This window comes from Paenibacillus sp. J5 (genome assembly GCF_054955055.1).
The window spans coordinates 345,405-403,075 of record NZ_JBUEDD010000003.1 but is presented as its reverse complement, the minus strand read 5'-3'; the positions used below and the strand labels follow the sequence as shown (position 1 = coordinate 403,075).

Annotated in this window: 36 protein-coding genes (2 of these 36 cut by a window edge); 9 read left to right on the top strand and 27 right to left on the bottom strand. The window is 50.8% G+C overall.

Annotated features, from left to right (window positions below):
- The 8 genes from ychF to ACY1JZ_RS06925 all read right to left on the bottom strand — a co-directional run.
- On the bottom strand, window positions 1-968 hold the 5' portion of the coding sequence (gene ychF, locus ACY1JZ_RS06960) for a redox-regulated ATPase YchF (protein WP_270166343.1). 133 nt of this gene lie to the left of the window's left edge; 968 of the gene's 1,101 nt are visible here — the first part of the coding sequence; its start codon is at window positions 966-968; its stop codon lies beyond the left edge, outside the window.
- A 289-nt stretch (window positions 969-1,257) separates the two neighbouring features.
- Window positions 1,258-2,127 (bottom strand): DUF6612 family protein, encoded by an 870-nt coding sequence (locus tag ACY1JZ_RS06955; protein ID WP_462628624.1) that lies wholly within the window; start codon window positions 2,125-2,127, stop codon window positions 1,258-1,260.
- Window positions 2,128-2,290: 163 nt separating this feature from the next.
- Entirely contained in the window at window positions 2,291-3,334 is a 1,044-nt protein-coding gene (locus ACY1JZ_RS06950) for a hypothetical protein (RefSeq protein WP_462628623.1), read from the bottom strand.
- Window positions 3,335-3,413: 79 nt separating this feature from the next.
- Complete coding sequence (locus ACY1JZ_RS06945) at window positions 3,414-4,346, bottom strand: C39 family peptidase (RefSeq protein ID WP_462628622.1); 933 nt, start codon at window positions 4,344-4,346, stop codon at window positions 3,414-3,416.
- 27 nt (window positions 4,347-4,373) lie between these two features.
- Complete coding sequence (locus ACY1JZ_RS06940) at window positions 4,374-4,643, bottom strand: phosphopantetheine-binding protein (protein WP_462628621.1); 270 nt, start codon at window positions 4,641-4,643, stop codon at window positions 4,374-4,376.
- Window positions 4,644-4,672: 29 nt separating this feature from the next.
- Entirely contained in the window at window positions 4,673-11,185 is a 6,513-nt protein-coding gene (locus tag ACY1JZ_RS06935; RefSeq protein ID WP_462628620.1) for a non-ribosomal peptide synthetase, read from the bottom strand.
- The gene (locus ACY1JZ_RS06930; protein WP_462628619.1) at window positions 11,186-14,317 is read right to left on the bottom strand and encodes a non-ribosomal peptide synthetase; all 3,132 of its coding nucleotides are present in this window, start codon (window positions 14,315-14,317) and stop codon (window positions 11,186-11,188) included. It lies immediately after the preceding gene.
- A gap of 52 nt (window positions 14,318-14,369) precedes the next feature.
- Window positions 14,370-15,308: a TauD/TfdA family dioxygenase gene (locus ACY1JZ_RS06925; RefSeq protein ID WP_462628618.1), complete on the bottom strand. Its 939-nt coding sequence runs from the start codon at window positions 15,306-15,308 to the stop codon at window positions 14,370-14,372.
- A 435-nt stretch (window positions 15,309-15,743) separates the two neighbouring features.
- Between ACY1JZ_RS06925 and ACY1JZ_RS06920 the strand changes: the two genes are divergently transcribed.
- The 8 genes from ACY1JZ_RS06920 (at window position 15,744) to ACY1JZ_RS06885 (ending at window position 33,783) form a co-directional block, all read left to right on the top strand.
- Window positions 15,744-16,511, top strand: coding sequence for a thioesterase II family protein (locus tag ACY1JZ_RS06920; protein ID WP_462628617.1), 768 nt, complete (start codon window positions 15,744-15,746; stop codon window positions 16,509-16,511).
- A gap of 5 nt (window positions 16,512-16,516) precedes the next feature.
- Window positions 16,517-18,325 (top strand): fatty acyl-AMP ligase, encoded by a 1,809-nt coding sequence (locus ACY1JZ_RS06915; RefSeq protein WP_462628616.1) that lies wholly within the window; start codon window positions 16,517-16,519, stop codon window positions 18,323-18,325.
- Window positions 18,322-20,049: an acyl-CoA dehydrogenase family protein gene (locus ACY1JZ_RS06910; RefSeq protein ID WP_462628615.1), complete on the top strand. Its 1,728-nt coding sequence runs from the start codon at window positions 18,322-18,324 to the stop codon at window positions 20,047-20,049. Before ACY1JZ_RS06915 ends, ACY1JZ_RS06910 begins: the two co-directional genes overlap by 4 nt.
- 43 nt (window positions 20,050-20,092) lie before the next feature.
- The gene (locus ACY1JZ_RS06905; protein WP_270166362.1) at window positions 20,093-20,365 is read left to right on the top strand and encodes an acyl carrier protein; all 273 of its coding nucleotides are present in this window, start codon (window positions 20,093-20,095) and stop codon (window positions 20,363-20,365) included.
- A gap of 19 nt (window positions 20,366-20,384) precedes the next feature.
- The gene (locus ACY1JZ_RS06900) at window positions 20,385-25,895 is read left to right on the top strand and encodes a type I polyketide synthase (RefSeq protein WP_462628614.1); all 5,511 of its coding nucleotides are present in this window, start codon (window positions 20,385-20,387) and stop codon (window positions 25,893-25,895) included.
- Between the two features lie 2 nt (window positions 25,896-25,897).
- Window positions 25,898-31,960 carry a non-ribosomal peptide synthetase gene (locus tag ACY1JZ_RS06895; protein WP_462628613.1) on the top strand — a complete coding sequence of 2,021 codons (6,063 nt, stop codon included), beginning with the start codon at window positions 25,898-25,900 and terminating at the stop codon, window positions 31,958-31,960.
- Between the two features lie 67 nt (window positions 31,961-32,027).
- Window positions 32,028-32,966, top strand: a complete 939-nt coding sequence (locus tag ACY1JZ_RS06890; RefSeq protein ID WP_462628612.1) for an ABC transporter ATP-binding protein — start codon at window positions 32,028-32,030, stop codon at window positions 32,964-32,966.
- A complete protein-coding gene (locus ACY1JZ_RS06885; protein WP_462628611.1) occupies window positions 32,956-33,783 on the top strand; it encodes an ABC transporter permease in 828 nt (275 codons plus the stop codon). The genes ACY1JZ_RS06890 and ACY1JZ_RS06885 overlap by 11 nt, the downstream gene beginning before the upstream one ends.
- A gap of 137 nt (window positions 33,784-33,920) precedes the next feature.
- On the opposite strand, the gene ACY1JZ_RS06880 is transcribed toward ACY1JZ_RS06885, so the two are convergent.
- The 9 genes from ACY1JZ_RS06880 to ACY1JZ_RS06840 form a co-directional block, all read right to left on the bottom strand.
- Window positions 33,921-34,643 carry an SDR family NAD(P)-dependent oxidoreductase gene (locus tag ACY1JZ_RS06880; RefSeq protein WP_462628610.1) on the bottom strand — a complete coding sequence of 241 codons (723 nt, stop codon included), beginning with the start codon at window positions 34,641-34,643 and terminating at the stop codon, window positions 33,921-33,923.
- A complete protein-coding gene (locus tag ACY1JZ_RS06875; protein ID WP_462628609.1) occupies window positions 34,643-35,884 on the bottom strand; it encodes a class I adenylate-forming enzyme family protein in 1,242 nt (413 codons plus the stop codon). The genes ACY1JZ_RS06880 and ACY1JZ_RS06875 overlap by 1 nt, the downstream gene beginning before the upstream one ends.
- A complete protein-coding gene (locus ACY1JZ_RS06870) occupies window positions 35,877-36,125 on the bottom strand; it encodes an acyl carrier protein (protein ID WP_270166377.1) in 249 nt (82 codons plus the stop codon). The genes ACY1JZ_RS06875 and ACY1JZ_RS06870 overlap by 8 nt, the downstream gene beginning before the upstream one ends.
- Before the next feature lie 12 nt (window positions 36,126-36,137).
- On the bottom strand, window positions 36,138-37,097 hold the full coding sequence (locus ACY1JZ_RS06865) for a cysteine peptidase family C39 domain-containing protein (protein WP_462628608.1): 960 nt from the start codon (window positions 37,095-37,097) through the stop codon (window positions 36,138-36,140).
- Window positions 37,098-37,623: 526 nt separating this feature from the next.
- Window positions 37,624-39,015, bottom strand: a complete 1,392-nt coding sequence (locus tag ACY1JZ_RS06860; RefSeq protein WP_462628607.1) for a glycoside hydrolase family 88 protein — start codon at window positions 39,013-39,015, stop codon at window positions 37,624-37,626.
- Window positions 39,015-41,096 (bottom strand): heparinase II/III family protein, encoded by a 2,082-nt coding sequence (locus ACY1JZ_RS06855; protein WP_462628606.1) that lies wholly within the window; start codon window positions 41,094-41,096, stop codon window positions 39,015-39,017. The genes ACY1JZ_RS06860 and ACY1JZ_RS06855 overlap by 1 nt, the downstream gene beginning before the upstream one ends.
- 67 nt (window positions 41,097-41,163) lie before the next feature.
- Window positions 41,164-42,504: a DUF2264 domain-containing protein gene (locus tag ACY1JZ_RS06850; protein ID WP_462628605.1), complete on the bottom strand. Its 1,341-nt coding sequence runs from the start codon at window positions 42,502-42,504 to the stop codon at window positions 41,164-41,166.
- Window positions 42,505-42,948: 444 nt separating this feature from the next.
- Entirely contained in the window at window positions 42,949-45,303 is a 2,355-nt protein-coding gene (locus ACY1JZ_RS06845; RefSeq protein WP_462628604.1) for an S-layer homology domain-containing protein, read from the bottom strand.
- Window positions 45,304-45,530: 227 nt separating this feature from the next.
- Window positions 45,531-46,865 (bottom strand): glycoside hydrolase family 30 protein, encoded by a 1,335-nt coding sequence (locus ACY1JZ_RS06840; RefSeq protein WP_462628603.1) that lies wholly within the window; start codon window positions 46,863-46,865, stop codon window positions 45,531-45,533.
- 177 nt (window positions 46,866-47,042) lie between these two features.
- Here ACY1JZ_RS06840 and ACY1JZ_RS06835 point away from each other — a divergent pair, with 177 nt between their 5' ends.
- Window positions 47,043-47,930, top strand: a complete 888-nt coding sequence (locus tag ACY1JZ_RS06835) for an AraC family transcriptional regulator (protein ID WP_462628602.1) — start codon at window positions 47,043-47,045, stop codon at window positions 47,928-47,930.
- Between the two features lie 118 nt (window positions 47,931-48,048).
- Here the strand turns inward: ACY1JZ_RS06835 and trxA are convergent, their stop codons facing one another.
- From trxA to ACY1JZ_RS06785, 10 genes are all read right to left on the bottom strand, one after another.
- On the bottom strand, window positions 48,049-48,360 hold the full coding sequence (gene trxA / locus ACY1JZ_RS06830) for a thioredoxin (protein ID WP_270166391.1): 312 nt from the start codon (window positions 48,358-48,360) through the stop codon (window positions 48,049-48,051).
- A 56-nt stretch (window positions 48,361-48,416) separates the two neighbouring features.
- Window positions 48,417-48,842 carry an Rrf2 family transcriptional regulator gene (locus ACY1JZ_RS06825; RefSeq protein ID WP_270166393.1) on the bottom strand — a complete coding sequence of 142 codons (426 nt, stop codon included), beginning with the start codon at window positions 48,840-48,842 and terminating at the stop codon, window positions 48,417-48,419.
- 136 nt (window positions 48,843-48,978) lie between these two features.
- Entirely contained in the window at window positions 48,979-49,668 is a 690-nt protein-coding gene (locus tag ACY1JZ_RS06820; RefSeq protein ID WP_462628601.1) for an ABC transporter permease, read from the bottom strand.
- 1 nt (window position 49,669) lies between these two features.
- Window positions 49,670-50,575 carry an ATP-binding cassette domain-containing protein gene (locus ACY1JZ_RS06815; RefSeq protein WP_462628600.1) on the bottom strand — a complete coding sequence of 302 codons (906 nt, stop codon included), beginning with the start codon at window positions 50,573-50,575 and terminating at the stop codon, window positions 49,670-49,672.
- Entirely contained in the window at window positions 50,576-51,913 is a 1,338-nt protein-coding gene (locus tag ACY1JZ_RS06810) for a SagB/ThcOx family dehydrogenase (RefSeq protein WP_462628599.1), read from the bottom strand.
- Window positions 51,910-52,812: a hypothetical protein gene (locus ACY1JZ_RS06805; protein WP_462628598.1), complete on the bottom strand. Its 903-nt coding sequence runs from the start codon at window positions 52,810-52,812 to the stop codon at window positions 51,910-51,912. The genes ACY1JZ_RS06810 and ACY1JZ_RS06805 overlap by 4 nt, the downstream gene beginning before the upstream one ends.
- An 82-nt stretch (window positions 52,813-52,894) precedes the next feature.
- Complete coding sequence (locus ACY1JZ_RS06800) at window positions 52,895-53,323, bottom strand: hypothetical protein (protein ID WP_462628597.1); 429 nt, start codon at window positions 53,321-53,323, stop codon at window positions 52,895-52,897.
- A gap of 136 nt (window positions 53,324-53,459) precedes the next feature.
- Window positions 53,460-55,307 (bottom strand): YcaO-like family protein, encoded by a 1,848-nt coding sequence (locus tag ACY1JZ_RS06795; RefSeq protein ID WP_462628596.1) that lies wholly within the window; start codon window positions 55,305-55,307, stop codon window positions 53,460-53,462.
- A gap of 81 nt (window positions 55,308-55,388) precedes the next feature.
- Entirely contained in the window at window positions 55,389-57,368 is a 1,980-nt protein-coding gene (locus ACY1JZ_RS06790; RefSeq protein ID WP_462628595.1) for an insulinase family protein, read from the bottom strand.
- Window positions 57,361-57,671, bottom strand: the end of a protein-coding gene (locus ACY1JZ_RS06785; RefSeq protein WP_462628594.1) for a hypothetical protein. Its footprint extends 541 nt past the window's final position; only the last 311 of its 852 coding nucleotides appear in the window; its start codon lies off the right edge, out of view; the stop codon is at window positions 57,361-57,363. The genes ACY1JZ_RS06790 and ACY1JZ_RS06785 overlap by 8 nt, the downstream gene beginning before the upstream one ends.

Below are 57,671 nucleotides of genomic sequence, written 5' to 3'. Positions count from 1 at the left end.
TCGGCACGGATGAAGCCGCGCTCAAAGTCTGTATGAATCACTCCCGCAGCCTGCGGCGCCTTCATGCCCTTGCGGATCGTCCAGGCGCGAACCTCCTGCACCCCTGCTGTAAAATACGTATACAGTCCCAGCAGCTTGTAAGCTGCGCGGATAAGCCGGTTCAGGCCCGATTCATCCAGACCCAGCTCCTGCAGGAACATCTCCTTGTCCTCGCCCTCCAGCTCAGCAATCTCCGCCTCTACCTTGGCGCTGATCGGCACGACCTCGGCATTCTCGGAGGCAGCGAACTCACGCACGATCTGGACATACGGATTGCTATCCGCATCCGCAACTCCATCCTCGCTAACATTAGCAGCATACAGCACCGGCTTCATGGTCAGCAGATGAAGCTCGCGCACGAGCAGACGCTCATCCTCGGTCAAGTCCAGGCTGCGCGCAGGTTTATCCTCGTACAGCGCCTCCTTGATCCGCTCCAGCACCTCTACCTCTTGCGCATACTTTTTGTCGCCGCTCTTCATATTCTTCTTGGAGCGTTCAATCCGCTTCTCCACCGACTCCAGATCAGCCAGCACCAGCTCCAGATTAATCGTCTGAATGTCGCTCAGCGGATCAACCTTGCCGGCAACGTGAGTAATGTTCTCATCCTGGAAGCAGCGCACGACATGGACGATCGCGTCCACCTCGCGAATATTGGCCAGAAACTTGTTTCCCAATCCCTCGCCCTTGCTCGCTCCCTTGACGATACCAGCAATATCGATAAATTCAAATGCAGTGGGTACCGTCTTGTTCGGCGTGACCAGCTCAGTCAGCTTGTCCAGACGATGATCCGGCACCTCGACCACTCCGACATTCGGGTCAATGGTACAAAACGGATAGTTCGCCGACTCCGCACCCGCTTGTGTAATGGCATTAAACAACGTCGATTTCCCTACGTTCGGGAGACCGACGATTCCGCAAGAAAGTGACATATAACGTACATCCCCTTATCCTAAAAGCATAGTCTGTTGCCATTATACCCGATGCTCTCTGCCAAAGGAAGCCCTTGGCCGGACAAGCCGCCGCTGTATCCTTGCCTTATGGCGAGCATTGGCGAGCTTCTAGCAGAAGAAGGTAGCTCCGCTTACAGCAAAGCACCGCGCGCCAGGAAGCAGCGCGCGGTGCGAACAGAGAGTCGGCACAGACCTTGCTGCTGGTGCAGCAACACACGCCCCCAACCAACTACATGGGCGGCTTGGCTGACTCTAGCCCATTTCCTGTCTATTGTCGCGAGACCTCAAGAGCTTCCCGCGGCACTTCGATAGGCTCAATAGCATTCCATCGGCTGTAATCCGCCTGAACCTGCTGTCTTAGCCGAACCGCGTGCCCCGCCTCCAGATCCAGGCAAAAATCCGCATCCGTTGTGATGCGAATCGGCAGCGCCTGCAGTTGCCCCCTTCCAGGGAAACGAATCGTCCAGCTCAGCTTCTGGATCTGCATGGAGGAGCCCGCCTCACCAGTCATCTGCCTCGCCCCAAGCGTGCTATCCAGCAGCTCTGTCAGCAACAGCCGATTGGCTGCCGAATTCGCCGTGGACGAATAGACCAGCTCGACAGCGCCATCCTCCACGTCCACGAGCTTCATGCTCTGGCGTGCAGCTTCTCCCAGCTTGCGAAGCTGGCGCGCTGGAGCAGCCTGGTAGTCGGATAGGCTGTGCATCGCATCCGCTTGATCCTCCTCGTCCAACCTGCTCCATTCACCGCCGAAGCTCTGATCCTGCACATACATATGCTTTCCATCCAGCAGCGTCCGCCAGCTCGATTGCTCCTCTCCCTTGCCAGCAGTCACCGTCTGGTCAATACGCAGCGGGTGAAGCGCCACACGCCCCTCTGAGCGCAGATCGAAGCGATCGTCTCCCTCATCTGCGTGAAGCTCCTGCCGAAGCTTCACCGTAAGCGCGTAGCTGTCTGATGCCTCGACTGCGGCAATGGCCTGCTCCAGCAGCTCGCGGGCAGGCGACAGGCCGGTCACAGTTGTAGCCTTGAGTCTGTCCGCTCCCGACTGTCCGCAGCCAGCGGCGGTCAGCAGAACCGCGAGCAGCAGGCCCGTAAGCCGCAGTGGGCTAAGGGCGCGTTGGTTCCTGTCATTCAACTTACTTCTCTCCTTATGTTGGGGTTCATTTGGGTTATCCTAATATTATCCCCAAATTGCCCACAAAATAACGGAGTTTATCAACAAAACTATCCACATTATCCCCTGTTTATCCACAGATCCGGATGTTTCCATGGGGATAAGTCGTTTTTTCGTTTAATCATCAAGGATTCAAGCTCGTATCATTTTCCTGTTGGAGCGCTTCAATTAAGGCTTCAAGAACGGGCTGTTCTTCCTGCTTTATCCGTTGGATTTTATCAATAATACTATCGACCCGCTCAAGCTCCCCGGTAAACTCCAGCTTGAGTAGATAATTGCGCATCGCAAAAAACTCATCCTTGAACTGCGTATAGGATTGAATGTATCCATCCAGTCTAAGCGAAGGGAATTGATTCATCAAAAACTTAAGCCTCTCCGCCATCATCAGCTTATGTTCCCCTATTACATGCAGCGCCGTCACATCCACATCTCTTTCCTGCAAGGCCATGAGCTTCAAATTCTTATTCACAAAATCATAGGTGTCAAGACCATACAGCAACTGGTATCCCTGGTCGTAGTCCATTACATTACGTATTGTCGCCCTGGAGCGGACGAAATCCTTGAGCTGGTCAACAATATAATCCAGTCTTAGATGGAACCGGACCTCATCTCTGGGTCTCATGATAATTAATTTGCTTTCAAATTGTTCATAGTTATAGGTGTTATCAAAGAATCCTTGCTTCATCTGATCAACCTTCACGGTTCGACTGGACAACTGCCCTTTGGCATCATATCCATAGAAAGCAAACTCCCCTGCCTCCTGATCGAAACCATGAATCATAATCATATGATTAAAATTCTGTTGGCGCTGCTCCGCAGCTGTACCTGGAATATACCTCTCATTGACATGGATACAGATGTATCGATTCTGACGGATCGATTCCATAATAACGTCTATAAACTCCATCTGATGCTGTATCAGCACGTCCCTGCTAATCAACTGATGCTCCAAGAGCGGGCAAAGCGGTGACCAATTATATCCCGAAGCATCCGGGAGATAGAATTGAACGGGAAGGAGCGGGCTGTTAACATCCGAAACCAACTGAATATAGTTTTGAAAGATCCAATGTTGAGCATGAGGCAACTGCCCTATAACCGCCATTTGATAGGCATAATTTAAGTATCCTCTCACCATTGGCTTGTGTACAGGCAGTACTTTCTTCATCATCGTATGCTCCTCCATTCAACAACTCGTTATGGTGCGTTCAAACAGGGGATAAGGGAATCCACGGCGACAAATGGCTCGTCTATAACGATACGCACTTGAGGCGTGATAACATCGCTTCTTCATCATCTGCAGCCGCGAGGATTCTGTCTTCAACCTCCTGCTTAGCGTGTTTGAAGGATTCCGCAAATAAGGCTTTGGATATTACATTCAAAATTACTTCCCAGTTGGTCGCCAATCGCTGGAACTCTGCTTCCCAGCTTGAGAAACTGTGCTCTCTGTAGTGCTCAGAGTACGCATTCATGACTAGCCCGAACTGCATTCTTCCTAATATTAATCGATTGAAATAGGCGTAGAGCCTTCGAATGCTGTCTGTTAAATCATCATATAATTCATCCATATTCAACTGCGTAATTTCATTGGCGAGCTTCCTAATGCTGCTCATCATATCCTTTTCTTCTATTTTTGCAACCGCCTCACGGAGGATCGACGCCCAATCCGTTAGGAGCGGCGCTTCTTGAATCTGCCATTCCCCAAAATACTCTGAAGCCTGCTGCAGCACATGAAACGACACCCTCTTTTCTGCCTTCGTGAAATAAGGGTCTACGATCAACACCTCTTCCGCTTGCAGATCAAGACCCACAGCAATGCAGGCGTGACGATTATGCGTCTTGCCGCAGTAGGGGTCCCAATCACAATAGTACCCATCAAACCCGATCACTGCCGGGACTCCGTTATCGATTTGCTGTGAAATACGGGATAGTGATTGGGAAAAAGGAGCTTGTTCCAATACAAGCCTTGCTCCATGAAAATTATATAAATTATCCCATTTATGTTGATCAGCTTGATCCTCATCCACATCGTCAGACAAGCTAAAAAAATCCCAGCTATCCCTATACATCAGTCGGTAGTCTCTTTGGTAATGAGCTGTAATCGTAGCGGCAATATCATCTAGACAAGCTGAAAACCGGTTCGTACATTGAATGGGAACCTTGCGTATAGATACCTCAATCATTCCAAGGCCTCTTTTCTGAATATCGTTCTATGCTTTTGTAATACGTATCATCACTTGTTTCCCGATCTTGTCCAGTGTGTTGAAATTATCCAGAAGTGTTACATCGGAATCAAAATGGATGTGATACAGCTTTTCCAGCAGAATAATAATTTTTATAAATCCGATTGAATCCAGGCCGTAGTCAATAAGATTATCCTCAGGTTGAATATGCTCCACGTCGACCTCAAACAACTGATGCTCCTGTATCGCCTCTAACAAGGTCTTATGAATGGCCGCTTCATTGATTGGAACAGACATACTCCACTTCCTCCCTCTACATAGCCAGGTTATAAGCTAACTATCTTGCTCCGCTTGTCTGTAATCAGTTGCGCCATCGCTTCAAGATGGTCAGCCTCCAGTAGCAACGCCAGGTCAGTCTGCACTGCAAATTGCTCCTCAATCCGTTGAGCCAGACGAATGAGCAGCAGCGAATGCCCCCCTAGCTCCAGGAAATTATCCAGCAGACCCACCTGCTCGATCTGCAGGATGTCCTCCCACAGCTCCGCCAAAGCAACCTCTTCCTCCGTTTGAGGAGGAACATAGTGCTTCAGGCGTGCAGCAGGTGCCGATGGCTCAGGCAACGCTCGCTTATTGACTTTGCCGTTCACTGTTAACGGAAAATGATCGACGAAGATTATTTCTGCTGGACGCATATATTCTGGTAAATTCCGCTTGGCGAACATCTGCAGGGCAAATTGATCCGCATCTTCTACCGCCCGCCGTAGAATGACATACGCATACAACTGCAGGTTTCCAGTCCGGTCTGCTTTAGCTGTTACTACGGCTTCCTTTACATTTTTGTGCCTGCGCAGCACGGATTCAATGTCGCCAGGCTCGATACGGTTGCCAGCTATCTTCAATTGATCATCCAGCCGGCCAATATAGACGATTGTGCCGTCAGGCATCCAGCGGGCTGCGTCTCCAGTTCGGAACATTTTCCCTTGACCCAAGAATGGATCATCTAGGAATCGTTGTCGTGTAAGCTCCTCATCCGTATACCCAGCGCCAACGCCTATGCCACCAATATATAGCTCCCCAGGAACCCCTAGTGGTACAGGTTGAGCATTCCCATCAAGAATATAGATGCTCGTATTGGCTATCGGACGTCCAATCGGTACGCTAGTCTGCTTAACTCCAGGCAAGCATTGCCAATGCGTCACATCAATCGAGGCTTCGGTTGGCCCATACAGATTGTGCAGCTCTGCATGCATGGTCTCAAAAAATTTCTGTTGCAACTCCATCGACAATGCTTCGCCGCTGCATATGACGCGTCGAAGTGTACGGCACTGACTTGCATGCGAGTGATCGAGAAACACGTCCAGCATGGAGGGGACAAAATGAATCGTCGTTATCTCCTCCGTTTGAATCAGTTCGACCAGATACGGTGTGTTTTTGTGGCCTTCCGGCACAGCTACGACAAGAGCAGCTCCACACATCAGTGGCCAGAAAAATTCCCATACCGAAACATCAAAGGTATAGGGCGTTTTTTGCAGCACTCGATCCGAGTGGTTTAACTGATACTGCTCCTGCATCCATATGAGCCGATTGCAAACTCCCCGATGATGAAGCTTGACCCCTTTGGGCTTCCCTGTAGAACCTGAGGTATAGATGATGTAAGCCAGGCTATCCGGGGTTGCTTGGCTTGGCAAGTTAGCCGTCGGCTCCTGAACCAGAGCCTCTCTGAGCAAATCCAGCTCTACAGCCAACCCTCCAAAATCCACGATGTCCATTAGGGAGGACTCCGTCAGCACAACTGCGATCTGCGCATCCTCCAGCATGTCGCGGATGCGTCTGGCAGGGAGATCAGGGTCAATCGGCACATACGCACAGCCAGCCTTTAATATCGCCAAGAGGCATACTGTCATCTCCAGCGAGCGCTGCATGCACACACCGACTATCTGGTCAGCTTCGACTCCTTGCCTCAGCAAATACCGGGCTAACTGATTGGCCCGTTCATTCAGCTCGCGGTAGGATAGCTGCTCGGTACGGAATACAATCGCGGCCTGATCTGGTGTTCGTTCAACCTGATCCTCGATCCATTGATGCAGACACCGGTCAAGCGGATAGTGCTGAGCGGTGCCATTCAAGCCTGTCATCAACTGTTGGCGCTCCTCATTACGGAGCAGGGAATACGTCTGATGCGGCTGTTCACAATGATCTGTCATTTCCTTCAGAATACGAACATAATACAAGGCATATATATCGCTTTGCTCTTGTGTAACTTCTGCTCCGTTCGTATCCAGCATCAGGATCAATTCGCCGGTTGTCGGGATCATGCTGAAGGCAGCCTGCAACACAAAATTGGTATCAGCCACTTCCTTCAGATCCAGAATTTCCATCGATGTTCCCGCTACCAGATCCCGAATGGCATGGAAATGGACGAAGTTAAAGGCTGTTTCAAACCCTTTATTTCGACCCAGATTTTTTTGAATTTCACTAAGTGGAAAATGTCGATATTCCATCATTTCACGTTCATGAGCAAACACAGCCTGTACAAGCTCACGCCAGCTTCCCTCCGCAAGCTGCAATCTGAATGGCAATGTATTGAGGAAGAGTCCACGAATTCGATCTCCGCCATCAACCTCTGGACGACCATTACTGACAAGCCCTGTCATAACGTCAGATTGACCGGCTAGAATTTGCAGCAGCTTCAGGTGAGCAGTCAACAATACGCTTTTAATCGGTACTTTGCACTCCTGAGCCAGCGCACGAATCCCTCGTTCAATTTCGTTGGGTATGGGTCGTAGCGAACGCTGAAATTGGCGTTGTCCGGTATACTCTGCTAATGTCCAGCGCGGAATTCGGGTTAACGGGAAGGCTTGCAACTGTTCCTTCCAGTACAACTGGTGAGCCTCAGAACGGATACATTCTCTTTCCATCCATACAAAATCACGGAAATGAAAAGGCTGAGCCTCGGGCTGACTTAGAGGCTTTCCTTCCAAAAGCCTATAATATTCCATAAAGATATCGCGAATGATAGAGGTGAAGCTCCATCCATCCAAGATCGCATGGCACTCCGTCAATGAAAACTGAATCATTTGCGGGCTGCGAATATGCACTGAGATGCGAAGCAAAGGAGGCTTCAGCAGATTGAACTTGCGCGCTACTTCCTCTTTAACCCATTGCTCAATGTACTCCTCCTGTGCTTCATCATTCAGATGGCTTATGTTCTCCTCCAGCACTTCCAAGACCGCTTGCTGATGCACAATCTGGAGCGGCTCTGTATAGGACACGAAATCAAAAGATGTCCGTAATACAGCATGCTGCGACACAATGTGATCAACCGCCCGCTGCAGCTTCTCTCTGTCATATACCATCTGGATCTTCAGGCTCGTCATATTCAAATAGGAGGTGGAATCTTCATTCCGATCCATATGAAACAGCATCCCCGCCTGCAAGCCCGTTAATGGATAGGCATCCGCTGCATCCGCAGGCATCGCCCCCCTGTCCTTGCCGGATAGTCTGGCGAACGGCTCCAGAACGCTAAACATCGTATCATGCGAATCGGCTTCTAATCCTTCCATAGAGGAAGATAACGCCCGGATCGTCTGCATATGGAACAGCTTTTGCAGCGTAATAGGGTACCCCTGCTCCTTCATGAGCGTTACGGCCTGGAGTGCTAGAATGGAATCTCCCCCTAGCACGAAGAAGTTGTCCTCCGCTCCTACACGTTGCACTTGCAGCACTTCCCGCCAGATTGCTGCCAGCTTCTTCTCTGTCTCATCGGCAGGCTCAATGTATGCGCCATGCGCCTGAAGAGGGCTCACGATGCTGTCCAGGAGTGCCTGGCGATTAATCTTGCCATTAGCTGTAAGAGGCATTTCTGGCAGAACTTCAAATACAGACGGAATCATATAATCTGGCAGCTTGCGGAACAGAGCATCTCGAATCTCTGCTGCAGTCGGCGGTTCATGCTCATCAACCATTAAGAAGGCGACCAGACGCTTAGCGTTGCCCTCTCCCCCCTTTACCAGAACAACAGCCTGCTTAATTCGTGGATATTGGTTCAGCGCCTCCTCGATCTCTCCAAGCTCAATGCGATAGCCGCGTATTTTCACTTGATCATCGCTGCGTCCGACAAATACGACCTCGTCATTGCTTAGTCGGCGAGCCAGATCCCCGGATTTATACAGGGTTTCAGCCTGATCGAAGGGACACGGCAAAAATCGCTGTGCCGTTAGCTCCGGGCGATTCAGATAACCGCGTGCCACACCAATACCGCTAATATAAATCTCGCCGGTTACTCCTATAGCTACAGGACGCATGTACTCATCCAGCAGATACATATTCAGATCGGGAATCGGCACACCGATGACACTGCCATCCCCCGACTCGGTATCGTGTTTCGTAATGCGACGAAACGTCGAATGAACCGTCGTCTCGGTAATGCCGTACATATTGATGAGCTGAGGCTTGGCATCACCATGCTTATCGATCCACGGCCTTAACCCCGCAGGCTCCAAGGCTTCACCGCCAAAAATAATATAACGGAGAGCCATGCCACTCCCACTAACGTCGTTCCGCCGCTCATCCTCTCTTAACAGTTGCTGGAAAGCCGACGGTGTCTGGTTCAGCACCGTAATCTGTTCTTCCAACAGTAGATTATAGAGATCTTCCGCAGAGCGGCTTGTCCAGTACGGTACAATGACGAGCTTGCCGCCATAAGCCAATGCCCCCCATATCTCCCATACGGAGAAATCGAAGGCATAGGAATGGAACAATGCCCAAACATCCGTTGAATCAAAACCATACCAGTGCTCTGTAGAGCTGAATAATCGTGTGACATTGCGATGCTCGGACAACACCCCTTTAGGCTTGCCGGTGGAGCCCGAAGTATAGATGACATAAGCCAGATCCTCTCCAGACACGTTAGGAACAGGATTCCCCTCTGTTTCCTCATCTTCTGGAAGCTGATCGATACACACAACAGTGCATCCGCTGGCAGCCTTAATCGGAAGCAGATGCTCCTGTGTAACCAGCCACTCCATCTGCGAATCCGCCATAATAAATGCCAGCCTCTCGGCAGGGGCATCTGGATCTAGCGGCACATAAGCCCCGCCCGCCTTGAGAATACCCAGCATGCCGGCAATCATCTCGGTGGAACGATCCATGCATAGCCCAACCAGTTGATTCGCTCCAACGCCTTGCTGGCGCAACCGATGAGCGAGCTGGTTCGCTCTCCGATTAAGCTCGGCATAGGTCATCTGCACCGCTCCGTACTGTACAGCTACAGCATCAGGCTGTATTTCGGCTTGCCGCTCAAAGCGAAGATAGATGGGAGCTGTGGAGGGATCACTCTCCGCTCGATGCTCTCCGCTGTTCCAGCCATATAATAGCTGCTTATGCTCATCTGTAGAGAACATATCCAGTTCATATAGCAACTTCAGCGGGGCATCCGCAATACTCTCCAGCAGCCTGATATAGTGTGCTCTCATACGTATCGCCGTCTCAGCATGGAACAGGCTGGAGTTGAACTCCAACCTCCCCTGGAGACCCTGTTCGGTGTCCCAGAGCTCCAAGGTAAGGTCAAGCTTGGATGTCCCTGTCTCGATCGGCAGCACCTCAAGCGACAGTTGATCGAGCCTCGCGTGAACTGCGGGTGCATTATTATAAGCAAGCATGACCTGAAAGATCGGCGAGTAGTTCACATTGCGTTCGATAGCCAACTCATTCACTAGTTGTTCAAAAGGCACTTCCTGATTCGAATAAGCCTCCAGCGCCAATTGTTTAATGGTCTGCAGAAAGCCCAGGAATGGTGCATTCTCATCGACCTGGGCGCGAACCGCAATCGTATTTACAAAGAAACCGATGACTTCTTCAAAAGCCTTATGCCTGCGGTTGGCCACAGGTATTCCAACGACAATATCGGATTGACCCGAGTAACGACGAAGCATAATGTGAAAGGCAGCCAGTAGTACATTATATAAGGTCGTTTCTTCCTTACGCGCCAAGTCTCTTAGTTTGTCCACTAGCAGCTCTGGAAGCCATAACGGGATGTTCGCCCCGGAATAGGTCTGAGTAAGTGGCCGCGGCCTGTCATACGGCAGCTCCAGCAGCTTCGGCATATCTGCCAGTTGCTCTTTCCAATAGGCCATCTGCTTATGGACTCGCTCCTGCTCCTGCTGCTGGCTTTGCCAGTGGGTAAAGTCTGCATATTGTACCGGCTTTTCGGCACGCAGCTCCTCTCCCTGGCACAGCGCGTTGTATCCCGTTGCGATTTCCCGGAAGATAAGGCCCATCGACCAACCGTCGGATACAATATGATGCATATTCATGAACAAGAGATGCTCCCCATCGCCTAATATCCATAATGCAGCATAAAACAATGGCCCTGTTGCTAAATCAAATGGCTGTGCCGACTCTTCATTAATCCGTCTTTGTAGTTCTTCCTCCTGTAGATTCATGTGGGACAAGTCTAAGAGATTTAGGCGAAAGGCGTACTCTGTGTCTGTGATTTGCCAAGGCACGCCCTCTCTCATCTCAAAGCGAGCGCGCAATATATCGTGCCGCTCTACTAGACGAGCAATGCTCTTCTCCAAAGCGTCTACACCAATCGGCCCCTTCACCCTGACCGCCAGTGGAATATTATAAGCAGCATTTCCGGGGAGCCAATGGTTTAAGAACCATAACCTTCTCTGTCCCGGAGATAACGGCTGCGGGCTTGTCCGATCTGTTCGTGAAACTTCGGATGCCGCGCGGAGCGACTGTTCCTTCGCTGCTTGTAGCCGTTTATTTAAGAGTGCTTGCAGCAGCTCCTCCTTCGTTGTTGGAGAAGACTGTTTATTTCTATGCTCCATCATTTATTCGGAATTCTCCCTTCTCAGCATTTCTGAGACTTCTTCATCACTCAATCCGCCAAGCTCCTCCAGTATTTGCTGCTTCAGCAAATCGTCCAGATAGGAGGCGAATTCCTTAATGGTGGGATAATCAAAAAATGCACGAACCGGGAATTCAACATTGAGCATGGACTGTATTCTAGAGATGCACTGGATGGCAAGTATAGAATCCCCGCCCACATCGTAAAACCTATGATTGGTTGTAATACTAACGTCTCCAATAACCTCTTGCCACACAGCGATCAGCATCTTCTCGGTCGCTGTAGTCGAATTAAGAGGCTCTTGTTGCTCTGGCTTCTGTTCCCCTCTCATATGAAGCAACTGCTTGCGGTCGACCTTGCCGTTAATTGTAAGCGGCAGAGAAGATAGAAAGCCGTACTCCGCAGGAACCATATACTCTGGGATGATATCTCTCATAAAACTCCGCAGCTCATCCTGCTCCAGCGGCATATCCGCCTCCAGAACACAAAAAGCCGAAAGCTGACTGGCTCCATGTCCATGATCCTTAACAATAACGGCGCAGTCCCGTACAGCAGGATGACGAAGAATAGCACTCTCGACATCGCCAAGCTCGATCCGGTAGCCACGTACCTTCACTTGATTATCCACTCGGCCGATAAATTCCAGATTCCTATCCGCCCGAAACCGTACCAAATCCCCTGTTCGATACAATCGGGTCTGCACACCCTCGATGGGTTGAAGGACAAAGCGCTCCTCATTTAATTCAGGGCGGTTAATATAACCACGTGCCACGCCAGCCCCGCCTATGTATAGCTCGCCTGTCACACCGATAGCCACCGGCTCCTGCCTTTCATCCAGAACATACAACTGCGTGTTGTCAATTGGACGGCCGATCGGTATGGCGCCCTTGCTGCAGCGCCCAGCCGCAATGGAATACGTCGCGCAGCCAACAACGGTTTCTGTTGGGCCATACTCATTGATGAACAACGTATCAGGGGAATATTGGCGCCATGCCTGCAGCGACTCCCCGTATACCTGCTCCCCGCCCACTACGATCACGGCTGCCCAATCGGCAAGTTGTTGAGGAGACAGGCTCTTGGAGAGCAGTTGGAGATGGGCAGGAGTGATCTTGGCCAGTCCCAGTCCGCTTAACGAAGCCAGAGCCTCACTAATGGCAGGCCCCTCCGTCTCCTTGATGAGATAGACGGTTTCACCTGTAATCAACGGAGTGAACAGACTGGTGACAGTGAGATCAAAGGCCAAAGAAGAGTGCACAGGCGCCCCTCCTTGCCTATGACCTGCATACTGTTTTTGACACCAGTTGAGGTAATTTGCCAGACCGCGATGCTCAATCATAACTCCCTTGGGCGTACCTGTAGAACCTGAGGTATAGATGATATAAGCCAACTGATCGGCTTGGATCGGCTGTTGCGGGTTTGCGGTCGATTCCTCGCTCCATTGCTTCATGTCCGAGTCCAGTAGCAAGAGCGAAGTACCTTGAGGCAACTGTTCTTCCAGCCCGGATTGAGCAAGCACCAGAGCACATCCTGAATCCTTCAGCATAAACTCAATTCTCTCTTGTGGATACTGAGGGTCCAAAGGCAAATAAGCGCCGCCGGCCTTCATTATACCGAGCACACCGGCCAACAGCTCTGGCGTGCGCTCGAGCATAATGCCGACCGGAACTTCTGGCCCCACGCCTCTTTTCAGCAATGCGTGCGCAATGCAATTGGCCTTCTCATTAAGCTCGCGATAGCTCCAACTGTGCCCGTTTCCTTGAACCGCGCATTTCTCGGGGTTATGGGCTGCTTGCTCCTCGAAGAGCTGGGATGCAGTTGCAGTTGGAATATCACACGCTGTCTCGTTGAACTCGATCACCAATTGCCGGCGGCTTGTTGAATCCAGAAGCTCGAGCTGATCGACCATTCGCCCGCTATGCTCAGAGGCATCACTAAGCAATGTGAGCAAGCTTCTGAGTATACTCTCTGTGTACGCCGGCTCGATGTAAGCATCGCGATAAAGCAGGAGCTGAAAGCCCTTGCTGGTTTCTCGACATGAAAGTTTGAGATGAAATGGTTCTGGACATGCAAATTCACTCACCAACAGCATGGCCTCGTTACTGCTCTCATATGGACTCTCTTGCTCCAGATATTCAAACAGATATGGAAAATAGGAAGTCTCCGCTTCCTGCTCCCAAGCAAAAAAATCTTGAGAAGCCTCCATCTCGTTAAAATCAAGCTGAATCGCCTTCATCAGTTGGTCAAAAGCAATCTCATGATCGGCTCTGATACGGGCAGGAACTGATTTGGAGAGAGGCCCAATAACCGGCTGAAGCAACTCATCTGCTCTCCCGTCCAGTACGTAGCCGATCCCGCCGCATCTGTTATTGGATAGCCTCCAAATGACTGTCTGCCAGGCCGCAGCGAGAACCGCTCTAGCCTGGCAGCCTGATACCGAAGCCATCCTCTTTATTTGTTCTGACAGTTCCTTCGTCACCGCATACGAGTGTGACTCTGGCACAAACACGACAGACTCTGGTCTGTTATCAAGAGGAAGCCTTGCCTCCGCACTGCCCGACTCGCTGAGCTCTCTTGTGACCCTATGCCAATACTCTCGCTCGGCTGCTCCACTTCCCTCCACAATCGCTTGCTGCCATCTCGTTACCTCATCGTAACGAATAGGCGCTTCACGCTTGGTCGTCACAGAGCAGCACCGTTCATGAATCTGACTGTTCATTACCTGCAGTGACCTTAGATCCGCCAGCAGAGCCGGAACGGTCAGTGCGAGATAGCATTGTCCCTCTGCACCACTCAGGACCAACAGCCGAACCTGTAGATCATGGATGTCGAAGGAGTAATCATCTCTTTCTCGCTGCAGAACCGAATGCAGTTCATCTTGACCGATCACATCTGGCAAGATGGCGCTTGCGGCTGTCCCCTTCCAGCTAGAGCCTGGGTAACCAAGTCCATCACTCACAACGTGCAAGGCAGCATCCAGCAGCCGATCTGCCTGTATTCCTTCCACCCGCACTGCCGTTTGAACCAGCATGGCGGCCCCATGCCCCGAATTTGCCAACCGCCACAGCCTCTTTAGCTGCGGCGACCCTTCGTGGACGAACTCAACGTGGCTGTTCACAGTATTCCTCCTTCAATCGTATCCCGCTTGCGCGTTCTTGAATGCTGTAAGACTATATCTCTGGCAACTCATCCCAGTTGGTCATCTCCGACATGCCCACCAGAACCTTCCTCGCTCCGGTGAATGGCTCTCTGGCATGAGCGGCCATAAGGTTGTCAAGCATTAGAATATCTCCCTCTTGCCATGCAAACTTTACTGTTTCCTTGGCATAGGCCAAGCGCAGCGCCTCTAATGTAGAATCCTCAATCGGGCTCCCGTCCCCATAATAGGTATTATTGGGGAGATCCTCCTCGGAGTAGATTTGCTGTAGTGCCTTTCGCAATTTCTCGTCGAAGGTCGTAATGTGAAAAAAGGTCGCATGATTAAACCAGATGGGCTCTCCAGTATGCGGGTGTCTCGCACTGGCTCTGCTACTGCGTGCAACGCGAAGCCCGCCATCCTTCTTCCATTCCCAACTATAGCCGGCAGATTGGCAGTACTGCTCCACTTGCTCCCGATCCTCTGTCTGAAACACTGTTTTCCATGTCAGGCCGATATTATCGCTAAAATTACGAACATATCTCACGCCTTTTTCACGAAAGCGGTTTCTAATGACTTCAGGAATATGGGAATAAACCTTTCTTACATCTGCAATGGGTGTTTCTCCGCCCGTCTGCGAAGCTGTCTGACAATAGAAAAAAATCTTCTTGGCAAAGCTATGGGAGTAAGAATTCTCATTATGAAGATATATCGGCTGATGTGGGGGGTAGTCAGTGGAAGTATAAATATTCCCCTCAATCTGGCTGCGCGGGGAGGAGCGCTCGCGATACTCCAGCAGCTCTCCTGACAGCAAGCGAATAATCTTTTCAAACTGCATGACATCGATGTTGCTGAAGCCGCGAAACAGGATGGCTCCATGCTCCTGCAGCCTGCTTAATATTTCCTCTCTTTCGGCGCTGATCCATGCGGCTGCGTCAACCCCATCTCCGCCTGTCTCAGCTTGACATACCAAAGGAAAGCGCTTCTCCTCCGACAGATATCTCCAGTGAATCTTTGAAGCAGATGGTACCATTCCAACTCCTCCTATTGAACTTTCAAATTTAGTATAAAAGTTTGCGATTGGGAAGAAACTTGAGGGAATTAGCGTATCAATAGAAATAGAGGTTATTTTGTAATAATTTTATTATTTAAGTCAATTATTAATATTTATACATCTTTTTACACGAAGCTGTCAATCAAATTTCTACCTCTCTCGTTAGAGCAGGGAAGAGGTCAACGTTGCTCTTCATCCACTGTCAGCACCCTTTTTGGGCTGCGGCACCAAACTGGAATAAAAAACCGTGCGACATTTTGAGATATATGGTATTATACCAATTAACACCATATTTTGTTGATTATTCGCTTTTACTAAAATATATGACTCTAGTACCAGTAGAGTCCAAGGAGCATGTCGAAATTCATGGTTCATTCGTGGTTTCCCTATTATCATGCCAACCCTTCAACCAGAATTCGCCTCTTTTGCTTTCCATTTGCCGGAGGAGGGGCCTCCTTCTACAGGAACTGGAGCGCCCGCCTTCCTTGGGCTGAGGTCATAGCCGTCCAATTGCCTGGCAGGGAGAACCGAATTGGTGAATTACCCTATGTAATTATCGAGGATGCTCTTCAGGCACTTGAGACTGCTCTGTTGCCTTTTCTCTCGAAACCGTTTGCATTCATGGGCTACAGCATGGGCGGGATGCTCTCTTTTCATCTCGCCCAGCAGTTGCAACGCAAATACAACCTCACTCCAGAGCGGCTCTTTCTCGCTGCCAGCCGTCCTCCTTGGGCTTCAGATTGGCGGCATTTCTACGACGAGGAGTCAGACGAGGCATTAATTAAACGCTTGCTTTCCATTGGGGGCACGCCAGAAGCCTTGCTGCATCATCAAGAATTATGGCCCATGATATTGCCGACCATCCGTGCAGATTTCCAGCTCTGCTCCAGCCTTAGAGTGCCCGATCCGGGCGAGCCATTGTCCTGCCCTATTACGGTATTTGGCGGAGACGACGATGCGCTCGTAACCACTGACCAATTACAAGAATGGAGAATGGGGACCTTTGGCGAATTCGAGTTTCATTCCTTTGCAGGGGGCCATTTTTTCATTGAGCATCATTTGGGGACGATCCACGATTGCATGACGACGCTTCTTTGCATGAATACCATTCAGAAGGGTTGATTAGAATGCTGCACATGAATGAGCAAGGTACTATTGTTGACATCCTGCTGGGCATCGCTCAAGCAAGACCGGAGGACTTAGCCATTACGCATCTGGATACGGTCAATGAATCCATCTCTTACGGCATGCTGCTGGGCCGTGCCCGGGCGATTGCTAATGTGCTGCTAGAGACGGGTGCATCCGGCCACAGAGTCATGCTGGCTTATCCCTCTAGCATTGAATATGTATGCGCATTCTTTGGGTGCCTCCTGGCTGGAGCGATCGCTGTTCCCGTCTATCCGCCGAAGCATTCCAAGCAGGATGTACGCTTTGAATCCATTCAACAGGATTCCGGCTCTGCATTTGCACTCACTAGCGAAGCTATTTTGACAGACCTGCTCAATAGAAATTCACAGTATGTGCGCCAGGATGGATTGCGCTGGATCGTCACAGATACGTTGGAGGCCGAGGATCATCGCAATGGGAGCCACCGCCTTCCTACTGCAGACGAGGTTTGCTTTTTGCAATATACCTCAGGCTCCACCTCCATGCCCAAAGGCGTTATGGTATCGCATGGCAATATTGTGACCAACACGAAAATGATCGCGAGCACATTCGATATGCCTCCCTCCGGCACGATTGTCAGTTGGCTCCCTCATTTTCATGACATGGGACTGATTGGAAAGACATTGCTGGCTGTCAGTCTAGGATATCATTTGGTGCAGATGCCTCCGATCTATTTCATGCAACGGCCAGTGCGTTGGCTGCAGGCCATTTCGACATACAAAGCGGTCCTTACAGCAGCCCCAAACTTTGCATTCGATCTGTGCGTTAAAAAAGTAACTGCAGAACAAATGGAGGGGCTGGACTTGTCCGATTTAAAAAACGCTGTCTGTGGGGCAGAGCCCATAAGATTCAACACAGTTTCTGCTTTCTCTGAGAAATTCTCGACGATCGGATTCAGACAGGAGGCCTTCTGTCCCTCCTTCGGGCTGGCCGAAGCCACGCTTATGGTATCCGGCTCTGATCCTTATTCCTCACCCAATATACATACTTTGGATAAGGGAGAGTTAAAGAATCACCGTGTTGTATTTGCGGATACAGCTAGCTATGCTCAACCCTCCTGTACCACCCATGTCGTTAGCTGCGGGAAGCCGAACGCAACGACAACCGTAGCGATTGTTGATCCACAGACGGGGATGCTCTGCCCCAACGACCGGATCGGTGAGGTATGGCTTGCAGGGCCTAATATCACACTCGGCTATTGGAATCGACCTGAGGAGACGGCTTCCGTATTTCATCGCAGCCTGCCCGAGTTTCCGAATAAGCTTTTTATGAGAACCGGAGACCTTGGGTACATGCATGAGGGTGAGCTCGCCATTACCGGAAGACTTAAAGATTGCTTCTCGATCCGAGGGCAGAATTACTTCCCTAACGACATCGAGCATACCGTGGAGAGCAGCCATCTGGCCATCCAGCAAGGAGCTACAGCAGCCTTCGCAGTCGAGCATGGTGGAGAGGAACGGCTGGCGGTGATCGCTGAAATTGATAGACAGTGGAGGAAGAGTGACCTTGCCCTGGTAGCTACAGCAGTGCGAACCGCCATCTTCGAAGAGCACGGACTGCAGGTGCATGCACTTATCCTCTCCCATCCTGGCAGTGTGCCCAAAACGACAAGTGGCAAAATACAGAGAAGACAGTGTAAACAGTTGTATGAAGAGCAAGGACTCCCTGCTCTGTACGCGCAGGTTCGAAACCAGCATGTGCCGGATTGGGGCGCAGTCAGTCATACCCGTGACGAACAAACATTGGAGCAAGGGGTACAGAACAGATGATGATCCCGAAGCAATATCAAGCCATTGAAGACTTTGAACGTTATTTGGGCGACCCTGCCAATCCCGACAATCCCTTCTCCACCCGGCGGGTCATGCAGCTTGACGAACAGGAAGAGTATCCGCAGGAGCTGCTTGATACCATTAATGGCTGGGGGGCGGCATGCTATCATGTACCGCAGAGCTATGGCGGGAAGCTGGTTTCCCTGGAGCAGTCGCTAAGCCTGGCTCGATCAGTAGCAAGAAGGGACATTACAGTAGGAGTAGCCAACGGGGTCTGCTTGCTTGGTGCTCTTCCAGTCTGGTTCAGCGGCTCGGAGGAACAGAAGCAGCGCGTAGCTGAGCTGCTTCTGACTCATTGCAAGCTCGGCTTCGCTCTGTCCGAACGCGAACGCGGCCATGACATATTAAGTAATGATACGTCAGCGACCCTTGACGAGTCGGACTATATCCTCAACGGCGAGAAGTGGACGATTGGGCATGCTACACGCTCTGACGCCCTCACCCTGTATGCCAGAACCGCCCCCAATGGCGGAGCTAGAGGTTATACCATGTTTTTGCTCGATAAGCGCCTTCTTCATCCTGATGATTACGCCTATGTCCCCAAGCTCAAAACACTCGGGCTACGAGCTCATGACCTGAGCGGCATTCGCTTGGATCAGCTACGTCTCCCTGCCTCTGCCAAAATCGGCGCTGAAGGAGACGGACTGCTGCTCGCTACCCAAGCCACATTAGTCACACGAACGCTATGTGCTGCAATTATGCTGGGCGGCACGGACACAGCATTGCGCATGACAGTGGATTTCGCATTGAACAGACAGTTGTATGGCAAGCCCTTGTATGAGATGGAGCATATTCGAGCCACACTGGCGGATGTGCTGGTGGATCTGTTGATTAGTGACTGCTTGGCTACCAGCACTGCTCGTGCCTGGCATATGATAACGGATCAGATGAGTATATGGGCCTCGGCAGTCAAGTACTTTGTACCGACTGTACTGGAGGAGAGTGTTCACCAGTTGGCTTCCGTGCTAGGATCGCGGTTCTTCTTGCGTGACGACTACGCGGAGGGGCTATTTCAAAAAATCTACCGCGACATCCCCATTGTCAGTGTGTTTGAGGGCAGCTCGAATGCTCAGCTACACGGCGTCGCCCTCCAACTGAGGCAATTGCTGAGACAGCGCCCTTCCTCGCAGGAGAGTCTTGCCGATCGTTTGCGGCGCACCTTTTGCTACCATGAGTCCATTGACGAATTTGTTCAACCGGACAAGATCGAACTGCACAGTCATGGACAGAATGATGCGCTGGAGGGAATCGAGCATTCATTGACCCTGTTAATGGACAGATCACACCCGCTTCAAGAAAGGGTAGCTGTTCTGGTTCAATCATTGCTGGCACAGCTTGCGCAGCTTCGCTCGGACTATGCAAGCTGCAGCAGCCAGCTAAGAGATAAATCTCTTATGCAGTTGGAATTTTCCCAACACTATATCCGGTTGCACACCGCAGCCGTCTGCTTTCACACATGGGTCTATAATCTCGATCAGCTCGACGACTTTTTCAATGCTGGCGAATGGTTGGAAGCAGCTCTGTCCAAGCTATTGCATCCCGAGCAACGAATGAGCAGCCGCATGACCCCGAAGATACTGGACACATTGGGACAACAATTAGTCAATCGTTTGAAAAATAATACAGCCTACTCTATTGTGCCTATACAATACGGTTCATCTTAATCAAGCCAATCTTACCCATAACATTTATAAAGGAGCATTCTTTATGGAGAAAAAAACAGCCTACTCCTTGGAAGACATTCAACAATTGCTGATCGACAAAATCGCTGAGCTTGCAGAGATTGCTCCTGACAGTATCCATCCTGCCGAGCCTTTTGCCAGCTATGGCCTGGATTCTCTGCTCGCAGTTACATTTGTCGGCGACCTGGAGGATTGGTTCGAGCTTCGTCTGCCAGCAACTCTGCTGTGGGACTATCCCTCTATCCAGTCACTCTCCGGCTATCTGTATACAGAATTGAGCATGCTTACTGCGAATTAGACGAACTGGAGGTCACAGCATGGAGGACATTGCAATCATCGGCATGGCCTGCCGATTTCCCGGAGCCAGAAATCTTCTTGAATACGAGCACATGCTCCGCAACGGAGACTGCGCCATCAGCGAAGTGCCCAGCGATCGCTGGGAGCCAGAGCTTATCGAGCAGACGGTGCGGCAGCAATCCGGCAAGGCTCTCTCGAAGTACGGCGCATTCCTAGATGGAATCGACCAATTTGATGCATCCTTCTTTAATATCTCACCGCGTGAAGCGGTTCATATGGACCCTCAGCAGCGTCTGCTATTGGAGACCTCCTGGGAAGCATTAGAAAATGCCGGGGTTGTGCCGAATCAGCTTGCCGGCTCCAGAAGCGGAGTCTATGTCGGCATCATGAATGCTGATTACAATACACTGCAGAACAGCGATCTCAACGGTATTACTCCCTTCTCGGGACCCGGCAGCCAACCTGCCATTACCGCTAATCGGCTCTCTTACTACTATGATTTCCGGGGCCCCAGCATCGCTATGGATACGGCCTGTTCCTCCTCTCTGGTAGCTATTCATCAGGCATGCCAGGCTTTGCGTCTCGGAGAAGCCTATCCTATTGCACTGGCATGCGGCGTGAATGTGATGCTATCTCCGGCTGGGCATGTGTTCTTCAGTAAGGCAGGCGTGATGTCCGCAGATGGCTTATGCCGAACCTTTGACGCAGAGGCTTCCGGATTTTCCAGAGGCGAAGGCGCAGGCGTCATCGTGCTCAAGCCGTTGTCCCTGGCCATACAAGATGGAGACCCCATCTGGGCAGTCATCAAAGGGAGCGCCGTTAATCAGGATGGTCGGACGAACGGACTGATGGCACCCAACCGCTTCTCTCAAGAGGAAGTGTTGAGAGATGCCTACCTCAATGCCAACGTAGACGCCAAGGACATTCACTATGTGGAATTGCATGGAACCGGAACTCTCCTAGGTGATCCCATCGAAGCGAATGCTCTCGGAGCAGTGTTGGCCCAAGGCAGGAGCAACGGACAACACTGTCTGGTCGGTTCTGTCAAAACGAATATAGGACATCTGGAGTCCGCTGCGGGCATCGCTGGCGTGATCAAAGTTGCGCTCATGATGCGCAGGCGCGAGATTTTTCCCAGCCTCCACTATGAGCGTCCCAATCCATACATACCGTTTGAGCAACTGCCAATTCGCGTCGCCTCGTCTCGCTTGCCTTGGCCGGATCAACCGGGCAGCGCACTGGCTGGAGTCAGCGCCTTTGGCTTTGGCGGCACCAATGTACATGTTGTCATAGCAGAGGCTCCGTCGCTTCCAGGCGCACCGCTAGAGACAGCGGAGCATCACCCATCGTCTCTGCTCCTACTCTCTGCTAAGGATAGACAGGCGCTTGAGGCTATGGCACAGGCCTATGCGGCGGCTGTTCCCGCTCTCGCTTCGCTTGATGATTTATGTTACAGCTCGGCAGTTCGAAGAACACATCATTCGCATCGTCTAGCCATTGTCTGTCATACCAAAGATGAGGTTAGACAGCAGCTCGAAGCCTTCGGCTCGTCTTCGTCTGCAGCCGATCTGTTCCTAGGCACCGCGCCGCCTATGACTCCACGAATTGTATATGTTTTTACAGGCCAAGGCTCTCAGTGGCAGGGCATGGGGCGAGAGCTGATGAAGACAGAGAATGTATTCCGCTCTGCCGTGATCCGCTGCTGCGATATATACGAGCGCCTATCAGGCATTTCGCTGCTGGAGGAGTTCGTTGAGGGTGCGGCGCCTTCCCGTGTGGAGGAGACAAGAATAGCCCAGCCAGCGATTTTCGCCTTACAGGTCGGCCTCTGCGCCTTACTGGAATCCTGGGGCTTGAAGCCTGGTGGGGTCATAGGGCACAGTGTGGGAGAACTGGCGGCTGCTTATGTGGCAGGCTCCCTTGAACTGGAGGATGCGCTGCGAGTTATCTTCTATCGGAGCACGATTATGCAGCGCATAACAGGCAACGGCAAAATGATGTCCATCTTGTCTAACTGGGAGAACGTGAATGAATTAATCGGGACAACCGGAGCAGATGTCTGCATAGCAGCAGTGAATGATGCAAAATCGACAGTCGTTGCTGGGAGTGCGCTTGCTCTGGAGCAGTTGGAGCTGGAATGCAAGACAAGAAGTCTCTCCTGTCTCTATCTGCCTGTTGATTATGCGTTCCATAGTCCGCAGCTCTCCCCTTACCAAGAGGAACTACGAGAAGCACTTCGCGGTATTGCTCCCAAGCAGGGCACGATACCACAATGGTCTACACTAAGCGGCGGCCCCATTACTGGAACCGAACATCATGCAGACTACTGGGCTAAGCAAATGTGCAGACCGGTACGCTTTGCAGATGCGATCGATGCCGCCAGCCAGGAGGGTTCACCCCTCTTTGTAGAGATTGGGCCGCATGCAGTTCTCAAGGGCTCGATCGAATCCAGCATTCGCAATAGCCAGAAGGACGGCGCGGTCATTCCGACTTTAATGAAAGAAAAAAATGATAGGCTGCAGTTGCTCCGAGCAGCGGCTCAACTATATCGCTACGGCATAGAGCTCCATTGGGATCGTTTGTTTGCTGGCGGCTCGCTGGTTCCGCTGCCTGCGTATCCATGGCAGCGTGAATCCTACTGGTATGAGCAAGGGAGTGAAATGCAAGCGGCACTGCCTTCCTCTCACTCTGCCATCCCTTCAGCAAAGCTATGCGGACAGCGCTTGCACATGCCAGGGCAACTCCCTTATAGGATATGGCATAACACGTTGGATATTACTAGGTACCCCTGGCTGCAGGATCATCAGATTCAACATTCGATTGTTGTCCCCGGTGCGGCATTTATTGAGATTGTGCTTGCTGCTATGCAGGAACGATACGAGCCGGATGCAGTCTATGTGCTGAGAGATTTGCAGATTAGACGGGCTCTGTTTCTGCCGCCTGCGGGAAGCCGTTCGATTCAACTGCATATTACGGATCAGGCCATGGAAGAATACTCCTTCCAAACCTATAGCAGCGATAACGAAGCTGATCCAGCCCGGTGGGAAGAGCATGTCACAGGAAATATCGCTCTAGTGCAGAGAGAGGCTATTGCTGCTCCACAGCGTCTTGTGATAGATGAGAGCGTGCGCCGTTTATGGCAGCGCGTGTCGGCAACAGAGTTTTACGCGAATGTCTCCTTGAAGGGCCTTCAATACGGGCCAGCCTTTCAAGGCATATCCGAGCTGTGGATCACAGAACAAAAAGCAATGGCATCTATTATCATGCCGTCTCAACTGGCATCAAGCGCTGAACAGTATGTGGCGCATCCCTCTGTGCTGGATGCATGCGGTCATCTGCTGCTGGCAACTGCGGGGCAGGAAACAACGACAGATACGGTATACATGCCTATCGGTATACAAGAGGTAAGAATATACGGTCGGCTGACGGAGAGAGTATGGAGCATCGCTGAGCAAAAGGATAATGGCATTAGTGACCAGTTAGAAGGAGACATCCTCATCGCCGATGAATCGGGACAGGTCTTAATGGAGATGATTGGCCTTAAATTCCAGCGGCTGGCGACCACGCCCCAAGACAGACCCAGCACTGACAACGCTCCCGTCCAACTGCTTCACAAGCTGTCCTGGAAGGCTGATTCTGAACCTGCAGTCAGGTACGAGCTGCAAGAAACTCTTAATACATGGATAGTATTTGCTGGCGAGCAAGCCGAGAGCATCGGTGCCCAAGTGGCGGGGCTCATCGGACAGCGCCCGTCTCTTCAGACTATTATGGTAACTCCAGGCTCCTCCTTCCGCCAGAGAGGGCCTGAGCATTACGAGATCAGACCTGGCTCCGTAGAGGATATGACGAAGCTGTTCGACTATACCAAGCGCGCCCTGTCGCATGGATGCGGCATTGTCGACACTTGGCCGCTGGAGCACTCCCAAGCTGACAATCTGATGGAGGTGCTGCCTCACTCCATGCTGCTTGTTCAAGAAGCAGCGCGCCGTTCATCTAGGGGAGAGGCGCGGATACAGATATGGTATGCAACCGCCGGGGCTCAGGCCGTGACGGAGCAAGATAGGAATAGCATCGCTCTTGGACAGGCCGCACTATGGGGGTTCTCCAGAACAATGGCAGTCGAGCTCCCGAATCTATGGGGAGGCATCATCGATCTGGCCCCCGGCGATCTGCCTGCTGCTGCAGCCCAGTGCCTGCGCAGTGAGATATTCGATATTCGAGCTGATGCCGACCATGCCTTTGCGGCTTATCGTAACGGCAGCCGATATACCCCTTCGCTGTTGCCGCTGCATTCGATCGCAAAGCAGCCGATGGTATATACCTCAGCAGACGCTTACGTCATTACCGGAGGGCTAGGGGAGCTTGGGCTGGCACTTGCAGAGTGGCTGATTAAGCAAGGGGCTGTCTATATCGCGCTGATCGGACGCTCCCCTATCCCCGCGAGGCAGGAATGGGAACAGATGCAGCAGCACGATAAGCAGTACTCCAGGGTACAGGCGATTCAGCATCTGGAGCGCCTCGGAGGCATCATCTTCTATGGCGCAGCCGATATCGCTGATGCATCGGCCGTCCAGACGATGCTCAGCGACATGCGGGAAGCAGGGCTCCCCCGTATCCGAGGCGTGTTTCACTTGGCTGGTTATGCCAGCAGCCAGTTAATCGAAACAAGCGATAGCGCAGCCTTGGAGCGGACATTGGCTCCCAAAACAAAAGGGACATGGAATTTACACCAGGCATTACTGGAAGAGCCTATTGAGATGTTCGTTATGTTCTCATCGGCAGCATCCATTGTTGGCTCACCCTTCTTGTCGGCTTACGCTGCGGCTAATGCTTATATGGATGCATTCGCCCTATATCGGAGCGCTCTGGGGTTCCCTACAGTCAGTATTAATTGGGGGCCGTGGGCACAGATTGGAATGGCGGCTCGCAACAGCCATGAGAGCCAGACCTCGTTGGGCAGATTCGCGCTAATTGAGCCTGAACATGGCTTTCGGTTAATGAATGACATCATTGCATCCCATCTATCCCAGGTTGCTGTGCTGCCGTTCCTGAACCGTCAGACCTATGCCCCAACCACACGACCTTCTTCAGAGGAGGCGTGGTCATGGCCAGAAACAGGGGAGGACACCAGCCGCAGCCTACTCCAACTATTGGTAGCCCATACAGCAGAGGTTCTGAACCTTCCGCCTCATCGTTTGGATACCCAGCAATCCATGCTCTCCTATGGGTTCGATTCGCTGTTATTGATGGAGCTGAAGAAACGGGTTGAAGCCTCCGTTCATGTTACCCTTCCACTAGTCTCCTTGTTGCAGGGGCCAAGTCTTGAGCAATTGAGTTCGATTGTGCAACAACAGTTGCAGGCGGCAGCCACTATGCAAGAGGTAAGAGAAGGACTGGCTTCAGACCCAGAAGAACTGCCAGATCAGCGTGAGCAGGAAGAAGCCGAGCGCTTGCTGGAACAAATCGATGACCTGTCGGAAGAAGAGATTGAGCGACTGCTCGAAGGCATTATGTCTGAAAAGGATGAATAGCAATGAAAGAACAGCACAAGAAACTGAGTATTGATGAGAAACGTGCATTGCTCAGACAACAACTGCAAAACAAACTATCGCGCTCCACCGCTCTGCCCCTATCCAAAGGGCAGAGCGCCATGTTTTTCTTGCATCAGATGGAGCCTGATAGCTCGGCGTACCATATCTTGTTCTCGGGGCGCTCTGCCTCTCCTATTCACAAGGAGCACATGAATCATGCCCTACGCCTCCTTATCAAGCGCCATCCCGCCTTGCGAACCACATTTCGCATGGAGGATAAGGCTCCGATCCAGATTGTGCATGACCATATCGACAGTCCAGTGCTCTGCTGCGCAGTGGACCACTGGACAGAAGAAGCGATCTTCCAGCGGGTTTTGAGCGATTCCAGAGCTCCGTTTGACTTGGAGCATGGACCGCTATTAAGAGTTCATCTCTATACGACACATGCAGAGACTGTTCTCTTGCTCGTCCTACATCATATTATTTCTGATTATTGGTCCTTGGCAGTGCTGATCGATGAACTCGGACAATTGTATGAACATGCAAGCCAGAATACGATTCCGACTCTTCCCCCTGTATCTGCCCAATACTGCGATTTTGTTCGCTGGCAGGCTAAGATGATTGAAGAGCCGCGAGGGAAGCAATTGAAGCTTTATTGGGAGCAACAGCTTGCAGGGAAACTGCCCTATCTGGAACTGGCTACTGATCACGCAAGGCCTTTGGCACAAACCTTTACTGGTTCTGCATTGCCATTTTGTATCGACGCCGCAATCGTACAACAGCTTCATCTGCTGTCCAGCAAGGAGAATGTTACGCCATTCGTCCTATTGCTCGCTGTATTCCAGTTGTTCCTGCATCGCTATACTGGACAAGATGAGATCCTATTGGGTACGCCGACAGCGGGGAGAAGCCAGGGCGGATTTGAAGATGTCATTGGTTATTTTGCCAACCCCGTCGTTATACGTGCGCATGTATCCGGCTCGCTCTCCTTGCGTACTCTCATTCAACACATGCGTAAAACGGCCCTGGAGGCTATTGAGCATCAGGATTACCCCTTCCCTAACCTTGTCGAAGCATTGCAGTTGGAACGGGATGCTGGTCGCTCTCCCATCTTCCAGGCCATGTTCGCTTTTCAGCGAGCTCCGAGGCTTGAGGATCAACAGTTCTCTTTGTTTATGATTGGACACCCGGAGGCGAAGCTCCATCTTCACGGGCTGCAATTCCTTCCCTATCCGTTGCCGCAACAAGAAGGTCAATTTGATCTTTCATTGACAATTATTAAGGATGGACTGTTGCTTCAGGCAGCCTTTTTGTACAATAACCAATTATTTGATGAGTCGACGATCCAACGGATGACAAGCAATTTCACCTACTTCCTGCAGAGCGCTCTTCGCCGACCCGATGATCCCGTACATGATTTGCCGATTGTTGCTGAAGGGGAATCCGCTCTTCTGCTGAATGAATGGAGCACCCATTACGAGCTGCCACCCGTAGAACGGTGCATTCATGAACAACTGGATGCTATTGCTGCACGGGTCCCTGAACAGACCGCCGTGGTCTGCGGTTCCCAGCGGTTGTCCTATGGCGAATTAGCTAACGCCTCGGATCGAATTGCACAGCAGCTACGGGCAAGCGGGGTCCAGACAGGCATGCCCGTCGGTTTCTTGATCAGTCGAGCCTTGCTGGCTGTGCCTGGCATCGTCGCGATCTGGAAGGCAGGAGGCATCTATGTACCGCTTGATGCCGAATATCCCCCGGATCGGCTACACCATATGATTGCTGATAGCGGGATACGCTTCGTCTTGACACTTGGAGATGCCTCGGCCATTGACGAGGCACCCGATATTCAGCAGGTACCGTTGGAAGCGATCGATTCCCATGCTGTTCTTGCTGCTGGCGACGGTGACTTTACATTGCCTAAGTCGATGCCTGACAGCATCGCCTATATTCTCTACACTTCCGGCTCCACAGGCAAGCCCAAGGGGGTCGCGGTGCGTCATGACCGTATCGCACAGCATTTGAAGGCCATCGGTGGCAGTTACGAATTGACTGAACAGGACAACGTGCTGCAGTTTTCCTCCTTTAATTTCGACACCTCCATCGAGCAACTGTTCGCACCACTGCTTGCAGGAGCACGGGTCGTAATGCGCGGTAACGAGTTGTGGAATCCTAACGAGTTTTTGGAGACGCTGCAGAAAGAACAGATCACGGTCTCCAATCTCCCCACTGCCTACTGGTTCGGATTAATCAGCACCTGGAAGCAACAGGAGATTCAAGTATTCCCGCAAGCATTCCGCTTATTTATCGTTGGTGGAGAAGCGATGCTGCCTCGGCATGTAGCAATTTGGCGAAGTTTAGGAGCCAGAGGGGTGCGCTTGTTCAATGCCTACGGGCCAACGGAGGCGCTTATCACCTCGCATCTGCTGGAGATTACCGATACCTTCACGTTCAACGAGCAGAAGCCTATTCCTATCGGTCAAGCTGTATGCGGGAGATCATCGTATGTGCTGGATGCCTCGCATCAACCGGTACCGATCGGTGTCCCTGGAGAATTGTACATCAGTGGTCAGTGCATTGCTGAGGGATACTGGGGGAACAGCGCACTGTCAGAGCAACGGTTCTTGCCTGACCGCTTCCATCCCTATGCAGAAAGCAAGCTGTATCGAACGGGAGATCTCGTGCGTTATTTGCCGGACGGTACCCTGGATTTTCTCGGAAGAAGCGACAACCAGGTGAAAATTCGCGGATTTCGTATTGAATTGGATGAGATTGAAGCAGCCCTTCTTCAGCATCCGTCCGTATCTCAAGGTGTCGTCGCCTTTGCTTCAGGTGAAGCCGAAGGGAGAAGACTGATTGCCTATATCGCACCTGTCGGCTTGGAGCGTCCAGCTTCATCTGAATTGCGCCGCTATCTAAAAAACACACTACCGGAGTATTCCATCCCTGCTGCGTTTGTGTGGGTCGATACGATCCCGCTCACGCCCAACGGGAAAGCTGACCGCAATGCTTTGCTCGCACTGGGGAGCGATCAAGCGGAAGTGTCAGCTCCCTCCGAACCGCGAAGCGAGCTGGAGAAGCATCTGACAGAGATATGGGCAAGATTGCTGAAATGCCCCACTATCGGTATTCAGGATAATTTCTTCGAGGCAGGCGGAGACTCCATCCTTGCTTTACAGATGATTGTACAGGCGGAACAGCACGGAATTGTGATTCGCCCTAAACAGATTTTTGAGCATCAGACGATCGCAGAGTTGGCGGCAGCAGCACAAGAGACGAGTCCAACGCTCGTTTCAATGCCCGATACCGTCTGGGGCGAGGTTCCATTGACTCCTATTCAACACTGGTTCTTCGAGCAGGACTTCCCCAACCCTGGCTTGTATAACCAGTCCGTCTTGCTGACCGTAACACGGGAGATGACCCCGAAGCTGGTTGAGCGTGCTCTGCAGCTACTGGTGGAGAAGCATGATGCCCTGCGTATGCGTTTTGTGCTCTCGGGGGGCTCCTGGTCCCAACTGCTGGAGCCTGACGCCCCCATGCCAGCGCTTCATTATTTTGATTTATCAGCAGCCCCTGAGTCCGAGCATGAGCGAATGTTCAACGACGCGGCCGTCGCGATTCAGAACGCCATAGACCTCTCCTCAGGCCGGCTTGTGCAGGCTGCCTGGTTCGAGCGTGGCTCTGAGCTTGCCGCCTGCGTCTGCATAGCTATTCATCATCTGGTAGTAGACGGCGTATCCTGGCGGATTCTGCTGAATGACCTGCATTATATCTGCCATCAATTAAGTAATGGAACACACACTACGGCTTCAGGACACACGAGCCCCTTCAGCACTTGGGCAGCACAGCTACAGGTGTATGCACAATCGAGCGCAGTAGTTAACGAGATGGCTTACTGGCGCGGGATGAAGGGAATCGAGCCCGGCATACCGCTGGATTTCCCGGGCGGGGTTAACTCCGAACGAAGCGCCAGACATGTTCGCCAGTCGTTGTCTGTCACAGCCACTCAGAAGCTGCTACGGGAGTGTCCCAAAGCATACTATACAGGTATCAACGATCTGCTGCTGGCTGCCTTGATGCTGGCATACTATGATTGGTCTGGACAATCGGACTTGCTCCTTGATATGGAGAGCCACGGCAGAGAAGAGTGGGTAGACACACTCAGTCTCTCCAGAACAGTCGGCTGGTTTACGAGCCTGTTCCCACTAGCATTAAGCATGCCCGCTAGCGCAACCGTGGAAGAAGCGGTTCGGACAGTGAAGGCTAGTACACGGCTCATTCCTCAACAAGGGATCGGTTACGGTATGCTTACCTACCTGTGCAGCAATGGATTGGTCGCTCGTGCGATGCGTACTTTGCCACGGCCGCAGATCAGCTTTAACTACTTAGGCCAGCTCGACATCTATGACGAGCAGCCACAGTTTGCAATTAAACAGGTGAATCCCGGAATACAAAGAGACCCGCTATCATTAAGAAGCCATGTGCTGCAGGTCGATTGCTCCGTCATGGACGATGCGCTCCAGATGGACTGGACATACAGCGATGCGTTGCATGCTCCAGAGACGATCGCTACGCTGGCGACTTTATTTATGAGTCGGATTGAGGAGCTGCTCGAGTTTGAGAAGCATTCAAGGCTTGAAACCGTCCTGTCATCTGATTTCCCGTTCGCTACTATAAATGACAGTCAATTGCGGGCCCTGATCGAATCCTATCCGAAGCTAGAGGATATGTTTCGTCTCTCACCGATGCAGGCAGGGATGCTGTTCCATTCGGCGCTGCATACCGAAGCGTCCCCCTCATACATCGGGCAGTTTCAATGCGAGCTGCATGGTACTGTGAACATCCCGCTGCTTCGGCAAGCCTTCGAGCATACCGTAGGCAAATTTCCGTCCATGCGCGCAGCCTTTGTATGGAAGGCTGTAGCCGAACCAATACAAATCATTAATCAGACTGTTGCTCTCCCCTGGACAGAGCTGGATTTGTCCGTGTTGCCTGCCGAAGCAAGGCGGGAACAGCTCGCCCGCATTATTCATGAAGATCGGCAAATGTCATTTGATGTTGCGAAACCGCCACTTATGCGGTTCCAACTAATTCGTATGGACGCTCATCGTCATCATTTTATCTGGACACAGCATCACTTGCTGCTCGATGGCTGGTCGCTTGCTATTCTGCTGAATGAAGCCTTCTCGGCTTACGATACTTTATGTCGTCAGGAAAACCTCCGATCCGAGCAGGCCATTTCTTACAGAGTCTATATCGAATGGTTAGCCAAGCAATCCCTTGAGCAAGCTGAGGCCTTCTGGAGGGAATATCTCAGTGGCTTCAACGCTCCCACTATCATTCCGTCTGAGCCATCTTCCGAAAGGACTGATGAGTGGGTCGCTCTGCCCGGTATGCTCACTGAGAAGGAAACGGATGCTTTGATCCAGACCTGCAGAACCTGCAAAGTAACACTCAATACTTTGCTGCAGGGGCTATGGGCAACCATGCTGTCTTGGTTGAGTGGACAACAAGATGTGGTGTTTGGAGCTACCTCCTCTGGCAGACCTGCTTCTCTGCGGGGGGTTGAACAGATTGTGGGTCTATTTATTAATACGATTCCGGTAAGAGCCCAGCTTGAGGACGACATGCCGCTTGCTGCTCTGCTTCATACGATTCAAAATGAGCAGTCCCAAGCGCGGAACTTTGACTATACGCCGCTGTCTCGCATTCAGTCCTGGAGCAGCATACCTCGCCCTCTGGAATTGTTCCAATCGATTTTTGTTATGGAGAATTATCCAATGGAGAGAAAGGACACTGAACGCCATCAGCTTCGAATTGAACGGCCTGAGTCCTACATGCGCATTAACTATCCTCTGGTGTTGGAGGTTACCCCAGGCGACAGGCTAATGTTAAAATTTGAATTCGACAGCTCATGCTTCACTTCGGACAGCGTTATGAAATGGTCCCACCTCTATCGCCGATTGATCATGTGGATTACGATATCGGTTGACCGGACGGTAACAGAAATCGAGGAATTCCTGCAAAGCTGTGCAATGGAATATAACAAGAGAGACATGACCAGCTAGGGCGCAACTTTAGCTTTATCCCGCAAGGGACATCCAGGATGATCTCAAAAGCACGAGGGGGAAAGAAATGGATACAGCGGTCGCTTATGAAATTACCAACATTGTGAAAACTTTTCAGTCAGGAAAACTAATCGCTAATGATGATATCACGTTTCGTATTGAACGGGGCGAGGTGTTCGGCCTGCTTGGGCCCAACGGAGCCGGCAAAAGCACTTTAGTAAGGCAGCTTGCAGGACTAAGCAAACCTACATCCGGCAGCATCAAGCTGTTTGGGCATGACCTGGTGGCATCGCCGAAAATAGCCGGGCATTTGTTGGCGGTACAGCCCCAGAGCCTATCCTTGCCATTACAGTCCAGAGCGGCCGAGATTATTAAGATTACGGGGAGAATCCGCGGCTTGAGTGCACAGCAGGCCGCAGAGGAAACCCAATATTTACTGAGCCAATTCGGATTGGAGAAGCATGCCAATAAGCGACTGATTGAGCTATCGGGCGGACTACGTCGCCTTGTCTCCATCGCTACGACATTAATATGTAAACGTCCGGTTCTCATCCTAGATGAGCCTACCAATGATCTGGACCCGGAGGTGCGGAGAGTCGTATGGAAGGTCATACGTGAAACTGCCAATAGCGGGTCCACCATAATTCTGGTTACGCATAATGTTATTGAAGCAGAACAAGCACTGGACCGGGTAGCCATTATCAAGAACGGTAAAGTCTTGGCTATCGGCTCACCCGGAGAGCTTAAAGGCCGAGTAACCGAGCATATCCGTATTGAATTAGTATTTCGTTCCCATTATGACTATCAATTTATAATCCACCGTTTCCCGCAGGCTACACAGATTGGCTTGCACCGTTACAACCTCATGGTGAGCCGTAGCGAGTCCAATGACATCATCCAAGAATTGCTCCCACAGCTCCAATATTTGGATGACTTTCGCATCGTCACGCCCAACCTGGAGGACATCTACATTGAATTAACAGGGGGTGAGACGATTGAATGCTGATCCTGCGCGGTATGAAGAGCAGTCGCTGACACCCAAGCCGGATTCCAAGCAAGGTCCACAGCCGTTGTCCCTGGGGGCATCCAACCCATGGAGCAAGCAATACTGGTTGCTGCTACAATTGCAGTACGCCGATTATCGAGGCAATGCACCCTTTCTTCTCTTGTTTGGCCTTGTCATGCCACTAGGACTATTCTGGCTTTTGCAATCCTACGTTGAATTAAATGAGACGGCAACCTGGCTGATTGCTGGCAATCTGGTCATGTCCGTAAGCTATGGAAGCGTGAACTTCGCCATTCAACGGATTGCGATTATGAAGATGGCCGGCGAGATGGATTTTTATGGTTCCTTGCCGATTGGCAAATCGAGTTTTATTACAGCCCTATTCACACTCGGACTGTTCTCGACTGTTCCTGGAGTCATTAGCAACATCCTGATTGGATGGCTTGCTATCGGGCTCCCGTTACAAGTCTTGCTATGGTCGTTGCCGTTGACGCTGCTAACAGCCGCATGCCTTACTGTCATCGGAGCCTCTGTCGGCAGCTTGGTCAAATCGATGGGACAGTTAAATCTCTACTTCTACTTGAGCTATGTCATCGTCACCTTCTTGTGTCCGGTCATTGTTCCACAGGAGAAGCTACCATGGATTTTCAAGTTCACCTCTTATGTTCTGCCTCCGGGCCAAGCAGCTATCGCTCTTACGGATGCGCTGAGCAGCGACTACGGCTCCCGATTCTGGATTATGGTCGCGGCTCTGTTCGCTTGGCTGATCTTAGCCATTACAGTGGGGCTTCGCAAGCTCGATTGGCGCAAGGATTGAGGAGCGTGCTACGCTAGAATTGGTTCACGACAGAAGGAGAGAATACAACAAAACCGTTCCTTGGGCAGATGGGGAGTATCATCTCCATAACCCGAGAGAACGGTTTTTAGTATGAACTATAGAGGGGATAGCACGGGCTAAATCGTCCCACTATCAACATGAATATTTTGGCCGGTTATCGATCTGGCTCTGTCTGACAATAGGAAAGTCACGGTCTCTGCCACACTCTCCAAGCTTGTCTCTGCCTTCAATGCAGTACGATTATATATTCGCTGCTTCTGCTCCTCTGTCAGCGATGCGCTCATCGATGTATCCATGAAGCCAGGCACCACACAGTTAGAACGAATTCCTGCTCCGCCCCATTCTCTTGCCAGACCCTTGGAGAACGCTTCAATGGCTCCTTTGGAGGAGGCATACATGCTTAACCCTTTATAGGCGGTATGGGCGCTCACCGAGGAGATGAAGACGATGGAGCCATGTGTCCGATGCAGCATCATATCTCGGATGGCATACTTGGTCAGATGGATCGCGGCAAATACGTTCAACTGATACATCTCCAGCAGCCGTTCCATGCTCACATTTGTTATTAAATCATCGTATGCCATTGCTGCGTTATTCACTAGTCCATAGATGGGCCCTAGCGGCTTCAATTCATTGAAATAAAGCTGCTTTATCCCGTTCGTGTCCGACAGGTCGAAGCTTATCTGGTGGAACCTCGCGCCGTATTCTGCTTTCAGCTCATCCGTCTCTGAATTCGAGGAGCGGCTTATTCCGATTACCCGGTGCTGCGTGTCCTGCAGAAGCTTTCTTGTAATCTCCTTCCCTACCCCTTTGGAGCTTCCGGTGACGATGATTGACACTATTGCCTCACTTTCTTCCCTGTACGGGAGGGTTCCATATGCGGAACGATATAGATCATTCGCGGGACTTTCCATTGTTGAAGTCTCTCGACGGCATAATGCTTGGCTCGGTGCTTGATGACCTGGCCATCCTCTCCTTCACCAATCACGATTTCTGCCACCACAATCTGCCCGAGAATCGAATTCGGCTTCCCTTTCACGCAGACATCCTGAACACCAGGCACTTCACGCAAAACCGCCTCTACCTCTAATGGATTCACTTTATTGCCGCCAGTATTGATAAAGTCAGATTTCCTGGATACAATCCGAATTCGATCCTCTCCTACCTGTTCAACCAGATCTCCTGTCGCAAACCAATCGGCTTCTTCCTCCCTTGCATGCATGTAGCCAAGCAGTGACCGATGCACCATAAGCTCTCCTTGTTGAATCGCAATAAATGGCTTTAATCCCTCAGGAATCTTCACCCACTCCCCATTGCCGATGAGCAAGGAGCCCGTCTCCGTCGAGGCATATATATTGCGAAATCTGGCCTGAGGGAACAAGGAAGTCATATTCGTGTGCAGCACGCTGTCGAAGCCCTCACCGCCATAGGCGACACTCCGCACCGATGGATACTGTCCTATCAACAGTTGTAAGGCAGTTCGATAATAGGTCGGCGTAGCAGAGATATGCGTGACCTGATGCTGGCGCAGCAGCTCGCTTAGACGCGTCATATCCTCCCCGAATGCATAAATCAGCGGGTTGCGATTCATAAAGGCTTGTAGAAAAACCTGCAAACCGGCCATATGTGTCGGCAAAAATGCCAATACCCATACATCACTCGCATGCTTCTCACTAACGACCACATTCCTTGATAGCGTTATCAAATTATGGGTTACCTTCTTGGGCCGTCCCGTTGTCCCCGATGTATAAAGCGTTAGTTTCCAGCTTGTACTGCCCCGGATACGCTCGAATAGCTCTGTCAAATTTCCCACAGGTCGACTCGTATTAATAGGGACGGTCTCGCGCAATGAATCTTGATCTACTCCCTGAGCAAGCAGCTCAGAGGCTGATAATTCGCCATCCAGAAGCTCAATCTCATAATCGTGAATCAGGCTATGTACAATAGCTAGAAAAACCTCATAGGGATGGTTGGTGGGCGAAGAAACATACCTCTGCCCCGTCTGAATACGGTTAAGGTCAGCGACAAGGCTCTGATAGCTGTAGGTGTTCTTCCCGGCAACAAGAAACAGATCATTCATTGGCTAGTTTCACTTGCAGTTTGTCGACTACCTCTTGAATGGTGCGAACGATCGTTCCTTCAAAAATATCTACCCCGAACTCATTTTCCACTCTAACTGTCAGCTCAGCCATATCAAAGGAATCCATATTGAGATCTTCTCTTAAACGATCTGTCAAGAGCAGCTCCTGACATCCGATGCCTCGATTCTCCTGGAACATTTCATCTACAATCATCCGCAGCCTTTCAACGCATTTATCCATTCCCATTCTCCTTTAAACATAAGTTGGATCTAATAGCATCAGAAATGAAACAGCAGCCTCCCGTTCCATATCCCTCAATTCCGACAACTGCTCCTTCAAGCGCTGCAATTTCACCTGGTCGACGACACCCGAAACCTTTTTGGCCGCAAAAAAAATGAAGCTCTGCTGTCTATAGCGATTCCATTCGTCATGAAGCTTCGTATACTGGTTCAACAATGGCTCTGCTGTCGAACTCGCCAGCTCCCCTTGTTCAACCAAATAGCGAACGAGATGAATATTGCGCAGATGCAGTTGTTGAAATTGCAGCATTCTAATCTTGTATAATGAGAGTTCTTCTGTGTTCGCACAGAAGACATCCATCTCCTTCAGAAAGGCATCTAGGCTATCCAGCCCCATATGATAGTACAGGTCGTATTGCTCCTCATAAAATACCCCTTGGTCTAGCAACCCTGTACACATTTTTCTAGCTTCAGCTACCATGACCTCCCGTTCCCCCAAACCTGTAAGCGGTTGCTTTACTCGGCAAATGGTAACTGTTATGTTCTGCCCCAAGCCATGAAAGTGATCGCATGAGGCATAGAACGAATGATAGGGCAGCTCATAATATTCCATTTGTCCTGGAAGGATGCAATCCTCGATCGTAAGGAAACAGCCTCGGGTCTCGTCATAGCCATAGATAAAAACGGGGTGCACGAGATGAAAACGCTGTGCTTCCCTGCCACTAGGGTAATAGAATCGATCCACAGAAGCGAATAGGCAGTAGCCTTCGTCCAGTTTGGAAGTTATAAACGACACAGTGTCAGCCGCCTGGCCCGCTTCTAGCGTATACTCCTGCTGCTCGATCATAGCTGTCAAAGGCTCGAACGAATATACGATCTTAGGTGTGAAATAACCCTGCTGAAGCAGTTCACCTCGCACGCTTTCCGGTTGAAAATGTTGGTGGTATTGCTTCATACGGTACTCTACACTCATATAGTAAACAATCTGCCGATAGGAAGGATTCGCCTGAATAAGCATCGATAACAGATTATTATGTATGCAATCAAGCCAAAGATCATTGTAGGGCTGGATAGTTGTCATATCACTAAATGCAAACCACCTTTCCAGAGGAATGTATAGTTGGGCGCCATATGAAGTGCAGAAGGGAGAAGCAGAGATTAACACAAGGAGACAAGGGTTTACTATTCATAGAAAGCGAAAGAAATAAATAACATTTAAAATAATATATTCCTAAATAATAAATATGATATAAATATACACAAAATTTGATTTTATATCAATCTATAATCTTTTGTTTTGAACTTTGCCAACGCGGCACTGCCCACAATACTCATCCCGGCAGCACCGCGCATAGCATGGAGTCCACACCCATCATAAATCTTCTGCTGCCATTCCACTCTCATCAAGCCCGTGGCAGCCCCGGATTTTCGCACCGCGCGCAGCTCCCAGCGCGCGGTGCCCAGCTACATGACGGCGGTTGGTCGAACCACAAGTGTGCTTACCAGAAAATATCCCTCCGTCCGCGAAGCTTCGCTAGCGCCTCTACGAAGAAATAGTCGCCATAAATAAGGGGCACGTCGAGGTTTTTCTGCTCCGGGTAATGACCTGTTCCGTGCTGCAACAGTCCTTCAGGCGCATCCTCCTCCCAACGGCCGCATACCGCCTCCAGCGACCGTACAAGCCGTGCGCCATGTCTGTAATACAGCTCCGCTTCCTCCTCCGGCACAAGCCCAGCCAGCTCGAGCAGCCCGGATGCGGCACAGGCGCCCGCTGAGGAATCCTTATATCTGCGCACTCCTGCTGGCAGGCGGAAATCCCACTCCGGTACGCCATCCTCGGGCAGATTGGCGATAAAGTAATGCGCTACCTTCTTGGCCGCATCCAGGAAGGAGCGGTCGCCAGAATACTTGTAGGACAATGCAAAGCCATATAGCGCCCAGGAGCTTCCGCGCGACCATGCGGATTGCGGGGCATAGCCCTGTCCGCCGAGCGCCTCCGCCACCTCGCCCGTCTCGGGATCGAAACGGATCACATGATGCGTCGAGCCGTCGGCGCGAACGAAATGTCTCAGCGTCGTCGTCGCATGCGCCACCGCCACATGGCGGAAGCGCGGGTCGCCGCTCTCCTCGGATGCCCAATAGAGCAGCGGCAGATTCATCATGCAGTCCATTATGGCTAATCCTTCATTGCGCTCGCCCTCCCGCCACGGATTCCAGGCGCGGATATAGCGCCCCTGCAGGTTGAAGCGACCGAGCAAATGACTGGCCGCCTGCAGCGCCCGCCGCCGCGACTCGGGGTTGCCCGTCAGCTTGTAGTTAGCGACGCTCGTCAAGCTCCACATAAACCCTAGATCATGATCCAGCCGCTCATACGACTGCAGCGGCTCATCCAGGCAGCTCTCGCACTCCTCTGCAAGCTGGCGCAGGGAAGCTTCCCCACCGTCGCGATACAGCAGCCAGAGCAGGCCCGGCCAGAAGCCAGCCGTCCACCAGTGCGGCTCAGCCAGCTCATACACTCCGCCGGGAGCCGCATGCGGGAACTGCGATCCGATGCGCCCGGCAAGCACCCCCGTCTTGCGCACTACTCGCTCCCATACAGCAGCCGCATAGGCTGCATCGGCCGGTTCGCTACCGCCGTTAGCGAGCTGCTCCTCCACGTCCTGTCCAGCGTAGTTGGCAGCCTCAGGAGCAGGAGCTGTGCTGGCCTGCGGCTGTCCCTCCAGCAGCGACTCCGCCCCCTGCTCATACCCCTCTGCGCTGGCTCTTGGCTGAATCGCACTGCCCGAAGAGCGCCGGGCGGCAGCCAGTGGTTCCTGCTTCACTGTTAACCTATCGGGCACACCAGGTACAGCACCTCTATCGGCTTCCCGTTCTCTTTCTCTAGTCATCATTAGAGCTCCTCTCCTGCTATTGCTTCTATAATAATTGCCATCGTCTCTTCCAGCGCAGCGGCCGTCCAGGTCAAGTCAAGCGCATAGACCTGCCGCTCGCATTGCTGGTGATCCATGAAGCGATATGGCTCCACAGTAACCTGGATGTGAGCATGGGTCTGGCAACGAATCCGCAGTCCTTGCTGGAGACCACGGATGAGCACGCTGCCATCGGCATCGGCTTGCAGCTTTGGCTCGAAGCCGCTCATTAGCCGCTCGGTAATGATGATGCCGCTCTCCCGTAGCAGGAAGCGATCCTCCAGCTTGAGCGCCAGCCTGCGCTTGTCCCACTCCCATCTACGCTCCAGCCCCAGCAGGGCAGGCTCGTTGTAAGCGGAGGACAGCTCCACTCCGAATCGATCAAGCCCAGCGGTCTGCTCCACGCACAGCACCTGCGCCCGCCGTTCTCTCCCGGCCTGCTGGACACTGCCGTTAACGATCGGCACGGAATGACCCTGTGAACCATTGCATAGCAGATCGTAGCGCCCGGCGCCAAAATACGCCTTCGTATATTCTCCTGCACCCAAATCCTCCAGCAGCGTCTCCCCGCCAATATGATAGACGAAGCTGCCCAGGTCATTATGGTTATGCGGCTCATCATTATGCCCTCCCTTGGCAGCGAAGGCCGACGGTGCCGTCACGGAGGGCACCGAGGACATGGAGGACATTGCTGCCTCCTCACCCGGCCAGACCCGGCTAATGAACCATCCCGCATCGGGCAGCAAGTAGCTGCATGTCGGCCAAGGCGCACCCTGGCAGCGCGGATCACTCCAGATCAGCTCGCGGATGAAGGGCGCCCAGCGCGCCACCGGCTCCTGCAGCAGATCGACCCGACCCGCTGCAGGAGGCACATGAAGCTGTGAGTAGCGGCGCTTGAGCTGATGCAGCAGACCGAGTGGATAGCGGACAGTACGCACCGCATCAGAGAAGGGCACCGTGCTGCAGCCGCTTAGATAAGCCTTCTCATGAAACATGGCAATCGCCTGTACCTTGCCCTGCTGCATCAGATCCAGTTGGCCAGCCGTCCGCTGCTTGAGCAGCTCGGCAAAATAGACATAGAAGCCAAAGCCATATCCCCAGTAGCCGATCCCCTCCACGCACGCGCCATCTGGCTCGAAGCCGCTCAGATAACTGTCTAGCGTACCAAGAATGCGATAGAGCAGCGGCGACAGTGTAGCTGCGTCCTCGAACAAATATAGCGCAGCGGCGCCGATCGAGCCGCCGCAGACGCTGGCCCAGTTCATTTGGGAGGTTTCCCAGTGCAGAGCAGGGCCAAGCCCGGCATATGGCTTCAGCACACGCTCCAGCACTTCATGCCTGGCGCGTCCCTTCAACACAGGGGACAGCCTGTCGCCCAGCAGATGCAGAACCTCAGCCAGCGCGAATGCCGTCTCCGCTGCGAACAGATCGATGACCTGTCGATGCTGCTGCTCCCCGGCCTGCGGCCAGCTTAGCGATTGCCCGCCCAGATGGGCGGGCAGGCTCCAGGCATACTCATCGCACAGCGTCCAGATGATATCCTCCAGTGCCGCGAGATAGCGCGCGTCCTCGTCCAGCAGCGTTAAGAATGCGTAGAGGTTGAGGCGTCTGCGACGGGCAAAATACGGGCGCTCGAACGGCTGCCGTGAGCCATCCGTGTCATAAGTGCGATACAACGAGAAGGGCAGCGCCTCGACCGGCTCGCCGAGCAGATGAGCTCCCTCCTGCCGAATCGCTTCGAGCTGCGGCTTGTAGTACTCCTCATGCCTCAGCTCCTGCCACTTCCCGGCGTCTAGCGCCTCTGCGAACAGCGCTGCCTGCACACCTCCGGGAGCTCCGGCCAACTGCCTGTCACCGTAATTCAATGCTTCTTGCACCGTGCGGTAATCCACTGCTGTAATCTCCTCTCCTATGCTTGAATGTAAGAAACATGAGACCGGGTCTCTCTCCTTCGCGCTACGCAGCGGTGGGCCTCGTTCGTCCAAGGAGCCCGCCTTCAACTGCCGCAACAGCATGCCGTTCATTTCTGCTGCTGTGCAAGCTCCCTTGATGAACGACAGCACAAATCCCCCCCGAAATCATGACCTGCTTCGCAAGGCCTGTTCTGGTCTGTACAGCTACAGACTCCACTTACAATGCGTGATCAGCAGCCATGTCCTCTCCACCCCAGAGCCTCCGTGCACTCCACGGCTGATCGGGCTCGCTCCAGAATGGATGCTCCGGCGCAAGGCCAAGCGGCAGGAAGACGGCGGTGCACAAGTAGAGGCTGCCCGTCGAAATGTAATGCTCGCCGAGCCCCGGCTGGTGACCAGCGAGGCCGATGCGGAGCCAGCCCTGCGCGTCATAGGTGCCCGCCGGCTCCAGGCAGCGGCGAATGACCGCCTCCAGCGCGCTGCGCACGCTGCCCTGAGCCGCGGCGAGCCGCACGGGCAGCCCCTCCAGCAGCGCAAGCTGTGCCAGCAGTTGAAAAGCGCCGCAGCGATAGGCAATCGAGCGCCCGATTGCCGGGAAGGAGCCGTCTGGCGCGATGAGTCGCTCCTGCACATCCGCGAAGCGCGCCGCGCGCGCCGCTGCCTCGGGCACCAGTCCTGCCCCTGGCCATGACGCACCGCACGCACGGTTCATATAGCCGATGATGTCCAGCAGCATCGGCTGAATCACATAGCTATTATAGTAGTCCCAATGAAAATCAGGGCCATCTCCATAGACCCCATCCCCCTTATACCATAGCTCATGCTGACGCAAGGCATAGTCGATGCGCATCCAGTCGCAAGCCTCACCCGTCAGATGGAGCGCCGCTTCCACCATCGCACTGAACAACAGCCAGTTGCAGTGAGGAGGCGTAATGGTGCGCGTCGCCTTCAAGGCCGACACTACCTGCTGCTGCACGTCAGTATCCAGATCTCGCCACAGCGGGCCCGGAGCACGGAGCATCGCATGCGCGAGAAACGCCGTATCCACCAGCGTCTGCCCGCTTGCTCCGAAGTGTCCGTAATCCGGCGAATGAGGATTCGTAATCTCCGCGAGTGCCCGAGCTGTCCGCTGACGCCAGTGTAGCCGCAGCTCCTGCTCCTCACGGTCGCTACTCTCCAGCGCCAGCCAGGGAGCGAGCGACATCACTGTCCGGGCGAAGGCCTCCAGATAGGTGCAATCTGTGCGATCCTCCCCTGCAGCCGCCTCCACCGGCATGCTCGCCCGCAGCCGTCCCGCCGCCAAGGCATCGATGACAGGAGCGGCCGTGGCGAGCAGCCGATATAACCAATAGCCGCGTCCCTTCTCCTCGCTGCGGGGCAGCATCTCCAACAGCGTGTTCCCCGTCCCCAACTGGGCATCACCCCCCGCACCAGAGAAGGATAGCGCCGAAGAGCCTGAAGCCCCAGCCTCACCTCCCCCACCATCGCTGCTGCCATAACTGCTGTTCGCCCCTCTGTGCATCAGGCCTGGCATTGCTTCCTCATTGCGCTCTGTCATGAATCATTCTCCTCCTGCATGGGCCCACAGGCGTTAGCCTGACCCGTCGTGTCCAATGATTTATTACGCTAGAGCGAGCAGACCGTTGTAATCGCTTCCCATCCGAGGTGAGCGAGGGTAATCCGACTCCAGCATATTCTTGTCCTATTATAGCAATTCCGCGCACAAGATGATCACTTAATTCTGTCTGCTCGCCCATCACCAGCTCATATGGAATCGACAGCAGCCTGGAGCCGTCCAATATGTAGTCCTATGACCGCAGCCAAAACAGCCTGAGGACGCGCTGCTATCCAGCTCGTCCTCAGGCCTTATTCATCCACGATCCTATCTACTCATCCGTGCTATTTCCTACGTATGAGCTGTTCCTACAAGCAACCCGGCAGCTACCGGATAGCAGCCACACGCCGTCAAGAGCACGCTCATATATCTAACCTGCTGTTGCGCTTAATCCCGCAGCGGCGCTTCCTTCAGATCAGCCTTCGCTTGCAGGAAGCGGAAGAAGGCCGCAGAAGCTTCTGCGCGAGAGACCTCGCTGCTCGGACGGAAGTTGCCCTTGCTATCCTTGGACATGATGCCCAAGCCTGTAACGATCGCCGCTTGCCCTTTCTTCTCCATCTTGGACGCGTCGGCAAAGTCAACGTTGAATATATCCGTATGGTCTGCCAAGGTGTTGTACCCCAGCGCCCGCACGATCAGCTCCGCCATCTCCTCGCGGTCCACCTTGCCCTCTGGATTGAAGGAGCCATCCCCCTTGTCGATCAGGTCGTTAGCTAGCGCCTCCTCGATATAGACGAAATAAGACGAGTCTGCCGCAACATCCTTGAAGGAGGCCTGCCCCATAGACAGGGCGGCCATCGGCATATTCCTGCTGCCGCCATTCATCGAGAGCACCAGCATCTTGATCAGCTCGCCGCGGGTCACCGTCTGATTCGGACGAACCTTGCCATCCTCCAGATCCAGCGCCTTGTAATCAATCATAAGCTGCAGCTCACGCTCGGCCCAATGACCCGCAATATCGGCTGCCTTCTGCTTAATGAGACTGGTTACCTCGCCGCTGTCCACCGCACGCCACTGACCTGTCTGAGCATCCAGGAAGACGTTCTCCTCGAGCGGACGCTTCACCATACGGTAGACCAGCTTGGCTGGGCCCGAGCCGCTCGCATCATTCGGATTAATCTCTCCAGCAGCCACCATCAGATTGTATTTCTCGATTGGAATGCCAATGTAGCTGTCATCTCCAAGCAGCGCATAGGTCAACTCGACCTTATAATATTTATTATACTCGTCCAGCGCCTTGTCCTTGTCGATAAGGGTCGGCAACGTGGAAGGATACGTGTAGTTGAAGAACTGGGCATTATAATCTTGAACACTGCCGGTAACCGCATTGATTCTGACATAGACATTGTCATACGGCACGTTAACTCCATTCACGTAACGGGGAAAACGGAAGCTGTAGCTGCCAATCTCCTCCGGCTTCTTCGTCGTGTATTGGGAGAGGTCCGCCTCCTCTTGCAAATATAGCTCCTGCACATAACCCGGCAGTTGCTTCTTCACAATCTCCAGTGCCTTGGATTTGGCTTGCTCATAGGTGACGGCCTTATCCTTCTGATCTTTGTTCTCTCTGCCGTCATAATAGGAGAAGCTGCGAACCTCGCCAGTCAGTGCATTGACCTCCGCCCAGGCCGAATACCCAATATCCTTGCCCTCCTGCTTGACGGACCAATTCAGTCCCCATACGGAGACACTCTTGCCGGAAGCGTCATCCATATATTCAGAATAGCTGCTGTCCTCCAGCTTGGCAGTGGACGGCAAGTCGAAGGCTGCTGCCACCTTCTGGCTTGCTTGCTCTGCTGTCAGCGCCTTCCCGGCAGTCGGCTTGGCTCCCAGCGCCTTGTCCGCAACGGGCTTAGTCGTATTCTCGACATATCTACCCGACCGCTCGATAGGCTGGCCGGTTACCGCGTCCAGCACCATCGTCGACAGATTATAGGACAGGATCGGGACTTGTTTTTTCGCGGAGTACGGGAGCATATAGCTCAGTTGCAGCTTCGCTTCCTCGCGGAATCGGGCCATAGCCTGCTCTGACGTCAGCTTCGGCGCCGCATTCTCAAACTTCACCGTGGCATCCCAATTCAGCTCGTAATTGATAATATGGCCTTCTCCATCCACCATAACCTGAATATAGTTATCCATGAATGGCAGCCCGCCTACGAGTCGGTTGTAGCGGAAGCTATAGCTGACTTCCCCTGTCAGCGGTTGACGGGTATCCACCCCGAAATCCTCATCCACCTTAATTTGCCCCTTGTAGCTGGAGCCGACTACACCTATGAACGACGAGGCAATCTCCTGTGCTTGCTCCCGGTCTGCCTTCGGCGGATAGCTCGGCTTGCGCGTAGGGTCGTTGTTGTAATTGGTATAATAGATCAGCTCTCCGGTATCCGCGTTAATCCGCGTGTTGATCGTGCCGAGCGATTTGTTGTTTTTGCGCAGCACATAGGACATTGACCAGCTTCCTTGCTTGCCCGAGTACAATGCCGAGGTCTGATAGTTAGCGTTCTGAAGCGTATATTCTTTAGGAATGCTGACGATCTTTCTCGACAGCTCATCGGCCTTCTCTTTGGTGATCTTGGCATTAACCGGGCTCTCGCTGGACGGCTCAGCCACGTTGTGCTCCGTCAATACGGTGGCGGTAGTCGCTATCCGGTCCGCAAATGCCGCACTTGGAATCGTTCCTGTTAAAGCGATTACTGTTGCCAGAGTTACCAACCATTGCTTTCTTCTTCTCTTGGATCGGCTCATGGATAGAAATCCCTCCTAAAAAGTGATATTCACCCTTCTAACGAGCCGTGGAAACGAATGGTTGCAGTACAGCCAAATAAAATTACAGGTCCCGCGCAAAGCAAACACGCTGTCCATGCCCCTCCCCCGCAGGAGAGGAGCAGACAGCGTGTCTGCTCTTGATCGATGATCGATGGCGGATGCGCCGATGGCTCACGTCCCGAAGCCTCAAGCGCCAAGCACACCTATTAGCCTTGATAGACGATGGTGTTAAACGACTCCGCCTCCAATGTGAATGAGACTTGCTCTGCGCCACATGCGATGGCAATCGTTCGCGCCTCCTTGAACGGGTTGGCGATGACGATGACCGTGTCTCCTGCCGGAGTCGCGAAGGCGGTCGCATTGCCTGTCCACGGCCCCTTGAGACTCAGACGCTGCGAGCTGGGCGGAACAAAGTGCGAATAATGCTTCATCACATAATATTCGGGATTGCGAATAGCCTTGTGCTCTGCCGGATCAATGGTGATCATAGCGTTCTGCTCCCAGCCCCAGGTGCTGCGGCCCTTGGGCTCAAGCGCCATATTCCAATAGATATAAGCGTTCACGCCGTTCGCCAAGTAATGCTGATACAGATTGAAGACGTACTTCGCGTAGAACCATGTGTTCTCGCCGTCGCCGCACTCGTTCTCCGTCTGCATATATTTTAATTCAGGGTAGCTGGAGACCGTGCGCTGGATCGTATATTTCCCCGCCCATTGATAGCCAACGCCTGTGATGTACTTGTATGCTTCAGGATCGCTTAACACAGTATGCGCATACGCATCATGATCCTGCGCCTTCTTCTTCATCCATTCATCCCAAGGCTCCGCGGCGTTAATCGTACCGAGCCAGATTTCCGTATCCAGCCCATGGCGGGCAAAGGCCGGCCCCAAATAATCACGGATAAACTCTCGAAGCTGCTCGCCTGTCCAGACACAGGAAGGGAACTTCTGGTCGGCAACGACTTCATTTTGCACGTGAATCTGATGAATCGTAATGCCTTCTTCGCGATACGCCTGCACAAACTTGACGAAGTAGAGCGCATACGCCTCCAGAATCTCCTTCTCCCAACGAAGTGTGCCATAGTTGTACGCCTTGGGGGACTTCATCCAGGTCGGCGGACTCCACGGCGAAGCGAACAGCTTCAGCTCGGGGTTAAGCGCCAGTGCCTCCTTAATATACGGGATCAGATACTGCTTATCCCGCTCGATAGAGAAATGCTCCATCGCCAGATCGCCATCCGTCTCGTTCAGGCTGTACCACTGGCTGGCGTAATCACTTGCTCCGATTGGAAGTCGGCAGATTGAGAAGCGCTGCTCGCCTTCAGGGTGGAATAGATCATGCAGGACTTGCGCTCGCTCAGCCTCAGGCAGATTCCCCAGCGCGATAAAGCCCAGCTCATTAAAGCAGCCGCCGAAGCCATCCATCGTCTGCTTCCGCTCACTGCCCACCGTCAGCACCGACTCCGCCTTTTCTGCTCCGCCAGTGGACTTCCTCCTCCACGGTAACGCCTCTGTACTGGAATACCACATCGTAGTTGCCATTGTAACCCCTCCATTGCTTGACTCAAATGATGACACAGCTCGCTTTGAATTATGCTTGATGGCTCTAGTATAATAAGAGATGATAGCGATTCAAATTGTCCTAGCAAGGTTATTTTTACCCAAATCACAGATGAAGTGAAGACGCGTAGCGTCTCATTCAAGTTGAGGTGCATGGAGATGTCTACTTCCTATGAGAGGCTCGGGGATTGGCTGCCTCCGATCGACTGGAATGTGAAGCTGTACGGCGCCCATAGACGAACAGTCCCTGCCGGATGGTTCATGCAGGAGGAAGCGCATGTGGGCTTCGAGATGCTGCTCCTGATTAACGGCGCACAGGAGACGGTCATTGGCAGCAATCGCTATCTGCTCCAGACCGGGGACATCATCCTCATCCCCCCCGGCTTCAAGCATACGAACCGCTGCGCAGCTACGGAGGGCATGACGTATTTCTGTCTGCATTTCCACGTCAATGATCCTCTGTTCTGCATCGAGATGATTCAAAACAATCGTTTCTTGTATCCGGCGGGAAGCGCGGATAATACTCAGTTTGCTCAAGTGCTGGAGCATCTTATGCAGATGCTCCAGCCTGGTCGGACATATACAACATCGGATCGCTTTCTTATTCAGTCGCATCTGTTCGGGCTGCTCAGCTTGCTGTCCCAGCTCACCGATTCGCCGGATGCTCATCGAGAGAGCTCTGCGCCAACCTCTGTGCATTATGCACGGATGATTGCAGAGACGCTGAAGCGGCAGTTCGATCTTGATCCCGCCCGCGATACATCTGCCCCGGCTCTAGGCATCGAGCAGATCATCCGCTCGCTCGGGATTACGCCAGGCTATGGCCTGGAGGTATTCCGCAAGGTGTACGGCATGTCGCCGCGGCGCTTCTTGTCCGAGCTGAAGCTCAACGAAGCGAAGACGCTCATCCGTCAGCCGGAGCTAGCGCTCTCCGAGATTGCACAGCGCCTCGGCTATGCGCATCTTTCTCATTTCAGCCGCCAGTTCAAGCGCTGGACCGGCATGAGTCCACTGGAATACCGTCGAAGCGCAAGCCCTGGGATCTGATCGCCGCTCCTTCTCACGGCATACACAAACACCCTATGCCCGACTCGGTTAGAGTCTGGACATAGGGTGTTCTTCATGCTGGCAGAGACTGCCTTCATCTATGCGCAGGTACGGCACATTACACGTTGCTGATTTTACCTTTCAGCGCATCTTTGCTTTGCAGGCCGACCATCTTGTCGACGGGCTGACCGTCCTTGAACAGGATCAGTGTCGGAATGCTCATGACGCCGAATTGGGAAGCCAGTTCAGGCTCCTCGTCGACGTTGATTTTGCCGATTGTTGCTTGACCGGCCAGCTCGCCTGCCAGTTCTTCTACGATAGGGAGCTGCATCTTGCAAGGGCCGCACCATGGCGCCCAGAAGTCCACGAGCGTAACGCCGCTCTCGATGCTGGAATTGAAATTATCTTTAGTCAATACTACTGCTGCCATGATAATCATCCTCTCAGGGAAAATGGTAAGGCTATGTTTAGGGGCTACCCGTCACATCAACATTCCTGACATTCATGAATCTGGCCAAGCACCTCTGCGATGGTGATGCCGTTGAAGTGCGCCTCCAGTTGCCGCTCAGCCGTGCAAAAGATATTATTCATGACCTCTTGCATATTCGAGCCGACAACACAGTCCATCTCCGGGTTGCCCGAGCACCAGTTGGGGCTGAGCGTTCCCTTGGCAATGCAGCGATATATATCGCCTAGCGACACCTGTACCGGATCGGCAATCAGCCTGTAGCCGCCGCGCGTTCCCTCGCGCGTCTCCACGAAGCCCTCACGCCGCAGAAATCCCATCACCTTGCGAATGCGGGCCGGATGCGTCTGCACATTCTCTGCAATATACTCGCTGCGCGCCATTCTCTCCGGCAGATTCGCCAGCAACACCAGACTATGGACGGCTATCGTAAATTCGCTGTTCATCTATCGCACCCCGATTCATACTGTAATTTTATCAGTTACAGTTCTGAATGTCAACAGCTCCCTTGTAGGGTGTGACACGATGGCCGGAAGTATGCGTATGCCTAACAAGCCTACCCATCTTAATCATCTGCCCGAATTAAATATCCGAGCGTTTCAGATGTTTAATGAGGAAGAAGATACTTGCCGCGCTAAACACAGCAATCAGCCAGCGAAAACCAGCGGTAGAAAGACCAATCCCAGAAAGATGAATTTGTGATGCCCAGATAATTGCGACCCCTAATGAGGAGATAATCGTCACAGAAGTAGAGTATCCTCTAATTCCGATGGAGAGCGATAACAAGACCGTAATACTGATGCAGAGTGCACTCAAAGCCAATTCTGTAATAAACGCAGAGGAGAGGAATGAGGCAATCGGTATCCCACTTTCTGCATAATTCATGTATGGGGCAAACACCAACAACAGAAGGTTAAGAAACAATGTAGTAAACACCGTACCAAGCCATCCAACAAGGCCAATTAAGAATAGCTTTGAGAGCATAACACTGTTACGTTTAACTCCGCTTGCCCATATATTCATGATCGTCTTATTACTGAACTCCTGTATGAAGATTCGTGCCGCCCACACGCCAGTAAATACAATGCAGCCTGGCCAAATAATCGCATTATTAATTTCATGAATTGCGCTGTTTATTGAAGGAAACATCGGCTCATTTGTACTCAAACCAAGCAAAAACAGAAACAAAAATATAAATACATTTAGTATTAAAAATGCCATCGAAATTTTGGTCACTTTGTATTTGGCAAGCTCAATGCTAAAGAAGTTCATTCTAGCTCTCCCTGCTATGCAAGATTTTTTTGATATAATAGTCCTCCAATGTGTCGCCTGATGGCTTAATCTCTGAAAACTCGATGTCATGTTGAATCATCAGTTTAGTCACATCCATCGTATTGAAGTTACCTGCTGAGATTCTCACATCATTTTTGGATATATCTACAACCTTGAATAGCTTTTTTAGTGTTTCCTCTACCGCTTGAATGTGACTAATTTTAATCTCATAATACTGAATTGCAGAATTATTAATTTCATCCATTTCAACCTCTTCACGCAGCACACCTTTATTCATAAAACCGATGGTACTTGCACATTGCTCGATCTCACCAAGAATATGACTGGAAATAAGAATCGTCGTTTTTTTCTCTCTGTTTAACAATTGGAACAGCTCACGGATTTCTTTAATCCCTGTAGGATCTAATCCATTAATGGGTTCATCTAGAACAAGGAGTTTTGGTTGACCAATAATGGCGCGCACAATGCCTAGTCTCTGCTTCATTCCAAGAGAGTACTGCTTCACTTTCTTATGTCTGTGATCATATATTCCAAGCAACTGCAGATACTCCTTTATACTACCGATTGGAATATTTTTGTATTTACAATGAATCGTCAAGTTCTCTTCAGCACTTAGAGTATCATAAAAAACGGGTGTCTCGATTAATGTTCCAACTTGCTGAAGAAGCTCTGTATTTCCTCTCAATTCTTGGCCAAAGAGCTTGACCTTCCCCTGTGAAGGAACTACAAGCGTAGTGATCATCTTCATTAATGTGGTCTTTCCAGCCCCATTTTCACCTAGCAAACCATAGATTTCGCCAGCCCTAATGTTCAGATTGACATGATCTACAACCTTCTCATTCCTATAAAGCTTAGTCAGACCTTCGGTCTCCAGGATAAAATCCATCTACACGCCCCTCTTCGTCTGCCCGGCAGTAATTAAGTACATTGAGTGCTCAAGTACTCCATCTAGCTCAAGCATCTCATTCACTTCATTATCAACAAATCCCATCAAACAGCAGGAAGCCAATTCATAGGCGTTGCACATTAAATGGATGTTTTGAGCGACATGACCGCAATCTAATAAAATGACACGGTAACCGCGCTCATGATATTTCCATTGATTTCTCCAGAAATTCGCAGATAAAATAAAGGTAACGGATGCCTGATCCAACATGCTCGAGTATCCGCTGATGTCCTTAGACATGTTGGACATATCTTTATCATTGACTTGAGTAAGTCGGTGCACGAAAGGATCATAATAATAAATGCCCTTATCCAGGCCATCCACATGATTGACAGCCATATAAATATCGACTGGGTATAGGCCACCCCCCGATGGAACAGCCCGAAGATGAAGCCCTGTATTTTTCAATCGCCCGGTGATTCCGTATGAATAATGCAAGATATTGCCCAAGGTTTGAAGGTCTACAGCTTCACCCGTATAATGTCTGAGAGATCGTCTGCGACCGATCACTTCTTCTATCGAACAATCACTCATTTTAGTAGGTTCAGGCAAAGGAATGACCTTCTTGTCGTGGAACAATTTCCTGCCTCTAGTTGTTAACTGCTTTACCTCCTCGTCAATTTCATCCAGAGGCTTCATGAAATCACCTTGCTGATGAAAGGGTTGAAGCTTAGAGTTCTCATGATACAGCCGGGTAAGATAGGTCACGTCTGATAAATCCTTCTCAACAATGTTATGTTCAATAAATTGGAATATCCACGGATTTCCAAGTGCAAATAACACAGCGGCGCTTTGCATGTCTTGAGGTGCCTTTGTCATCTTCTCTGACTCGATACTAGACACGACAGTTAAGTAATATTCTTTGGCTTTACTATCCAGACGGGATAATATATCTTCATTGCGCTTCGTCTGGTACATAAGATCCTGTTCAGAGCACTTATCCTGTTTTATGCAGAAGATAGGTAACCCCTCTCTCCTTTCAGTATGGATAAGCTCAAAATGAGACATCGATTGCTCGATGCGCTCGTTCACTTCACCAATCTCAAGCATCCTATCATCCGCTTTAATAAGACTGTAAATGAAGTTAGCGGTCCAAACCGCGTGGTCACCTTTGTAGATTTGGTAATAACGCAGCACCTTTTCCACATTATCTAATGCTTGTTGTCTGCATCCCTCGGGTTCAATTAGAATAGGCAAGCGTTGTCCCTTCACTTTCACATACTTGATCGGCTTCCCTTCGTGCCCTACGTTTATATAGTGGCTCGAGCTCTTGTTCATCTCTCGTCGTCCCATCTTTTGATATATATTGCTTTGTCCCGATCCGCAATACGAGGAATATAGTATACTTTCTCTATATCAAGTGTTCGTTCAACTGTATTACATATAATTGTTCTGCCATAGTTTGTTTTAATATTAAGTTTAGTGATGGAGGTGAGAACCTCCATTAGAAGGTGGTTATATCCCATATTTTCAAGCAAGGAATTCTTGGTGATGCCATACTGCCCCCTTGGCATCTCTATTTGATCCTTCATACAGGAATACCTTATATAGTTTTTTTGATTTAGTATAGGACTAATCATAAAAGAATCCTGGTAGAATAATACAAATGACCAAAGACAACCTTCACGCCCCTCCAACATTTCTCCTATCTCATCCAGAATATGAATATCACACGAATCTACGCTCACCAGTACATAGTTCTGCTCTGTAAGTTCGGACATGTCTTGAACCCCAACATACCGGTAGTGCAGTCCAAATTGTTCTAACAAGTCCGCAAACCTCTCCGTATTCTTACTGTAGGTTGGCAGACAAAAGGTAATTTCTCTCAACTCTTTGAAATGCTTGGTTACACTATGGGTATAATGAGAAAGAAAATCAACCAGATTTTTTTCAGAGGATGTTAGTGGTTCTTCAGATAAATAAATTACTCCTCGCTGCTGCAAAAATTCTAATACATCTGATAATTTTTGTTCGTTTAGAATATGGCTAACGTGCTTAACTAGCGCTTCAAGCTCCGTGTGCTCCTCCATAAAATGGAGTATATTTCGAATTGTCGCTGTGAGCTCATTATTCCCCATAATGAATGAACTTTTCTGCGTAATCAATTCCAGTTGAGAATGATTTGGTCCGCACTCTTTGATCTGGCAAGGCATTACATATCCATATTTGGGCTTCATTATTTTTTCCTTTCCTGAATAATTTCAAGGTATAAAAAAGCAGTTGCTTTTTTATACCTTGAAATTAACAGATTATAGTATATTAGTTATCCAGTTCAACCTCATTGACATCTACCGAAGTTGTTGTACAGCCCAGGAAGCAGTTCTCTTCGTCTACCACATTTTTGTGCGCCTTCTCTGCGACAACCTCCAGCTCGATGTCATTGACATCTACCGAAGTTGTTGTACAGCCCAGGAAACAGCTCTCTCCATCCACCACGTTTTTGTGACTCTTCTCTGCAACAACCTCCAATTCGATGTCATTGACATCTACCGAAGTTGTTGTAGAGCCCAGGAAACAGCTCTCTTCGTCTACCACATTTTTGTGCGCCTTCTCTGCAACAACCTCCAATTCGATGTCATTGACATCTACCGAAGTTGTTGTAGAGCCCAGGAAACAGCTCTCTTCATCCACCACGTTTTTGTGACTCTTCTCGCTCAAAATCTCCAATTTCATGCTACTTTCGTTCATTCTAAATCCCTCCAAAGTTTTATTTATTATTAAATATGTTATTGCAGCCGAATGTATATGCTATAGCAACTCAAAAGAGAATGCTGCAACATAATATGGACCACAATAAGCATATTGAATAATTGCAGCCTTACATTTATGGGAACGGATGAGGAAATGAATTTAATTCCCCATGCCACGAATACCTATCTCTAATACTATCCAATCGGCGTTCATCCAAAAATCTGAACCGATGCGAGCCGTGTAAGGAATGCAGGCCTGGGATGATTACACGTGAAGCATAAACCCCTAACTGCTCCAGCTCGTTATTAGTGAGATCTAAGAAGTAGGCTTGAAATCCCGCCTCTTGAAGTGTATGAACTGCTAATTCCAGCTTTTCCTGATCGTTCATTCTCAGTGTATTCTCTCCGTTAAATGCGGAGGTCCTCATTTTTTCAAACTTATACTGCTCGTCCAAAAAATAGTTAACTTTCATTCTTTCCTCTGGATACAGCGAATAAAACGCGGCATGCTTCTGAAACGTGTTGATGGAATTAAAATTAGCCACTAATTGTTGATCTTTATATAGGTTGACCAACATATCGACATAAGTAATACCTTGCGCTGCTTCTAGAAATGCCTTTTTTATCGCCTCTTCAACAGTAAATCGGGTAGCTGCACCAATCATGAAGTGGTTGGACCGATTGTTGTGTATGGTCACCACAACTGTAGCAAACAAATCGCTGACGGTAATATCGTATGCTTTGCATATATAATGCTCCTCCGTTGTATGCTCATACCCATTCAAATAATCCTCAACATTCAAGCCTCGATTAGGAGGGAGCTTCAATAACCAACTGATTGAGAAAGCATCTCTCTCTACCACTTCAAAAATACTGCTCAATATCGCTTGCTCCCTGCTCCTGCCAAGAGCCAGTCCTGTAGAGATAGAAGGCGTAATTCTCACCTCGCCCGGGGCAGCTTTGTAGGGTAATTTGACAAAGGCTGCTGGGGTATAGGCTGCTTTTCCTGTCATAAGGTCAACAGATTTCAGCCAATTAACAGGAGTGTCTCTCGTGAAGGGTCGATAAGGAAATCCGTGTGATTCATATTGTTCTCCAGAGAACAATATGAAGTTCTCAGGTCGCACTGCTTCTTCTATCATTTCACTCCAAGGCTTCAACCTTACCTCATCGTTATAGCACCCTGCTGCTAGTCGTTCTATACTTTCCCCAACTGCTGAATATTCAGCACTTTGTCTATCGAAGCCTGCGCCACTATTGGACTGGGCGAACAGGTCTGGATGGTAGATCGAGTAATCCGTTGTAGAACTAACCGCAATATATACGGGAACCCCTTTAAATGAGGTGGATTGAGTTTTAATATCTGTAATAATACCCAGTTTGCTATCCACTGCATCCATCATGTCTTTCGTTCCTGGAGTGTAGCTGGCAGAATCAAAGCCAATAAATGTGTGCGGCTGCAATTCCCCCTCTTCAATCACCCAAACGACATGTGGTGACTGCCTCAGCAGCAACTCTTGAACGGCTGCTTCAATCTCGCGACGATAAAGATGTAGCTTGTCTTTGTTCACATAAAAAATCTCTGTGTTCTGCCCATCTTCCCCGATCTTGAGCTTGTCGGCCAACATAGGATTGTTAGCCGCGGCTCGTCTGATGAAACTCTCGTACACTGTAAAATTGGAAGCAAGGGGCCCTACATAAATCGTCTCTTCACTTAACATGATTGGGATTATGTTTTGTCCCGGATGTTCTGAGAACATTCTTTTTAACCGTGCCAGTTCATATGGAGAAATGATAACTAGTATCCGATCGTCTTCAGCATATGCATCAAGATTCTCCGCCTGTACACGAAGTCGTGTGTCATGACTCAGCTCCAGTTTGTTGGTTAAACTCAACCAGTAGCTCATCTCTTCTTGATCGAGCACAGGCGATTCAAATTTCATTTTATTTAAAATATTCAGAATTTTTGAGTTAGACTTCATTCTCCATACTCTGTTCCTCGTGTCAAATAGGACATTTTCATCTTTTAGCACTACACAATTTAACATCCCCCAATATCCTCTCTACAATATAATTGTCTGGCTATCTATCGTTTCGGCTATATAAGTTTTCAGCGATTCGAGACGTATCTCATCCAACGCAGCCTGATAGTTAAGAAAAGCTTCGCTGTCCGCTTGCTGAAGTAAATATGCTGATAGCTGTATGTATGTGGAGGCCAATGATGTATTCGCCCGCTCTCTTCTTATCCGTAACTTCGCTGTAGCGTTACGTAGCATATCAGAATTGAGGTTAGCATAAACACTCTTCAACATTTCTCTAAAGCTGGCACCGAGCCTGCTCTTGTGATCTGAATCGGGACAATGTACATATAAGATACGATAGCCAAAATCAAACAATTCTCTAGGAAAAAAAGTGAAACTATACAAGCTGGCTGTTTCCAAAGTAAACCAACGATACATTTCTCCATTCAGCCCTTCGATAATAGACCACAAAGCGTGCGACAAATATTTCTCTTTTGCGAATAGATTCGGCCCAGGCCATATCTCCACATATTCATCTTGAAGCTGAGGTAATAACAGAGCTTGTCCGGTCCGAATATCAACACATGTCGTTAATATCTCAGGTAACGGGTTATCTACCCATCCTTCAACTGGCTCCAACTCCAGCGTGGTGACAATAGACATTCCTTGCTGTATCTGCTTCGCTACTCGTTGGAACAACTCCAAGGGGGTCACATTCAAAGGCTGTCCTGGCTCCATTAGACTCTGGCAATGTAGTAAATAGTTACATATCTGGCTCACATGATGTTCATTTTTAGACGAGGAACGATGGTGGGAACAGAATGTTTGCGCTTCCATTGGATCTAAAAGATAAAGCTTTTTCACAGCCTGCATCACTTGATTAGCATTGCCAACCATGTAGATACTAATAATCCCCATCTCACAATTTACTTTAAGCTCTGTGGAACAGCTAGCATGCAAGTACCTTAACAGACCATCCGAAATCGCTCGTATATTCTGTCGCATGCAATAATCTGGACGGATACTTATTGCGGCAAAATGCTGGCCTTGTTGTCCACTATCTACCTGACACCAACGGTGCGCTTTGAATTGTCTGACCATCAACTGGTTGCGGATGGAAGACCCCATACTAGGAGTGCGAAAGTTCATATTCACTTCCTTCAGTAAATGTACGATTTCTTCCACTACAAAATCGGGATTCCCTTTTACTATAGCCTTCACTAGTTCACTTTGGATGTTGTCTGAGGATGTACCCATGATGTCCTTGAGGAGATTCCGTTCCAGACTCAGTAGATTTTTTCTGGAAGCAACAGGAATCTTCAAGCCGCATATGGAGTTATATCTGTGGACCTCGACTGCCTTCATATTTTGACTCTTGGCAATTAAAGCGATGAGATGATACAGTCCTGCTTGATACGGATCACTTGTCATCATCACTTTTGAATCAAGGAAAGCAGATGTCAACCCTTCAAGCTGTTCTCTGTCCTCAAGACGTGAATGGTTGATCTGCAACTGTGGATAAGATTGAATGACCTTTCTCCATTGTCGTATAACATCTGGTGCGCTAATACGCTCTATACTTGCTTCATACCCTAAAACCGGGTGTTCTAGAGAAGTATCCTTCCACTTTTCAGCGAAGTACGTCTCACGCTGCCGATGCTCGAGTTGACTGGCCTTGTATTTCATTTCATTACATATTACACTCCTTTCCTTTTTCAAAAAGTCTGGATTTAGATCCACTCCCCTCTCGAATGCTAATATAAACTTCAATACTTGTTCGTACAGCCTAGTAAACTTCCTACTACTCCCGGCTACTGATAGTATAAGTTCTTCTTTTGAGGTGGTTGCCTGAATCTCTCCATCGAATTGGCGGCATAATTCTATAAGATTTCGGCCGTTTACGTCGGCCTTTACAAGTATATGCTCTAGAAAGTGGGTAAGCCCTTCTAATCCATTCGGGTCATCCTTGCTTCCAATCGGGAAAACAATTCTTAGAGAAGCCCCCCCAGGAACGTTATTCATACCGCTCACATCGATTCTTTACATATTCCAGCAAAGCAACTATAGTGGAATATTGAGCATGCTGTAGCTGACGCTCTTGGTCATATCCATACTCCCATATACCATTACAGTAGTATTGGTCAAGGAAGGTTTTTAATTGTTCCATCACCTGTCCTTCATATCGATAATAACTAAGTGCCCAGAATAGTTCAGCTACTAGGTCGCCCAGTTTGTTGCTCATAGCATATTCACAGTCATGAACTAAAACTTCTGTATTATGTTGATCACACGATGTAGTGAAATAATTGGACATCACAAGGAAAT

Coding starts and splice junctions, on each gene's coding strand:
- ACY1JZ_RS06950 (WP_462628623.1), bottom strand. CDS start 3,334: ATGATGAAGAAAGTACTGCCTGTACACAAGCCAATGGTGAGAGGATAC.
- ACY1JZ_RS06945 (WP_462628622.1), bottom strand. CDS start 4,346: ATGATTGAGGTATCTATACGCAAGGTTCCCATTCAATGTACGAACCGG.
- ACY1JZ_RS06940 (WP_462628621.1), bottom strand. CDS start 4,643: ATGTCTGTTCCAATCAATGAAGCGGCCATTCATAAGACCTTGTTAGAG.
- ACY1JZ_RS06935 (WP_462628620.1), bottom strand. CDS start 11,185: ATGATGGAGCATAGAAATAAACAGTCTTCTCCAACAACGAAGGAGGAG.
- ACY1JZ_RS06920 (WP_462628617.1), top strand. CDS start 15,744: ATGTCGAAATTCATGGTTCATTCGTGGTTTCCCTATTATCATGCCAAC.
- ACY1JZ_RS06915 (WP_462628616.1), top strand. CDS start 16,517: ATGCTGCACATGAATGAGCAAGGTACTATTGTTGACATCCTGCTGGGC.
- ACY1JZ_RS06910 (WP_462628615.1), top strand. CDS start 18,322: ATGATGATCCCGAAGCAATATCAAGCCATTGAAGACTTTGAACGTTAT.
- ACY1JZ_RS06905 (WP_270166362.1), top strand. CDS start 20,093: ATGGAGAAAAAAACAGCCTACTCCTTGGAAGACATTCAACAATTGCTG.
- ACY1JZ_RS06900 (WP_462628614.1), top strand. CDS start 20,385: ATGGAGGACATTGCAATCATCGGCATGGCCTGCCGATTTCCCGGAGCC.
- ACY1JZ_RS06895 (WP_462628613.1), top strand. CDS start 25,898: ATGAAAGAACAGCACAAGAAACTGAGTATTGATGAGAAACGTGCATTG.
- ACY1JZ_RS06890 (WP_462628612.1), top strand. CDS start 32,028: ATGGATACAGCGGTCGCTTATGAAATTACCAACATTGTGAAAACTTTT.
- ACY1JZ_RS06875 (WP_462628609.1), bottom strand. CDS start 35,884: ATGAATGATCTGTTTCTTGTTGCCGGGAAGAACACCTACAGCTATCAG.
- ACY1JZ_RS06870 (WP_270166377.1), bottom strand. CDS start 36,125: ATGGATAAATGCGTTGAAAGGCTGCGGATGATTGTAGATGAAATGTTC.
- ACY1JZ_RS06865 (WP_462628608.1), bottom strand. CDS start 37,097: ATGAGTGTAGAGTACCGTATGAAGCAATACCACCAACATTTTCAACCG.
- ACY1JZ_RS06860 (WP_462628607.1), bottom strand. CDS start 39,015: ATGATGACTAGAGAAAGAGAACGGGAAGCCGATAGAGGTGCTGTACCT.
- ACY1JZ_RS06850 (WP_462628605.1), bottom strand. CDS start 42,504: ATGACAGAGCGCAATGAGGAAGCAATGCCAGGCCTGATGCACAGAGGG.
- ACY1JZ_RS06845 (WP_462628604.1), bottom strand. CDS start 45,303: ATGAGCCGATCCAAGAGAAGAAGAAAGCAATGGTTGGTAACTCTGGCA.
- ACY1JZ_RS06840 (WP_462628603.1), bottom strand. CDS start 46,865: ATGGCAACTACGATGTGGTATTCCAGTACAGAGGCGTTACCGTGGAGG.
- ACY1JZ_RS06835 (WP_462628602.1), top strand. CDS start 47,043: ATGTCTACTTCCTATGAGAGGCTCGGGGATTGGCTGCCTCCGATCGAC.
- trxA (WP_270166391.1), bottom strand. CDS start 48,360: ATGGCAGCAGTAGTATTGACTAAAGATAATTTCAATTCCAGCATCGAG.
- ACY1JZ_RS06825 (WP_270166393.1), bottom strand. CDS start 48,842: ATGAACAGCGAATTTACGATAGCCGTCCATAGTCTGGTGTTGCTGGCG.
- ACY1JZ_RS06820 (WP_462628601.1), bottom strand. CDS start 49,668: ATGAACTTCTTTAGCATTGAGCTTGCCAAATACAAAGTGACCAAAATT.
- ACY1JZ_RS06815 (WP_462628600.1), bottom strand. CDS start 50,575: ATGGATTTTATCCTGGAGACCGAAGGTCTGACTAAGCTTTATAGGAAT.
- ACY1JZ_RS06810 (WP_462628599.1), bottom strand. CDS start 51,913: ATGAACAAGAGCTCGAGCCACTATATAAACGTAGGGCACGAAGGGAAG.
- ACY1JZ_RS06805 (WP_462628598.1), bottom strand. CDS start 52,812: ATGAAGCCCAAATATGGATATGTAATGCCTTGCCAGATCAAAGAGTGC.
- ACY1JZ_RS06800 (WP_462628597.1), bottom strand. CDS start 53,323: ATGAACGAAAGTAGCATGAAATTGGAGATTTTGAGCGAGAAGAGTCAC.
- ACY1JZ_RS06795 (WP_462628596.1), bottom strand. CDS start 55,307: ATGAAGTCTAACTCAAAAATTCTGAATATTTTAAATAAAATGAAATTT.
- ACY1JZ_RS06790 (WP_462628595.1), bottom strand. CDS start 57,368: ATGAATAACGTTCCTGGGGGGGCTTCTCTAAGAATTGTTTTCCCGATT.